Source organism: Streptomyces sp. NPDC030820 (assembly GCF_055572075.1).
This window is the reverse complement of sequence record NZ_JBVIEB010000024.1, coordinates 1-56581: the sequence shown is the minus strand read 5'-3', so window position 1 is coordinate 56581 and position 56581 is coordinate 1. Positions and strand designations below refer to the sequence as shown.

Genomic DNA, 56581 nt, shown 5'->3' with positions numbered 1-56581 from the left:
CCGCGAGCAGCAGCGCCTGCAGCCACATCACCAGCGGCCACGGCACCCCGGAGGGCCGGGCCAGCGGCTCCTCGGAGCCGGGCAGGGTGCCGGAGCGGATCACCGCGGCCGGGGTCTGGAAGGGCGCCGAGACCAGGTCGGCGTCGACGCGCAGGACGCCGCTCGGCATGAAACGGGGACCGGTGGCCGTGACCAGCACCAGACGGCCCTTGCCGGAGGCCAGGGGCGCGGGTGCCGGGTCACCGGCCCGGCGGACATCGGCGACCCGGTAGCGCGCCTTGCCCTGGCCGGTGGTCACGGTGAACGTGTCCCCGGCCGCCAGCTCGGCCAGGTGCCCGAACGGGCCGCCGTACGCGGCCGCCCGGCCCATCAGCACGCTGGTGCCGGACTGCCCGGGCATCGGCGTGTCCCGGCGGTGTCCGGGGCCGTCGGTCAGCACCGAGGAGTCGGTGCCCTCCAGCACGACCTGGGTGAGGCCCAGCTCGGGTACGTCGATGAGGGCGACCGGGGTGCCGGGCGCCAGCAGCCTGCCCTGCGGGTCGGTCTGGGCCACCGGGGCGGTGCCCAGGGCGAGCTGGTCGCGCAGCTCGTCGAACGCGGCGTGCTGGGCGTTGTGCTGCTGGATGCCGCTGAGCACCAGCAGCTGGGCGGTGCTGCCGAGCAGCAGTGCGGCCAGGCTGAGCAGGGCGCCGCGGGCGAGGTGGCGGACGGCGGTGACGCTCCGGGCGAGCGTCCGGGGCACGGCCGGTGCGAGCGTGGTCTGTACGGCGACCGTCACGGCGGCCCGCCTCCTTCACTGGTCGTGGGGTGGTTTCGGGTGCGGCCGGGGAGACCGCCGCAGCGGCGGTCTCCCCGGCCGGCCGGGATCAGGTGGACTTGATGGTGAAGCCGGCGCCGCTCTTCGCGTACACCGTCGAGGAGCCCGCGTAGTACGCGTGCAGGGTGTGATCGCCGCGGCTCAGCAGGGGCAGGGTGATGGTCAGCGAGCCGCTGCTCAGCGTGCCGCTGGCGATCACGGTGGTGCCCTGGTAGATGCGCACCGTGCCGGTCGGGGTGGTGCCGGTGGCGCTCACCTTCACCGTGACCTTGGCGTGGCTGGTGTGGCTGACCGTGGTGGGCGCGGTGGTGGTGACGGTCGGCGTCGCCTTGGTGATCGTCAGCGAGGCGGTCGTCCAGGAACCGTAGAGCTTGCTGTTCCCGCTGTACCCGATCGAGAGGGTGTGCGTGGCGACCTTGAGGTGGTTCGACAGGCCGATGGTGACCTTGCCGGAGCTGTCCAGGGTGCCGGTGCCGAGGGTGGTGGTGCCCTCCTTCACCGTCACCGTGCCGCCGGGGACGATCCCGTGCGCGTCGGTGACGGTGACGGCGACCTTGGGGACCCTGCCGTACGCGGTCGTGGCGGCGCTCGCCTTCGTGGTGCTGTTGTACTTGACGGTGCCGGTCCAAGTGGCGGCGGCGCCCGTGCCGTTGAGGTTGGCGGCGGCGACCGTGGCCGTGTAGCTGCCGATGGCCAGACCGCTGAAGGCGTACGAGGTGGTGGTGGCCGGGACGTCCTTGACGGCCACGACCGCGCCGTCCGAACCGGTCAGCGTGATCCGGTAGTCGGTGAGCGGCAGGCCGGTGGCGGCCGGGGCGGTCCAGGTCAGCTTGAGGCTCGCGTCGCCTCGGGAGGCCTTCAGAGCGGGCGCGGCGGGCGTGGAGGCGTCGATGCCCGACTCCTCCAGGCCGCCGAGCTTGGCGTGCTTGGCCACGCTGATCGAGCCGTTGTACGACTCGTTCATGAAGCCGAAGTCGGCGATGACCTTCTCGGCGTTGTCGGAGGCGAGGGCGGCGCTGTGGGTGCCGCTGGTGACGAAGACGTCGTACAGGTCCTTGTCGAAGAAGACGCTGGTCGGGTCGATCGCCCGGGTCGGGACGACGTTGTAGACGTCGCGGCCGAAGGTGGCGTTCTCGTAGTAGCCGCCGACCGGGGTCAGCTTGCCGTTGACCGTCGTCACGGGGCTGGTGGCGCCGCTGTCGCCGGGCAGCTGCACGGCGGCGAGGTGGCCGCCGGCCGCAGCCGCGGTCTTGCTGAAGTCAGGAGCGACACCGTTGTTCTGGGCGATCCAGCTGCCCACGGAGAACGGGACGAGCGCGCCGTCCTCGGTGAGCGCGGCGTCGCCCTGGTTCTCCTGGACGGTCGGGATGTCCGGGGAGAGCGTGGCGTCGGTCAGACCGATCGCCGACAGGAAGAACTTGCGGGTGCCCGAGCCGCTCTGCGGGATCCTCGGGTGCACGGTCTGCCCGTTCACCTGGGTGAGCGTGCCGGAGTAGATGTCGTGCAGCTGGTCCACCGTGAGGGTGTCCAGCGCCGAGCCCTTCACGGCGACGCCGACCGCGTCCCGTGCGAACGGGATGTAGGTCAGCGCGGTGCCCGAGGTGCTCGGGCCGCTGGAGGAGCGGGCGAAGTCGACCTGGTTCTTGATGGCGACGCCGGCGGAGTCCGGGTACTTGTCGCCGGTCAGCGACTCGCTCAGGGCGAGGCGGCCCTTGCCGGAGCCGTTCGGGCGCAGGAAGGACGGGCCGCCGGAGCGGGTCTGGATCACGGAGGTGGTGGAGCCGGTGCCGGGCTCGATCGCGTCGTAGGAGGCGATGCCCGCGCCGCTCGCCGACTTCACGGCCGTGTCGGCGTAGCTCTTGTTGTTCACCGTGTCACCGGCCAGGGCGTTGAGCACGTCCTGGGTGGTGTCGGAGCCCACGCCGACCAGCTTGCGGAAGGTCCCGGCGGGGGTGGGGTCGGCGTGGGCGGGGCTCGCCAGAGCCAGGCCGCCGGCCACCGCGGCGGCGGCGACGAGCGCCGCCGTGGAGCGCGTTGTGCGCATCGAGAGTCTCCTGACGGTTGTGCGTCGGGTGTGAGAGGGGGATCTGGCAGGGTGGTACGGGCCGTCCGCCCCGAGTGCCTGTCGGGGCGGGCGGCCGTCTGGGGGCCGGAGGTCAGGGCTGCGGCGGGCGCAGCCTCTCCGGCAGGGTGAAGGCCGGTACGACCGTCACAGTGCGACCGCCGGGCAGCGTCACCCGCAGCGGCAGCCGCAGCCTGCGGCCGCCGGCGAAGGGCGCGCCGAGACCGGCGGCGGCACCGAGCGCGGCCCCGGCGGGTACGGCCCAGCGCAGCGGGTTCGCCGGGTCGTCGGGGGTGGTCCCGGCGGCGGTGGTCTGTACGGCCTTGCCGCCGTCGTACGACGCCTGCGCGCTCGGCGACGCCGAGGCCTTGCCGCTGCCGCCGCTGTCCGCGCCGCCGGTCCTGCCGCCCGTGCCGCCGTCACCGGCGGGGCCGCCGGGGATGATGCCGCCCGACCCGCCTGAGGTGCCGATGGTCTCGGAGCCGCCGCCGACCGTGCCGCCGCTCGTGCCGCCGTCGTCCCCGGAGGGTCCCGGGCCGGTGTAGTGCGCCAGCGCGTCGGCGGCCTTCAGAGCGCGCTCGCGCAGGCCGCGGGAGAGCGGGGCGTACCCGGCGGGCAGGCGGCCCGGGTCGGCGCCCTGGACCTGGCCGGCGCCGGCCGCGTACCGCAGCAGCGCCGCGTAGTCCGCGCGGGCGTCCGCCTTCAGCGACCCCGGGCGTACGGCCGCCCACACCAGCTGGGCGAGCGGGTAGGCGCCCTGCGCGGTGGCGCCGGCCGGGGTGATCTCGGCGACGTCCTTGCCGGAGGCGCTCTTGGCGGCCTCGGTCAGGGAGGTGGCCGTCGGGGCCACGAACGCACCGGCCGTGTTGCGCAGCCGGGCGGACTGCAGGCCGTAGCGGGCGGCGGAGGCCGCGTCGGTGACCGTGATGACGAACCGGGAGCCGACCGTCTGCGGGCCGGGCAGCTTGTAGGCGGGCGGGTTGGCCAGCGGGTCCCAGGTCGACTTCCACAGCACGTCGGCCCGCCGGGTGTGCAGGGCACCGGCGTGCATGTCGGTGACGTAGGGGTGGAAGTCGGTCATGCACTGCGTGTCGTCCTTGGGCGCGTCGGTCCCGGGCGGGACCGTGCACCAGGGGTCGGACTTCGGGTAGTCGTCCGTGTGCTCGGGGTCGAAGGGGGCGCCGGTGGGGTTCACGTCCGGGTTGGTGCTGTAGTACGGGTTCACCTGCATGCCCCAGCGGTCGGAGACCCCGGAGAGGAACTGCCGGGCCTGCTTGTCCGCGAGGATCCACTGCCACAGCGCGCGGGCGCTGTCGCTGTGGCCGAGCGAGGTGAGCAGATCGGTGTCGGTGGCCGGGGTCTCGGCGACCGAGAGGTAGGCGAACTCCGGGTTCAGGTCGATGAACTCCGGGTCGCTCGCGAGGCCCGCCGGGTTGTTCCTCGCCCAGTCGTAGCCCTTGGCCGTCCTGCCGCCGACGACCGCGCCCCAGGGCGAGTTGCGGTACGACTCCGTGAGCAGCTTGGCCACCAGACGGGGCGTGAGCCTGATCGACTCGACCTTGGTGCCCGCCAGTCTCCGGATGTCCTCCGGCGCCCCGGCCTTCGGTCTGCGTTCGATGGTGAATCCGATGACCGCGCCGGACAGGGCCACGGGCGCGTATGCCGTGGTGCCGGACGGGGCCGTCGTACCGTAGTCGGCGCCCAGGGCGCGGGTGGTGAAGCCGAGGCCCGTGTCGCCCCTGCGGGTGAGCCGGTCGCGGATGTCCGGTTCGCCCATCTCGGTGTAGCCGTACACCTTCCCGGCCGGGCACAGGGCCGCCTGCCAGCTGGTCATGGCGTCGGCGGCGAGCTCGCTGCCGAGGGTGGGCCGCTCCTTGGCGCCGAGTGCGCAGTTGGCGCCGACCGCGTTGAAGTCGAGCGGTATGGCGATGCGGTTGCGCCAGTTGGTGGAGGAGACCGGGGAGCCCGCGTTGACCTGGCTGTGGTCGGCGTACGGCTTGCCGTCCAGGTCCAGATGGCCCTGCGGGACGATCACCAGCCAGCAGCGCCGGGGCGTGGTGATGCCGTTGCGGGTGACCGGGAGGCCGCAGCCCAGGTGCGGGGCCTCGTTCGCGGTCTGCACCTCGAAGTACTCCTGGCCGGTGCCGTCGGCGCCGGTGCGGGCGAAGTCGACCTCGTTGGTGGTGTTGCGGTTGAAGTAGGGGTTGTTCTGCGTGTTGGTGGTGACGACCGTGCCGTCCACCGCCTTGAACGGCACCTCGGCCGGGGCGTTCGGGTCGGCGGCGCCGTACACGTCGTCCTGGCCGTAGTTGGTGGGGTCGGCGCTGTAGAACACCTGGCGGGTGTCGTCCTGGCCGTTGCCGGGCCAGTTGCCGCGGTCGGTGGTCGGGGAGCCGCCGTACTGGCACTGGGTGCGGGGCGGCCCCGGGTTGCCCGGCACGGTGTGGTCGTCGTCGCCCCAGCACTGCATGATCTGCACGAAGTCCGTGTTGAACAGCGTGCCCGCGAACGTGGTCGGGGTGCCGCCGGTCCAGGAGACCTTGATCGCCTGGCTGGTGAGGTGGGTGGTGCGGTCCACCGTGAACCTCATGTCCTTGAACTCGCCGCGCCCGGCGACCGTGACGGCGGAGCCGGTGCCGTCGGCGGCCGCCGTGGCGGACGGGGCCGCCTGGGCGAGTGCCAGCCCGGCCAGGGCGCCGGCGGCGGCCCCGGCGAGCAGCCGGGTGAGGGCGCGGCGGACGCGGGTGCGCAGCCGGGTCACCGGGAACTCCCCTCGCTGCCGCGGCCGTCGGTGGTGCCGAGTCCGGAGCGGGCCCCGATCAGCCGGGACACCAGGGACGGCAGCAGGAGCAGGCCGAGGAGCAGGATCACGGCGAGCAGCATCAGGGTCTGGGTGGTGGTCCAGCCGTGCCCGGCGGCGACGGCGACCGGCTGGGCGAGCGCGATGGTCCCGCCGGCCGCCGCGGTGCCGCCGCTCCCTCCGGAGCCGCCGCCCGGTGCGATGGTCTGCCCGGTGTCGGGGTCGATGGACGGCTGTGCGCTGCCGTTGCCTCCGCCTCCGCCGGCCGCGCCGCTGCCGCCGCCGGCCGACCCTCCGCTCGCGGCGCCGCCGTTCGCCGAGCCGCCGTTCGCGCCGCCGCCGCTGCCGCCCGCGCCGCCGGAGGTGCCGCCCGAACCACCGCCGCTGCCGCCCTCCTTGGCGCCGCCGCTGCCCGTGGTGCACGGCGGGGCGCCCAGCTTGTCGCAGGCGGCCGGGTAGGGCGCGGTGTCGGCGAGCCGGTTGTGGCCGTCGGGGGTGAAGGTGGGGTTGTTGCAGTTCCTGATGTTGATGTTCTGCGCCCGCACGCCCGGGATCCGGCGGATCTGGTCGAAGCCCGCCTGCACCAGGTTGATCGGCAGCGGGGAGTAGCCGAGGTCGGGTGCCTGCTGCTGGCCCTGGCACATGAAGTAGTACGAGAACGCGCCCAGCGTCTTGCCCTTGTCCTGGGTGAAGGTGCCCTGCACCTTCAGCGGCAGGATCATGTACGAGTAGCTGGACAGCGGGTAGTTGCGCTTGTCGGTGTCGTTGTAGACGCCGTCGAGTTGCTGGGTGAGGTAGTCCGGGCTGCTCTTGTTGGTGTTGATCTTCGCCTTGAGCAGCGAGACGGCGACGTTCTGCGGGGTCGGCTCGGTGTAGTAGCCGGCGTGGTTCAGGACCTTGGCGACCGGGTAGTGCGCGTTGAGCGCGTAGGAGTAGTTGACGTAACCGATCGCGCCCTCGCCGTAGTTCTGGGCGACATAGCCCGCCACGCCGAGGTCGCCGGACTGGGCGATCATGCCGGGGACCGTCGGGTAGTACGACGTCTGCCCGCAGGCGCCGGAGCGGCCGACACGGCTGCAGTACGCCTGCCACAGCGCCCTGTGCTGGTTGGCCATCCACAGCGTGAACTGGGCGGTGGAGCCGGAGCCGTCGGAGCGGACGACCGGGACGATCGTGCGGTGGGGCAGCTGGAGTCCCGGGTTGTCGGCCTTGATCGCCGGGTCGTCCCAGGTCCGGATCACCCCCGTGAAGATCTTCGTGACGTTGTCCCCGGACAGGCGCAGATTGGTGACCCGCTGCCCGTTGACCGTCAGGTGGTACATGAACACGGTGCCGCCGGCCACGATCGGCATGTACGCGTACGACCCCGGCGCCGGGCGCTCCGCGGCGGAGCCGTCGGTCGGGTGGGTCTGGAACGGGATGTCCGACACCGCGAAGTCGACCGTGCCGCTGAGGAACTGCCGGCGGCCGTCGGACGAGCCGGTGCCGGCGTAACTGATCCGCATGCCGTACTGGTTCACCGCCCGGCGCCACTCGTCCACGGCGTTCTCCGCCCAGGTGGAACCGGCGCCGGAGATGGGGGTGTAGCTGTCGGCGACCGCGGGGATCGCGCTTGCGAGGACGCAGAGGAGGGCGGCCAGGATGCCCAGTCTGCGGAGTGTCGTGAGCATCAGTGGGTTTCTCCGTCGGTGTGGTCAGCGGAACCGGTCTCGAAGAGCCGCAGTCCCGGCGAGTGCAGTTCGGCGTACCTCTCCGCGTCGCGGCGGGAGGCGCGGGCCGCCCTCCGCGCCTGGCGCCTGCTCTGGTGGCCGGGTCCCCGGCCGCCGATGATGCGGGCGATCGCGAAGAGGACCAGGACCAGCGCCATCAGGACCGCCGCCGCGCCGAAGCCGCGGGCGATCATCGTCGGTTGGGGGGACTTGACGAAGTTGAAGACGGCGAGGGGGAGGGAGACCATCGGGCCGTCGGTCGGGTCGGCGTTCAGCGCCGCCGTGAACCCGGCCGTCAGCAGGACCGGCGAGGTCTCGCCGATGCCGCGCGCCGTGCCGAGGATGACCGCGGTGGCCAGGCCCGAGCGCGCGGTGGGCAGCACCACGTGCCACACGGTCCGCCAGCGCGGCGCGCCCAGCGCCTCCGCCGCCTCCGTGAGCGTGCCCGGCACCAGCCGCAGCACCACGTCCGCCGCCCGGATCACGATCGGCAGCATCATCTCGCTGATCGCGAAGCCGGCCGCGAGCCCCGACTTCTGCATGCCGAGCCCGAGAATCCAGGTGGCGTACACCATCAGCCCGGCCACGATGGACGGCAGCGCGGTCATCGCCTCCACGATCGTGCGGACGAAACGGGAGAAGCGGCCGGGGACCTGGTTGAGGTAGACGGCGCAGGCCAGGCCCAGCGGAACCGTGATCGCCAGGGCGATGGTGATCATGATGAGCGTGCCGAGCATGGCGTGAGCGATGCCGCCGCTGCTCAACGGGTCCAGCGGGCCTGCCGCCTGCATGTCCTGGGTGAAGAAGTTGCCGTGCGGCAGGGCCTCGCGGCCGCGCCAGGCGGTGAAGCCGACCACCAGCGCGAGCGCGCTGAGCATCAGTGCGCCCGCCGTCCACAGCACGACGGTCATCACCCGGTCCCGTACCGCCTGGGCGTCCTCCTCCAGGCCGGTGAGCACGGCGTACACGAGCAGGAAGACGGCGTACGCGGTGACGGTGAAGCCCAACGCACCGGAGAAGGGCGCGAGTTCACCGAACAGCAGCACGGCCGTGCACAGGCCCGAGGCTGCGGCGCCCAGGAGCGAGAGGACCCCGCTCAGGGTGGGGCCGCCGATGCGGCGCGGTGCGTCGGGGACGTCGGCCGCGGCTTCCCGGAGGACGGCGTCCTCCATGCCGTCCCGGATTTCTTGTACGACAGTCATCGTCACGCCTCGCTCTGTGCGCCGGACCGGGAACGGGCCACGATGGACGAGGCGGTGAAGTTGACCGCCAGGGTGAGCAGGAACAGGGCCAGGCCCGCCGCCATCAGCGCCGACATGCCGAAGGTCGAGGCGTCGCCGTAGTGCAGGGCGATGAGGGACGAGACGGAGTTCGAGCCGGTCTGCAGGATGTGCCACTGGACGCGGAAGACCGGCGAGATGATCAGGTACACGGCGATGGTCTCGCCGAGTGCCCGGCCGAGCCCCAGCATCGTGCCGCCGATGATCCCGCCCTTGCCGTACGGCAGGACGACCGCCCGGATCATGCCCCAGCGGGTCGCGCCGAGCGCGTACGCGCCCTCCCGCTCGCCGGCCGGGGCCTGCGCGAACACCTCGCGCATCACCGAGCACTGGATCGGCGCGACCATGAGGGCGACGACGATCCCGGCGACGAAGGTGGAGGCGGTGTAGACGCTCTCGGAGGCGAGCGGCTCGCCCGGCTGGGTGCCGTCCACCGTGAACAGCGGTATCCACCCGAACCAGTCGCTCAGCCAGCGCGACAGACCGATCACATGCTGCTGGAGGAAGAACAGCCCCCACAGCCCGTACACCACGGACGGTACGGCCGCCATCAGGTCGACCATCGAGACGAGGGTGCGCCGCAGCGGGCGCGGGGCCACGTCGGAGATGAACAGCGCGGTGCCCACGGCCAGCGGAACGGAGATGGTCACCGCGACGGCGGCGATCAGCACGGTGCCGGTGAGGACCGCGGCGATGCCGAACCGGTGGACGTCCGGCTGCCATTCGGCGGTGGTGAGGAACGCGAATCCCCGTGTCCGCAGCGCCTGTCCGGCCCTGAGCAACAGGAACAGGCCAATCGCCGCCATGACCGTGAGGACGGTCAGGCCGGTGGCCGTCAACTGGTACCGGAAGATCCGGTCCCCGAGGCCGCGGGCGGCCAACCTCCGCCGTGGCGGGGGGTTTTCGGGATGCTCCGGTCCTTCAGGTCTGCTGGGCTCCGTTCTGCCGGACCCCTCTACCGCGGACACCACGTGTGGCCCCCTCATGCGACATGCAGCGACGTGCAGCGACATGTGCGGGAACGGCGGTCCCCGCGCGGGGAGAGTCAATGGCCGGATGCTGTCGGTTCCGGTCGCCGAAGACGGAGTGCCGGTGAATGGTTCATGTCATTTCGGTGCGGAAGGTGTGTGCATCCACCACGCTTCGGGTGCGCTCAGCCGCCCTGGGGTCGTGCCGTGCGGCGGGCGTAGGCGCGGGCCGCACGGGCGCGGTCGCCGCAGCGGGTGGAGCACCAGTGGCGGCGGCCGTGGCGGAGCAGATACCGGTTGCAGGGGGTGGAGCCGCAGGCGGTGAGGCGGTCGGCGTCGGGGCCGGTGAGCAGGTCGGCGGCGTCGGCGGCGAGGGCGGCCAGGGCGTGTTCGACGATCTGGGTGGTGGGGTGGGCCGTCGAGCGGTACAGGCCGCGCTCGGGCGACCACTGCAGCAGCAGGGCGGCCGGGACGAGGGTGAGGGCCTCGTTGACGGCGGCGAGGGCGTCGGCGGGGGCGGGGCGGCCCTCGACGCGGGAGGCGAGCAGGGGGCGGATCCGGTCGCGCAGGGCGCGCAGCCGGCTCGCGCAGGTCTCGCGCAGGTCGGCGTCGGCCGGGGCGAGAGCGCGCTCCACCAGCCAGCGCTGGGCGGCGGCGGGCGTGTCGAGCAGGTCGACCCGCTGTCCGCCGGGCCGGACGATCAGGCTGTTGGCCAGGTCGAGGGCGGGATGCCGGGCGGCGCCGGGCGCGGGCGGCAGGGCGGCCTGCTCGGCGCTCTCCTCGGTGTCGGCGGGGGGCACTGGGCTCACGGGGTTCACGGTTCTCATGGTACGGGTTGCTGTCATCCGTGAGAAGGGAGTAGCGTCTCTCACGGATGCCAGTTCTTCTATCCGTGAGGTGAACCGCCATGGCCGCCCCTTCCGCCGATTCCGGCGAGCAGACTCCCGTTTCCGACGAGCAGGTGCCCGTTCGCGTCCTCGGCGGCCCCACCGTCCTCATCGAGTACGGCGGACTCCGCTTCCTCACCGACCCCACCTTCGACGACCCCGGCGACTATCCGTCCCCGAGCGGCCGCACCCTCACCAAGACCGCCCCGCCCCGCACGAGCGCCGCCGAACTCGGCCCGGTGGACGTCGTCCTGCTCTCGCACGACCAGCACGCCGACAACCTCGACCACTCCGGCCGCGCCCTGCTGGCCGCCACCCCGCGCACCCTCACCACACCGGCCGCGGCCGCCCGGCTCGGCGGCACCACCGAACCGCTCACCCCCTGGCAGTCCGTCGACCTGCCCCGGCCCGACGGCGGCACGGTCACCGTGACCGCCGCCCCGGCCCTGCACGGCCCCAAGGGCTCCGAGCCGCTCGTCGGCGAGGTCACCGGCTTCCTGCTGACCTCCGCCGACCTGCCCAGCGTCTACGTCAGCGGCGACAACGCCTCCCTGGAACTGGTCCAGGAGATCGCCGACCGGTACGCCCCCGTCGACACCGCCGTCCTGTTCGCCGGCGCACCCCGGATGCCCGTCCTCGACGACGCCCTCCTCGTCCTCGACGGCAGGGGAACGGCCACCGCCGCCCGGCTGCTCGCCGCCCGGCGGGTGGTCCCGGCCCACTGTGACAGCTGGGCTCACTTCACCGAGACCCGCGAGGACGTGGTGGCGGCGTTCGAGGAGGCGGGCCTGGCGGACCGGCTCCAGCCGGAGTCGACGACTCGGCCGTGAACGACCGGGCTCGTCCGAAGCGATGCCGACCCTCAGGGCTCCGGGCCGCACAGCCGGTCGCCGAGAGTGCTGCGCAGATAGAGGACCGCGTGCCCGTCCCGCGCCCGGGTGAGCAGTCCGGCACGGTGCAGCACGCCGAGGTGCCGACTGACCGCGGCGGGGCTCAGGCCCAGCCGGCGGGCCAGGTCGGTCGTGCTCGCGGGTTCGGCGAGCACGGTCAGCAGACGGGCCCGGGTCCGGCCGAGCAGGTCGGCCAGCGCGGCCGGCGGAGCCGATGCGGGCGGGTCCCAGACGGTGCCGCGGCCCCGCGCCGGGTAGCCGATCCGGGGCGGGAGCGCGGGGTCGACCAGGGTGATGACGCGGTCGCAGAACAGTGACGGACTCAGCGTCACCCCGCGGCCGTCCACGGCGAGATCACGCTGCTCGTGGCGCAGCGCGTCCACGGCCAGCGTGCCGCCGCGCCAGCGCAGTCCCGGGTCGATCCCGGCGAACAGCGCCGCGGCGCCGCCGTCGGCCAGCCGCCGGGCGCGGTGCAGGACGTCGGCCCGCAGCACGGCGTGCATCCGCGGCCAGTTGGGGGCGATCACCAGCGTCCAGTAGGCGTGCAGGGCGTCGGCGATCCGCGCGAGCAGGGCCGCCGGGTCCGCGTGCGCGGGCCGCAGCAGCGGGTGCGGCGCCAAGTCCGCCGACGCGTCGGCCAGTTCGGCCGCCACCCGGCCGGCCGGGGTCGCGCGCAGGGCGGTGAACTCGTCGTCGATGTCGGGGACGGGTGATGCCGGGTGCGGGGTGAGGAAGTCGGGTATCCGCCGGCGCGGGCCGACTAGAGCCTGCAGCAGGGGCCAGTCGAGCTGTCGTAGCAGCGTGCCGGAGCGGCGCAGGAAGGGCTGGTGCTCGGCGTGCCGCACCGGGCTGTGCCACGCCCACAGGCTGAGGACCGTCTCGGTCAGCGGCGAACTCGCGAACCGCACCGAGGCCAGGTCGTCGACATCGAGCCGGAGCAGCAACATTCGCCCCACGGTAAATGTCTCGCCCGGCCGGCGGGCGCCCTGGTGGGATCCCGCCCATGACTGCTCTCGCGGACGGCTGGTACGAGCTGACGGAACCGGCCGACGGCGTCGTACGGATCAGGGAACCCCATGTGCACCCGCTGCTGCGGGCGAACCTGTGGTGGCTGCGCGGCACCGGCCGGGACCTCGTCGTGGACACCGGGCTCGGCGTGGCCGCGCTGCGCCGGCAGCTGCCGCACCTCTTCGCCCGCGATCCGCTGGCCGTCCTCACCCATGCCCACCTGGACCACGTCGGCGGCGCCCACGAGTTCCGTGAGCGGGCCGCGCACCCGGCCGCCGCCGAGGCCCTGGCGGAAGGCGTGCCCGCGAGCCTGTACGGCCCCGAGCTGTACGCACGACTCGGCATCGACGCGGGCGGCAGGCCCGTACCGGACCTGCTGATCGACGCGCTGCCCCACTCCGGCTACGACCCCCGCACCCACCGCGTCGACCCGCTGCCGGTGACCCGCACCCTGCTGGACGGGGACGAACTCGACGTCGGCGGCCGTGTCCTGACCGTCCTTCATCTGCCCGGACACACCCCCGGCTGCATCGCCCTGTACGAGGAGCGCACCGGCGCGCTGTTCACCGGTGACGCGCTATACGAGGGCGACCTCATCGACGATCTGCCCGAGTCGGACCCCGCCGCCTACCGCCGGAGCCTGGCGCGGCTCGCGGACCTGGACGTCCGCGTCGTCCTGCCCGGCCACGGCCGCCCCTTCGGCCCCGGCCGGCTGCGCGAACTGGTCGGCGCCTACCTGCACGAAGGGGCGCGGGACTGTGTTTGACATGCGGCCACCGCCGCGTGGGCGCGACCAGCCACGACGGCGCCGCAGACGAACGACGACCCAGACCGGCCAAACCAGCGGAGCGCTTAGTCGACGTCCACCGGCCCGTCGTCCGACCTCCGCTCCTTGCCGGAGTGCAGCTGGAGCAGGCCGTTGACGTCACCCCTGGTGCCCTGGCCGCCCTGGCCGTCCTTGTCCTGGCCCAGGCCCTGCCGGACCGAGTCGAGGATCGTCAGGCCCTGGGACACCAGGCCGGCGGCGATCTCGCCGAGGCCGTCCGCGCCGTTCAGGACGTTGACGTTGGCGCCGGCCAGACCGCCGGCGGCCTCCTTCACGATCTGCGGGAGCTGGTCGATGAGCATCCGGTCGAGCGCGACCCGGTCGTAGGAGGCCGCGGCCTCCGCCTGGATCTTCATGCGCTGGGCCTCGGCGGCGGCGAGGATCCTGACCCGCTCGGCCTCGGCCTCGGCGGGCTTGACGACCTCGGCGACCAGCTGCTGCTGGCGCAGCTTGGCCTGGCGCAGGGCCAGTTCCGTCTGGGCGGCCAGCACCTCCTGCTGGGCGTGGGCCTGCGCCAGCGGTCCGGCCTGCGCGGCCTGCGCCTGGGCGCGGTCCACCTCGGCCGAGTACTCGGCCTTGACGATGGCGGTCTGCCGGGCGTACTCGGCCTGCTTGCGGGCCGCCTCCTGCTCCTTCTCGACCGCGGCCTGGGTGGCCTGGGCCTGGGCGATCTGGGCCTGGCGCTGGATGGCCGCCTTGTGCGGGGCGGACATCGCGGCGATGTAGCCGGTGTCGCCGTCGTCGATCGACTGGATCTGCAGCGAGTCCACGATCAGGCCGATCTTGGCCATCTCCACCTTCGAGGTGTCCAGGACCTCGGCGGCGAGCTTCTGCCGCTCGGTGACGATCTCCTCGACCGTCATCGAGCCGATGATGGCCCGCAGGTGGCCGGCGAAGATCCGGCCGGTGAGCACGGACATCTGCTCCTGGTCGGAGAGGAAGCGCTGGCCGGCGTTGATGATGCTCTCGTGGTCGTTGCCGACCTTGAAGGCGATGACCGCGCGGACGTGCAGCGAGATGCCCTGCTTGGTCACACAGGTCTCGGTGACCTCGGCCTCACACATGGAGAGGGTGAGGAACCGGACCTTGCGAAAGACCGGGAGCACGAACTTTCCGTGGCCCGTCACCACGCGGAACGGAGCGCCCCCCAGTCCCCGCCGGCCCCCCGAGATCAACATCGCCTCGTCGGGAGCGGGAACGCGGTATCCGAACATGCCTGTACTCCTCAGCTTGCGCCGGCGGCCTCTCCGCCGAGCGCGTCCAATGGATCCACCCACTCGATGACGCCGACCTCGCGGCATCCCCGTGATTCGATCACGAGGACCGTCGCGCCTGCGGGCAGGGGATCCTCGGACCACGCCAGAAACGTTTCGGAGCCGCCTCGGACCCGCACCAGGACCTCACCGGGACCCGCGGATCCCCGCGTCCCTATGAGCACCTTGCCCGTACAGCCGACCACGGCCTCGTCCTGCGGCATCACCGGCCGTCCTCCTCGCTCTGGCCTGAGAATTCCGACGATAGACCGACCCGGGCTGGTTCCCAACGGGTGGGAGGCCGCGGTGTTCGGTCCCGGTGTTCCGGCCCCGGTGTTCCGCTCTCCTCTCCCCGGCGACACTGGGGGCGGTCAGCGGGCCGGGACCGGGAAGAGGATGCAGCTGCTGGTGGCGTGGGCCAGGAGCCGGTCGTCGGAGTCGCGGAGCTCTGCCTGGGCGAGGGCGGTGCGGCGGCCGCTGTTGAGGACGGTGCCGATGGCGCGGACCTTGCCGGTGTCGACGGTGATCGGGCGCAGGAATTTCAGGGTCAGGTCGAGCGAGGTGTATCCCATGCCCCGGGGCAGCACGGACTGCACCGCGCAGCCGGCCGCCGAGTCGAGGAGCGTGGCGTAGACGCCGCCGTGGACGCTGCCGATCGGGTTGTAGTGCTCCTCGCCCGGCACCAGTACGAAGACCGCCCGGCCGTGCTCGGCCTCCTCGAGGGTGAAGCCGAGGGTGGCGGCGATCGGCGGGGCGGGCAGGCGCCCGGCCAGGATCTCGCGGAGGAAGTCGAGACCGCTGTGGTGAGGGACGGCGTCGGCGGAAAGGGCGGGGTCTTCCCAGCCGAATACACGTGATCTGCGTATCTCCGCTCCTGTCTCGCCGGTCGCGCCGGTGATCAGGGACTTCTTCGGTCTGTCGGACATGAGGGCAGCTCCTCGGGGCGTGTGGTCGGTGTGGCGTGCCGGTCGGCGGTCTCGGTGGAATCGTCTCGACGGGTGTTTCGGCCGCCGCCGGGTTCAGGGGTTGTCCGGGCTGACGCGAATGAGACCCGGGCCGGCGTCGACGAACGAGTCCCCGGGCTGCACGTCGTGGCCCTCGTCGCAGCGGAGCACCACGTGCACCGGGGCGCCGCAGTCCTTGTGGCGCACGACCACGGGGGGCCCTTGTTCGCCCGCGGCCCAGGTGTCGCCCCACTGCCGCAGCGCCGAGAGGACGGGCAGGAAGTCCCGCCCCTTCTGGGTCAGTTGATAGGCGTACCGGGTCCGCTGGCCGGGTTCCTGGTAGGGGACGCGCTCCAGGAGGCCGGCGGCGGTGAGTTCCTTCAGGCGCGTCGAGGCGGCGGGTTCGCCGATGCCCACGCGCCTGGCGAAGTCGTCGAACCGGCGGGTGCCGAAGAACGCCTCGCGCATGATCAGCAGCGCCGTCCTGGTGCCGACGATCTCCAGGGTCCTGGCGATGGAGCAGTTGTCCATGGACCAGGCGTCCCGTTCCTTCAGCAGATCGTTCATCTCTCAGCCTCCACCTGGCTTGCCTCTTCCGAAGTCAGCCTATAACGTCGTAGCTAACTTCTGAAATCATTAGTCAGCTCTCCGAGGGAAGAATCATGGACGTCAGCACAGCAACCGCCCTGGTCACCGGTGCCAACCGCGGTCTCGGCAGGGCGCTCGCCCAGGAACTGGTCGCGCGCGGCGCCACGGTGTACGGGGCGGCCCGCCGACCGGACCAGATCGATCTGCCCGGCGTGAAGCCGATACGGCTCGACGTCACCGATCCCGCCTCCGTCGCCGCGGCTGCCGAGGCGGCCGGTGACATCACCGTGCTGATCAACAACGCGGGCAGTTCCACGGGCGCCGATCTGCTGACCGGCAGCTGGGACGCCGTACGCCTGGAGATGGAGACCCACTACCTGGGCACCCTCGGCGTGATCCGGGCCTTCGCCCCGGTGATCGAGTCCCAGGGCGGAGGCGCCATCCTCAACATCCTGTCCGTGCTGTCATGGATCACCTTCCCCGCCGTGGGCGCCTACTCCGCGGCCAAGTCCGCGCAGTGGAGCCTGACCAACGAGGTGCGTCAGCAGCTCGCACCCCGGGGCATCACCGTCTCCGGACTCCACGTCGGCTACATGGACACCGACATGGCCCGCCACGTCACCGAGCCCAAGACCGACCCGGCGGACGTCGCCCGTGCCGCCGTGGACGGCATCGCCGCCGGCGTACCCGAGATCGTCGTGGACGACCTCAGCCGCAAGGTCCAGGCCGGCCTCTCCGGTGGCGTCGCCGCCCTCTACCCGCAGCTCGGCTGAGACGAGGACACCATGGTCTCCACGCCTTCACCCGCCCCGGGCCGGCTCAAGCCGAGCGACCGGCACACCGGTGTCCGGCTCTCCCCGACCCAGCCCTCCCGGGCCGCCGCCACCGTCACGCTCATCGCGATGTGCCTGGGCGCCATGACGACCTTTCTGCTCATCACCGCCTCGGTGTCGGCGCTGTCGGCCATCCAGGACGACCTGCACGTCTCCCCGACCGGCCTCGTCTGGATCCCCTCCGCGTACACCCTGCTCGTGGCCAGCCTGGTGATGTCCGCGGGCACCATCGGCAACCTCTACGGCCGTAAGCGCACCTTCGTCACCGGCGCCGCGGTCATGATCATCGGGTCGCTCACCGTCTACGCCGCGGGTTCGGCGGGCGGCGTCATCGCCGGCCAGCTCGTCTCCGGCCTCGGCGGCGCTCTCATCCTGCCCAACAGCCTGGCCATCCTGGGAGCCACGTTCCCCGACCCCCACCGGCGCACCGAAGTCGTCACCGTCTGGGCGGCCTCCTCCGGCATCGGACTCGCCGCCGGCCCGCTGATCGCGGGCACACTGCTGGACCACTTCCACTGGAACACGGTCTTCCTGTCGACCGCCGTCCTCGCCGTGGTCACCATGGCCGTCGCCGTCTTCGTCGCCGAATCGCGCGGCCCCGAGGGCAAGCTCGACATCCCCGGCCAGCTCCTGGCCGTCCTGGGCATCGCCGCCCTCGTGTCCGCCCTCATCGAAGGCGGACACGACGGTTACACCAGCCCCCGGATCCTCACCGCCTGGTTCATCGCGGCCGCGGCCCTGACCGGTTTCGTCCTCGTCGAGCGCGCCGGCCGCACACCCATGCTGGACATCACCCTCTTCCGGTCGGCGTCATTCAGCGCCGTCATGTTCGTAGCGGCCGTCTCCCTGTTCGGCTTCACCGGACTGGCCATCCTGTCGGTGCTCTTCTACGAGCGCGTCCAGCACCTGTCCGCCCTGGACGTGGGATGGCGGCTGCTGGCCTTCTTCGGCGTCTACGTCATCGTCAGCTACGCGACCGGACGCGTGATCCGCCGCACCGGCTTCAAGCTCCCGCTGACCCTGGGCTTCCTCGTCGGAGCCGCCGCGGCGGCCGGACTGACCACGCTGGACCCGACCACCCCCTATGCCCGGGTGTGGTGGCTGTACGTGCTCTTCGGTGCCGCATCCGGGTTGGTGGCCGCGCCGAGCACCGCCGCCGCCCTGGTCAGCGTCTCCCACGAACGCGCCGGCATGGCCTCCGGAGCCGTCAACGCCTTCCGTCAGATCGGATCCGTCACCGGCTCCTCCCTCCTGGGCGCACTCCTCGCCAGCCGGCTCCAGTCCCGACTCCCGGCGCGGCTCGCCGCTCACCACGTCCCCCGACCAGCCTGGCCCGCCGTCGAACACGCCGTCTCCACCGGCACCGGCGGCCACCGAGCGACCCCGCCGAACGTGACCGCGGCCGTCGGCGACGCCTTCACCTCCGGCGTCCACGCCGGCATGACCGTCATCACCGCCGTCTTCCTGAGCGCGGCCCTCGCCTCGGCCCTACTGGTGCACAACCGACCGCACCACACCACCGCGACGACGAAGTGACGCGTGGGGGCCCGGCGGATGTGGCAGCCGCCGGGCGTCTTGAATCCCGATGGGTCCGGGGCGGGATCGTCGGCTTGCGGAGCCGGCGCCAGGGGAGTACCCCTGCGCCGGCGTCCCATGATCTACGCGGCGATCAGTTCCTCGTCCGGTCAGTACGGTCGGGTCGTTCGGTCCAGGCGGACGACGACGATGGCGATGTCGTCGTTGGCGCCGCTGGCGAGGCCCAGGCGGGCGAGGAGGGCGTCGGCCAGGTGCTCGGCGCCGAACTCGGTGCAGGTGGCGAGCGTGGAGATCAGGCGGGTCAGGCCGGCGTCGATGTCCTCACCGCGGCGTTCGATCAGGCCGTCGGTGTAGAGGACGAGGGTGTCGCCGGGAGTGTAGATCGCGTTGGCCTGGGGGCGGGGGATGTGTTCGGGGCGGGCGCCCAGTGGTGGGTCGGTGGCCTGGTCGAGCACGTCGCAGGTGCCGTCCGGGTGCAGCAGGACGGGAGGGGGGTGGCCGGCGCTGCTGTAGATGAGCAGGTGGCTGTGGCAGTCGACGAGGACCTGGACGGCGGTGGCGGCCAGCGCGCCCTCGACCGAGCGGGCGTACAGCCCCAGGACCTCCAGGGCCTGGGCGGGGCCGTGGACGGTACGGGTGGCGGCGCTCAGTGCGCTGCGCAGCCTGCCCATCACGGTGGCGGCCATCAGCCCGTGGCCGACCACGTCGCCGACCGTGACGGTGAAGCGGTCCGCGGGCAGGTCGACCGCGTCGTACCAGTCGCCGCACACGTTCAGCGATCCGGTCGCGGGCAGGTAGCGCACGGCGATATTCGGGTGCCGGGCCAGGTCCGGGGAGTGGAGCATGGCTTCTTGGAGGGCGACGGCGATGCGCCGTTCCCGGGCGTGGGCCTGCCGCAGTTCCTCGTTCAGCCGCTGCAGTTGCCGCGCCCGGGCGTACAGCTCCGCTTCCATGGCCGCTTCCCGGCCGGGTCGGACCGACGGCAGGTGCGCCGTGCGGTGGGCGCGGACGACATCGGTCATGTCCTCGGACCGGTGGATGATCCAGGCGACCTTTCCGTCGGGGCCGAGGACGGGCACGTTGATCGCGGTCCACCACCGCTCCTTGAACACGTCCGGGCTGCCGGGGATCGGGATGTCGTACTTCTGCAGCGCCATGTGATCCGTCTGGCGGGAGGACAGGACACGGTGCAGTGAGGCTTTCAGCGTGTCCACCCCGTCAGCCTCCGGGTCGGCGGGGTTGTCCGGGAAGGTGTCGAAGAGGTACTGCCCGATCAGCTCGGCCCGGCTCCGTCCGGTCACCTCGCAGAAGGCCTGATTGGCGTCGGCGATCACCAGGTCCGTGCCGAGCACCAGGCACGGGCTCGGAAGGGCGGCGAACACCCCTGTGTAGTCGATCTTCGGTGCCACACGCATTTCCTGCCAGTCGCTCGCTCCTCAATCTACGGAAGGTCCAGCTCCCGCGCCTGCCGAGCCGGCTCGTGCGCAGCGGGTTGCAATCCTGCCCCGCGGCGGTGCCGTCGGACGGTGTGTGACGGCGTCGCGAGAAGAGGTTCACGCAGGGCCAGGCGGTGCGGGCGGGCTGCCGCCCATCGGGGCGCACCACGGCTGCGCACCGGGCGGGCGGACATGGCAGAAACAGTGAGCTTCATCGGAGTGTGACCGCCGTACTCCTGGACGCGGGGGAGAGCATCAAGGCGCTCTCCGAATACCTCGGCCACGCGGAGCCAGGCTTCACGCTGCGGACGTACACGCACCTGCTGCCGTCCAGTGAGACCCGCACCCGCACGGCGATCGATGACGCGTTCACCGGTGCGGGGACACCAGGCGCCGGAGAGCCCCCGAGCACATCGGTGTCTCCGCCGAAACCCGTGTGCCCTCGATGTGCAGTGGTGGCCTGACTTCCCTTGCGGCTGCGGTCCCTAAGCCTGGCCAATCCGCATTGAGGGGACAGCTCAAAGACATGCCAGGCAGCACGGCTGATCCGTCGCTTCGTTCGACCGATGCGACATGTACCAACTGCTCTCACGCGGGTGGCCACTCGTAGCGAATGGGCGGTGAACCGGCAGTAATCCTGCGGGACAGCACGGCATTCAAGGTCACGCCGCAGCTGACTTCGTCCTGTACGACTGCGGGTGGCTCCAGCCCCAAGGCCCGGTAGAGCCGCACTCGGTGAATGGCGAAGACATCGGTCACATGGCGGCAGTAGGCGTCGACGCCGACCCGAAGGGAGCGGTGCGTGGCCCAGACGAGACCTGCGCACATCGACACCCACAACAACCGCGGCCAGATGCCCGGGATGAGGATTGCCCAGAAGCCGGCTGCTGCTGCGCACATCAGTCCCTGTACGCGCGCGAAAACCCGGGTGGCAGCAGCGATGAGCTCTTCCCGTACCGGCGCGTCAAGGGCCTTCACGAACGGGTCCCAACAGAGGGCAAGGTCGAGTCCGTACTTCCGTCTGGTCTCCGTCGACACCGAGACGAGTGCGTTTCCCAGAGCTGTCGGAAGCACCGGCACGCGGTCTCTCCGTCGCGGATAGCGCGCGTGCGCGGCTCGCTTGCGTGCGATACGCCAACCGTTTTGGCTCAGCCAAGCCTCGCGGCCTTCGGCGCTCAGCCCGGTCGGCGGCTCCGCCGCCTGCGCGGCGTGGAGTTCGGAGCGTCGAGCATGGTGCCGGGCTATACGGAGCTGGGTCCACGCGAGCGCGATCCGTGACATGCCCCAGCGGCCTGCGAGCACTTCGAGCGCGAAAGCCGCCGACGCGGACAGCGCCCATGCGGACATCACGATCACTGCAGTCGCGGCCGCCGTCAGGAGGACTGGTCCCAGCGGCCGCTGCGTGGCGATCATGCACGGCACCGAGGCTGGTGAGTCGGACGTGCGGCAGACGTGAGTTCCGGCACCACGCCGCCACAACACGACTAATGCGCCCGTCAGCCAGTACAGGAGCAGAGGGCCACCCATGACCGCGCTCCACCGCTTCGCGATGGGTTCCAGGAGTCCTTTGACCAGGCCGCCCAAGATCGCTGCCTAGGCCAGGACGAATGCGTCGGACGGGTGAGCAGGGCAGCAGTCGGCGTCGAACGGCGAATCCATATCGCCGGTGGCCTCCTCGGAACAGCCATCCACCGGGCACCTCCACACGATGGCGGACGGATCCGAGCCCGGAAGACTGGTGAAGATCGGCAGCCGCAGGGGCTGAGTAGTGGCTCCGGAGCCCGTAGGCGCGCTGTCCGGCAGCGGAGCGATGACGGACGAGAGCATGGGGCCGTGCAGCGTTGCCGAGTGTCCCAAACCTTGATGGACGAACGCGGCCCAGTACCAAGGGTCCTCGGCCCGCGTCCTGGCCTGAGCCGTTTTCCCGAAGGTCCGAGCCCGGGCATCCCGCAGGGCGCGGAGTTGCGCCGTGCGCAGCGCCTCCGCTGGAGGCATCTCGTCCAAGTTGAGCAGCGCATGGAAATCCCGCATGAGAGCGGCGGTCATGGCGTCGTCCACCGCCCACAGCGATCCCACCACGGCCGACGCCCCGGTCGCCGCGAAGGCTGTGGTCAGGCTCAACGCGCCGTCATAGTGCGCTCCGGGTACGGCTGTGGCGCAGGCGGACAGGACGACGAGCTGTGCAGATTTCCGCCGACCGTGGCCATCGTGACGCAGCCGGTTGAGGATCGAGGCGACACTGAGCCGTTGCCCGCCAGCGAGAACGAGGTGCGACTCACCGGAAGTGACGAGGCTTCGGGCATGGCAGGCGAAGTGGACCACTGGACAGTCGAGTTCGCCGTCCCGCTCATTCAGTGCGCCGAGCACCGTGCGGGGCGTCGCGGGCATTGCCCCGTGCCGACCAGAGCTGCTGAGCCGCTGACCTTTCGAGTAGTGCCAGCGGAAGATGTCCTCTCCTTCCTGACGGGCATGTGGCAGGTCCCCGGTCGGATCGACGACCACCACGCCGCTCCCGGTGAGCTGCGGGAGCGCTCGGTCGGCGTACCAGGAAAGGGCCTGTGCGGACGGCGCGTAGCTGAAGGCCATCGACTCAATTGCGAAGCGGTGCGCACCTCCGCCCGGCGCCGGCACCCGGTACCGAGCTGCATGCCAGGGGACAAGGCCGAGGGCTCCGGACGGAATGATGACGACGCGTGGTGTGCCCTTGATCCCTCTCTTGGTGAGGCAATGCGAGAGTGCCTCGATCGCGGCTTTCCAGGCCCAGTCACAAACGTTGCGCAGAGCCTTGCGCCATGAGGAGTCACTTGGCATTTCCTTGGCGTTCCTGGCCCGCAGTCGCTGGTCGTGTGCCGTCATGAAGTGCGCCAATTCAGGTGCGTGCTCACGAAGATGAGGAAGCCGCAGGGGTGTGAAGGCCCCGTCCCTGTTGGTGACCAAGGCCCAGCCGTGGCGCCGCCCGGCCAAGAGGTGTACCACGGCGTCGATGTCCAGGGCACGACACATCCCGACGATGTCCTCGGGCGTGGGCGCGGAAGTGATGTCGCCGAGTGCGGCACGCAAGGAGTCCCGCTCGCCTTCCGGCAGGGGCAGCAGGCGCCGCCTGGCAGCGACCCCGGGGAGCGTACCGAGCCGACCGTGCACCGGGATACCGGGCTGTGGACCCATTGGCGGGACGCCGACCGTCGACAGGGCCCCAAGCCACCGCTCACGCGCTGAGGAGAGCCCGTGCTGGATGGTTTGGTCTCCGACGGCATCCGCTCCGGTGACCGTCTCCACCAGGATCGCCCGCCCAGACTCCACGACTTCGAGGGCGGCTCGATGCTCACCAGCTTCCAGGCACCGGTGTGCGAGGTCGTCTGCCTCGGCCGCCACCAGGCGGGCCTGCTCAGCCGGCCGTGCACCTGGGCGTCGCATCAGAACATCGACAACACGGTCATGCAGATCGTCGCGGATCACCTCGGGGAAGCCGCGAAGTTCGTCGATCCCCCGCCGTCGCAGGGGTTGTCTATACCGCGTGGCACCCTCGTTCAGAACAATCCGAGTGCGCCGCCATACAACCGCGTCCAGATCGTAGTCGTAGCCGTCTCCACGGCGGCCTCTCCGTTCCATATCCAATGCCATCGCCAGAGTCAGGAAGTCGACCGCCAGCGTCTTGATCGGCTCTGGGAAGCGGGGATCCTCTACCGTCTCGATGAGGGCCGTGGCGGCGGCGCCGAGGACTTCGGTGTCGCGGCGATGCGCCCTGCCGCGGCTCGAAGTCGGGAACCCTACCTCGTGCAGTACCAGCAGGGCATGCCCGTACTCAACGCTCTGCAGTGCTAGTTGCTCAGCTGGCTGGTCCTGCCATTCTAGACAGTGCTCGAGCAGATCAGCGGCGACTGTGGCGTCATCCGGTGCGCGGAGCACCTCTGCACGGGCAATCAGAGACTGCGCGAGCTGAAGGGCTGTGGGCAGGTGGGCACCGTCCGGTCCTGCGGAGGTGCGCACCGCGCCGACAGCGGCGGTCACCGCGCGGTCCAGAGCAGTCAGGTCGCTGGTGCGCAGGTACTCGGCGTGATCCGCGGTCGCTAGCGCGGCGGTGAATCGCATGCGGCCGAGGATGCTTCGAGCGGCCCGCAAGTCCTGATCTGCGCCGGTGATTTCATAGCGCCACAGCAACGCCTCACCGAGCGAGCCGAGCCATGCGGTCCTGGCCGGACTCGACTGGGGAAGGGCCGGGAATGACAGGGCGCGGGTCAGCACGCCGATGAGCCGTTCCAGCGCCGCGCGGCTTCCGTGAGCCTCGAAGACGAGCCGCAGCGCGGAGATGAATGCCCTGGTCCACTCTGTCCATTCACCCGGCCCGAGCTCACGGGCACCAACTCGTCCAAGAGCCTCGTCCAGAGCGTCTGCCCCTCTCTCGAGGAGCTCTGACTCGGCGGAACGCTCGTACATGGCAAGGCAGCTGTAGCCGAGACTCGCGTACACCGCAGCCGAGGCGGAGAAGCCGCGAGCAGTAGGAGAGGTCACCGGAGATACGAGGCTGCGATGGATGTCCAGCGCCCTGCGCAGGTACGAGACCTCACCAGAGGTGGCGTAGTAGTTACGCTGGACCGTCCCCACGGCCCGCAACCAGTTGGTCCGTGCGGTTGGTGCCACGGGAGCCTCGGAAGCGAACGTCGTGGTTTCCCAAAGAACATCGGCCGCGGCTTTCAGATCATCAACGGCCCCGCTGGCTTCGTACCGCGTCAATCGTGCGGCCCCGAGCACGGCCAACCATGTCAGGTACACCTCTTGCCCGCCGCCTTGCCTGGCGAACCGGACGGCCGCCTCGGCATCGTCGACTGCACGATCGAGATCGTCCGGCTCCCGGAGGATCTCGTGACGCATGAGCAGCGTCAGGGCCAGGTCGCCAGGAGTGAAGCTCCAGCCCCAGGGCCGTTCTTCACCGGTGCTGGCATCGATGGAGGTCTGCAATCGGTCGATGTCCAGCGGGTCGACGACCCGATTCAGCTCATCCACGCTCCGGGTTCGCAGGGCTTGGAGCAGGCGGCCGCGCCCGTCGGCGGAAAGCCAGGTGTGCGTTGCGCCCGACGGATCCCGGTCGAGATAAGGGTCGAGCACGTCACGGATCTGGAAGGCGACGAGCAGCAATGCCACACCACGGGCCTCGCCCTCATATCCGCGGGCGGCTTCCAGAACAGGCAGAGAAGGGCGATACTCCCTCTGGCTCTCACCCGTATGAGAGCGGAGGAAGCTGTTTAGCTCGTCAAGCCGGTCCGTATCCGGTTCGACTGGTTCGCTGGTTGGCGGCCGTAAGACGTCGGCATAGGGAGTGGGAACTGCCCGCGCCTGGTCGATTCGCCGCCGCAGTTCCGGGAGGTCGGCGCCGAGAGCGTCAGCGGCAACGCCGCGACTGCGTCAGTGAGGGCATCCACCCTCCCCGTGGTCCCGTACGAGTCGAGGGCCCGTTCCCCGATGAGCTGGGCGCGCATCCCAATCGGCAGGTCACGCTCGGTGCCTCGGAGCCATCGCTCCGCCAGCCCTTCCACTACCGCAATGAATTGCTCGCGCCGTAACTGAGCCACTGCTGCCCCTCCCCGTGCCGCTATGGCGGCACAGTACCTGCGCTGGGGGCGGTCTCGCTGGGCATCGCCCAGCGCTCAGCGGAGCGTAGGGGCACATGGATGTCTCGGGCCCCACTCCATGTGCCCCAAATGTGCCCTGGCCGCCTGACGCCCCCCTCCGGCACTGGAAAGGGCGAGGCCCGAAGACCCCGCCCGAACCCCACGAAACGCCAGCTCAGGGCCACACCAAGCAATACGGCTGATGCCCCGCCTCATGCAGCCGATGGCTGAAGTCCTGCCACTCGTGCAGCAACTGGTACACATTGAACGCATCCCGCGGCCCGCCCCGGTCCGGGACCGTGGACCAGATGAAGGCCGCCGCGCCGACCGCTTCCTCGCCGATGCCGCGCAGGGGGTCGACGACGGTCATGGGGAGCTTGACGACCGCGTAGTCGGGGTGGAGGACGACCAGTTCCAGGGGCGGCACCTTGTGCAGGGGGACGCCCTCGATGCCGGTCAGCACCATCGCGGCCATGGTCTCCGGCTTGATCTTGGTGAACATGCCGTTCATGCCCAGCTCGTCGCCGCCGAGTTCCTCGGGGCGCATCGAGATGGGGACGCGTGCCGCGGTCGCGCCGTCGGGCGCGCCGAAGTATTTGTACGTCACCCCCACCCGACCACCCTTCCTGCTCTCCGCCTTCAGGCGGTCGGCCCGGTGGTCGAGCCGGCGGTCGCCCGGCCGGTCGAGCTGGCTCTCCAGCTGCCGGTCGGTCCGCCGGTCGTACCGCTCGGGCTCACCCGGTACACCCTGTGTCTGACGTGCGTCGCTCTGCCGTGCTTCGGTCGCTTCCTCCGCGTCGCGCCGGTGCCTTCCCCGCCGGGCACGTCGAGGACCGAGGTCATCAGTCCCCTCGCCCAGTCCGCCACCGCGATGCATATCTCCACCCGACTGCTTTTCTAGGACGCGTGGCCCCCGCCGCGCAACCCGATCATCGTGTCAGTGACCTCCCCCACGGCCGCCCGCCGAAACGTGCGGTGGAACAACAGTCCACGGGTTCTTGTCCGGCCTCTGATCATTACGTGCGTAAAAGCTGTGTGTATCAGTTCTCAGTCTCGCAGATGGCAGCCCCGCGGTGCCGCGGACCGGAGGTCGGCCGCCTCGCGGTCCGCCCGCGGCCTACCCTGAGGGGGTCACCCAAGCCACCGGAGTCCGAGAAGCCGGAGAAGTCGCACGCCATGAGTGCCCTGAGCGAAACGCCCTATCCCTACGATGCGCCCGCCTCCCAGGCGCTCTTCGACCGCGCCTGTGCCGTCACGCCCGGCGGGGTGAACTCGCCGGTGCGCGCCTTCCGCGCGGTCGGCGGCACGCCTCGGTTCATGGTGTCCGGCAGGGGCCCCTACCTCACCGACGCCGACGGGCGCGAGTACGTCGACCTCGTCTGCTCCTGGGGGCCCATGATCCTCGGGCACTCGCACCCCGAGGTCATCGCCGCCGTCCAGGAGGCCGTCGCCCGCGGTACGTCCTTCGGCACGCCCGGTGAGGGCGAGGTCGCGCTCGCCGAGGAGATCGTCGCCCGGGTCGGGCCCGTGGAGCAGGTCCGGCTCGTCAGCAGCGGCACCGAGGCGACCATGAGCGCCATTCGGCTCGCCCGTGGGTTCACCGGCCGGTCCAAGGTGATCAAGTTCGCCGGGTGTTACCACGGGCATGTGGACGCGCTGCTCGCCGCCGCCGGCTCCGGTGTCGCCACCTTCGCGCTGCCCGACACCCCCGGCGTCACCGGTGCGCAGGCCGGGGACACGATCGTGCTGCCGTACAACGATCTCGAAGCCGTGCAGGAGGCCTTCCACCGGCACCCCGGCGAGATCGCGTGTGTGATCACCGAGGCCTCGCCGGGCAACATGGGCGTCGTGCCGCCGGACCCCGGGTTCAACCAGGGGCTCAGGGACGCCTGCCACAAGAACGGCGCCCTCTACATCTCCGACGAGGTGATGACCGGCTTCCGGACCAGCCGCGCCGGGTGGTACGGGGTCGACGGGGTCGAGCCCGATCTGATGACGTTCGGAAAGGTGATGGGGGGTGGGTTCCCCGCCGCCGCCTTCGGTGGGCGCGCCGACGTCATGGCTCACCTGGCGCCCGCCGGGCCCGTCTACCAGGCCGGCACGCTCTCCGGCAACCCCGTCGCCACCGCCGCCGGGCTCGCCCAGCTGCGGCTGCTGGACGACGCCGCCTACGAGACGGTGAACGCCGTGTCCGCGCAGATCCAGGCCCTCGTCACCGAGGCGCTGAACAAGGAGGGCGTCGCGCACCGGCTGCAGACCGCCTCCAACATGTTCTCGGTGTTCTTCACCGACCGGCAGGTGCGCGACTACGAGGACGCCAAGCGGCAGGAGTCGTTCCGCTTCACCGCCTTCTTCCACTCGCTGCTGTCGAACGGCGTCTACCTGCCGCCGTCGTCCTTCGAGTCCTGGTTCGTGTCCACGGCCCACGACGAGCGGGCCATCCAGAAGATCGCCGACGCCCTTCCGGCGGCGGCCCGGGCGGCTGCGGAGGCCACCGCGTGAGCAACAGCATCAGCAGCAGCGTCAGCAGCAGGGACAAGGACGTCACCGTCGTCCATCTCATGCGGCACGGCGAGGTCGAGAATCCGACCGGGATTCTGTACGGGCGGCTGCCCGGCTACCACCTGTCCGAGCTGGGGCGGCAGATGGCCGACCGGGTCGCCGAGCACCTCGCCGCGCGGGACGTGACGTACGTCTGCGCCTCACCGCTGGAGCGGGCGCAGGAGACGGCCACCCCGATCGCCAAGACGCACGGTCTCGACCTGGACACCGACGAGCGGCTCATCGAGGCCGGCAACGTCTTCCAGGGCAAGACCTTCGGCGTCGGCGACGGCGCGCTGCGGCGGCCGGAGAACTGGAAGCACCTCGTCAACCCGTTCCGGCCGTCCTGGGGCGAGCCGTACGTCGACCAGGTCGTGCGGATGATGGGTGCGCTGAACGCCGCCAAGGACCAGGCGCGCGGGCACGAGGCGGTGCTGGTCAGTCATCAGCTGCCGATCTGGATCGTGCGGTCCTATGTCGAGCGGCGTCGGTTGTGGCACGATCCGCGTAAGCGGCAGTGCACGCTGGCCTCCCTCACGTCCTTCACCTACCTCGGCGACAAGATCGTGGCGGTCGGCTACAGCGAGCCCGCCATCGATCTCGTCCCGGCCCATCTGCGGGCCGGCGCCAAGCCGCAGAAGGGTAAGGGCGCCGTCCAGGGGAAGGCCTTCGGGGCCTGAACCGCCTGATACACCTGCCGCGCTCATTCCTGACGGTCCGTTTGAAGTGACTTAGCGCGCTTTTGCGGTATCCGTTACGAAAACCATACAAATCAAAGGAACCTCCCCGACCGTCGCGCCCTCTCTCTGGGTGACTACCACCACGCGCGACGAATCGGGGATTTCCATGCGCACCGTCTCCCGGACTCTCTCCCGCAGGGGACTGCTCGGCATCGGCGCGGGCGCGGCGGCCGCCGCCACCCTCGTCGGCTGCGGGAGCCACACACCATCGGACGGTGCCGGGCACGCGGACGGTTCCGGCCGCGGGAAGGACGGTCAGGACCCGGAGCACAAGGCGCCCGCCGGCCGGCCGATCGGGGACGGCTCCACGTCCTTCACGGGCAAGCAGCCGCACCAGCCCGCCAGGCCCGAGCCGTTGGAGCCCGGCCAGACCCCGCCGCAGTTCGTCATCTTCTCCTGGGACGGCGCCGGCGAGGTCGGCAACGGGCTCTTCCCGCGCTTCCTGGACCTCGCCAAGGAGCACGGCGCGAGCATGACCTTCTTCCTCTCCGGGCTGTATCTGCTGCCCGAGTCGAAGAAGCGGATGTACGACCCGCCGAACAACCCGCGCGGCGCCTCCGCCATCGGTTACTTCAGCGACCCCCACATCAAGTCCACGCTGGCCAACGTCCGCCGCGCCTGGCTGGAGGGCCACGAGATCGGCACCCACTTCAACGGGCACTTCTGCGGCGAGGTCCACGGTTCGGTCAAGTGGTGGACGCCGCAGCAGTGGCGGAGCGAGATCGAGCAGGCCAAGTCGTTCGTGAAGCAGTGGCGGACCAACACCGGCTGGCACGACCTGCCCCCGCTGCCCTTCGACTACGACAAGGAGCTGGTCGGCGGCCGTACGCCCTGTCTGCTCGGCCAGAACAACCTGCTGCCCACCGCCCGCGAGCTGGGCTGGCGTTACGACGCCTCCTCGCCGGGCGGCCGTCAGGTGTGGCCGGTGAAGCGGCTCGGGATCTGGGACCTGCCGCTGCAGCTGATCCCCTTCCCGGGGCGCCGTTTCGAGGTCCTGTCCATGGACTACAACATGCTCGCCAACCAGTCCGTGAACTCCACCAAGGCGCCCGCCTACAACTACCCGGGCTGGCGCAAGCAGTCCGCGCAGGCGTACATAGCGGGATTCCAGCGGGCATACGAGACAAACCGGGCACCCTTCTTCATAGGCAACCACTTCGAGCAGTGGAACGGCGGCATCTACATGGACTCCGTCGAGGAGGCCTTCAAGCACATCGCGCGGGAGAAGGAGAAGGGCGCGGACGTACGGCTGGTCTCCTTCCGGCAGTTCGTCGACTGGATGGACGTACAGAAGCCCGAGGTGCTCGCCAAGCTGCGCACGCTGGACGTCGGGCAGCAGCCGGCGGGCGGGTGGAAGACCTTCCTGGCATAGGGCTGCCGGAAAGCGGGTGGTGCCGGAAATGTCCCGTGTAAATACGCCCTGAAATGCGGTTTTCCGCCCGGCAGGGGGGTGCCACAGATCGCCGGAACGGACATGCGAAACTTTTCACATGAGTACCCGTAGCCGCGCCGTCCTGCTCAGCGCCGTGGCCGCCGTCGCGGCCCTGACCCTGTCCGCGTGCGGCAAGGGCGGCACCTCCGGCGGCGGTGGCAACACCAACTTCGTCACCGGCCACAACGGCATCGACACCGTGCCGGCGGGCAAGCGCGCCGGTGCCCCGGACCTGTCCGGCAAGACCATCGACGGCAAGACCCTGGACGTCGCCGACTACAAGGGCCAGGTCGTCGTCATCAACGTCTGGGGCTCATGGTGCGGGCCGTGCCGCGAGGAGGCCCAGTACTTCTCCAAGGTGTCGAAGCAGTACCAGGGCAAGGGTGTGCAGTTCGTCGGCATCAACACCCGGGACACCAGCACCACCCCCGCGGTCGCCTTCGAGAAGGAGCACGGGATCAGCTACCCGAGCCTGTACGACCCCACGGGCAGGCTGATGCTCCGCTTCAAGAAGGGCACCCTCAACCCGCAGCTGATCCCCTCCACGCTCGTCATCGACAAGCAGGGGAAGGTCGCCGCGCGGGCCCTGGAGGCGCTCGACGACACCGCCCTGCTGAAGATGCTCAAGCCGGTCCTCGCGGAGAAGTGACGTGAGCGCGACGCTGACGCTGGCCGCAGCGGGCCAGAACCAGACCGTGCTGCACGGAGCGCTGCTCGTCGCCGCGCCCGTGGCCCTGCTCGGCGGCCTCGTCTCCTTCTTCTCACCGTGCGTGCTGCCGCTGGTCCCCGGCTACCTGTCCTACGTCACCGGAGTTGCGGGCACCGACCTGGCCGAGGCCCGGCGGGGCCGGATGCTCGCCGGTGCCTCCCTGTTCGTGCTCGGCTTCAGCGCGGTGTTCATCTCCGGCGGGGCACTGTTCGGCTACTTCGGCTCGACCCTGCAGGAGTACAAGGACGTCCTGTCCAAGGTGCTCGGCGTGCTCATGGTCCTCATGGGCGTCTTCTTCATGGGGCTGATGCCCTGGTTCACCCAGCGCGAGTTCCGCTTCCACACGCGGCCGACCACCGGCCTGGTGGGCGCGCCGGTCATAGGTGCCCTCTTCGGCATCGGCTGGACCCCGTGTCTCGGCCCGACCCTCTCGTCGGTGAACTTCCTCGCCTGGAACGAGTCGAGTGCCGGGCGCGGCGCCCTGCTGACGGTCGTGTACTGCCTGGGCCTCGGCGTCCCCTTCGTGCTCACCGCGATCGCCTTCCGCAAGGCACTGGGCGCGTTCGGCTGGGTCAAGCGCCACTATGTCTGGGTGATGCGCATCGGCGGCACGATGATGATCGTGACCGGTGTGCTGCTGCTGACCGGAGCCTGGGACAGTCTGGTGCAGCAGGTGCAGACCTGGTCCAACGGCTTCACTGTGGGGATCTGATCGATGAGCACAACCGAAACCGACAAGAGCCGGGACCAGGCGGCCGTGGACCAGGAGGACCTCGGCGCGGCCGGCTCCCAGCTGTCCACCGCCCCGGCGGAGGAACTCTCCGTCGCGCCCGGCCTCGGCGTCATCGGCTGGGCCCGCTGGTTCTGGCGGCAGCTGACCTCCATGCGGGTCGCGCTGCTGCTGCTCCTGCTGCTCTCGCTCGGCGCGATCCCCGGCTCGCTCATCCCGCAGACCGGCGCCGACCTGAACAAGGTCGACGACTTCCGCAAGGCCCACAAGACGCTCGCGCCGGTCTACGACAAGCTCGGCCTGTTCCACGTGTACAGCTCGGTGTGGTTCTCCGCGATCTACATCCTGCTGTTCGTCTCCCTCATCGGCTGTATCGTCCCGCGCACCTGGCAGTTCGTCGGCCAGCTGCGCGGCCGGCCGCCGGGCGCCCCCAAGCGGCTGACCCGGCTGCCCGCCTACACGACGTGGCGTACGACCGCCGAGCCCGAGCAGGTGCGCGAGGCCGCGCTCGCCCTGCTGAAGAAGCGCCGCTTCCGCGCCCATGTCGCCGGTGACGCCGTCGCCGCCGAGAAGGGCTATCTGCGCGAGCTGGGCAACCTGGCCTTCCACATCGCCCTGATCGTGCTGCTGATCGCCTTCGCCTCCGGCCAGCTGTACAAGTCGGACGGCACCAAGCTGGTGGTCGAGGGCGACGGGTTCTCCAACGCGCTGCCGCAGTACGACGACTTCAAGTCCGGCAGCCTGTTCCAGACCGATGACCTGGTGCCGTTCAGCTTCAACCTGACGGACTTCAAGGCCACCTACGAGGTCACCGGGCCCAACAAGGGCACCCCGCGCACCTTCGAGGCGAAGATCACCTACAGCAAGGGCGCGTACGGCAAGGACCGGCCGACCACCGTCAAGGTCAACCAGCCGCTGAAGATCGACGACGCCAAGGTCTACCTCGTCAGCCACGGCTACGCGCCCGTCATCACCGTCCGCGACGGCAAGGGCAAGGTCGTCTACCACGCCGCCACACCGCTGCTGCCGCTCGACGGCAACGTCACCTCCAACGGTGTGGTGAAGGTGATGGACGGCTACCGCAACCCGCAGGGCCAGAAGGAACAGCTCGGCTTCCAGGCCTTCTTCGTGCCGACCTTCGATCCGAAGAGCGGCACGATGCTCTCGCAGTTCCCGTCGCTGGTGAACCCGCTGCTCGCGGTCAACGCCTACCACGGCGACCTGGGCGTCGACACGGGCACCCAGAACGTGTACCAGCTGGACAAGACGCACATGAAGGCGTTCAAGGACGGCAAGGGCCAGCTGCTGAAGAAGCTTCTCCAGCCGGGCGACACGCTCACCCTGCCGAACGGCGCCGGGTCCATCACCTTCGAGAAGGACATCAAGGAGTGGGCCGGCTTCGAGATCGTCCAGGAGCCCGGCAGCGGCTGGGCGCTGGGCGGTGCCCTCGCCGCGATCTTCGGCCTGGCCGGCTCCCTGTTCATCCAGCGGCGCCGGGTGTGGGTGCGCGCGGTGCGCGGCGCCGACGGTGTGACGGTCGTCGAGATGGCCGGGCTGGGCCGCAGCGAGTCGGCCAAGGTGCCCGAGGAACTGGGCGACCTCGCCGGAATCCTCTACGACCAGGCGCCGGGGGCACCCGACCCCGACGACGACTCCGCAGAATCTCCCGACACCCCAGTCGTACCTGCCGAAGGGGCTGAGAAGTGACTCTCGCCGCCGCAACCGATCTCGCCGCCGCGACCAACGAACACCTGGCGAGCATCAGCAACACGCTGATCTACTCCTCGATGGCCGTCTACACCCTGGCCTTCTTCGCGTACATCGCCGAATGGCTCTTCGGCAGCCGCAGCAAGGTGGCCCGTACGGCCGCCGCGCTGACGGCGGACAAGGAGACCGCCGCCAAGGCTCCCGCCGTCACCGTGAAGCAGGCGGGGGGCACCGCCGTGCTGGAGCGGCCCAAGGTCGTCGTCCGCTCGGCCTCCGGCGCCCGCGATGTGCCGGACGGACCCGGTGCGCACGGCGGGGACGCGCAGGGCGACCTCTACGGGCGGATCGCCGTCTCGCTCACCGTGCTCGCCTTCCTGGTGGAGCTGGCCGGTGTCGTCGCCCGCGCGGCCTCCGTGCAGCGGGCGCCGTGGGGCAACATGTACGAGTTCAACATCACCTTCTCCACGGTGGCCGTCGGCGTGTACCTCACGCTGCTGGCGCTGAAGAAGAACGTGCGCTGGCTCGGGCTGTTCCTGATCACCACGGTCCTGCTCGACCTGGGGCTCGCGGTCACCGTCCTGTACACGGCGAGCGACCAGCTGGTGCCGGCCCTGCACTCGTACTGGCTGTATATCCACGTCTCCACCGCGATCTTCTGCGGCGCGGTGTTCTACGTCGGCGCGGTCGCCACGATCCTGTACCTGTTCAAGGATTCGTACGAGACCAAGCTGCAGACCGGCGGCAAGCCGGGTGCCTTCGCCACCTCGGTCCTGGAGCGCCTGCCCGCCTCGGCCTCGCTGGACAAGTTCGCCTACCGGGTCAACGCGGCGGTGTTCCCGCTGTGGACGTTCACGATCATCGCGGGCGCGATCTGGGCCGGTGACGCCTGGGGCCGCTACTGGAACTGGGACCCGAAGGAGACCTGGTCCTTCATCACCTGGGTCGCCTACGCCTGCTACCTGCACGCCCGCGCCACGGCCGGCTGGAAGGGCCGCAAGGCCGCCTATCTGGCGATGATCGCCTTCGGCTGCTGGCTGTTCAACTACTACGGCGTCAACATCTTCGTCAGCGGCAAGCACTCCTACGCGGGCGTGTGAGCCGAGGGTCGCCCACACTGGTGTCATGAGCGGTTCCATCGCACAGGGCACCAGCCAGACCCACGGGAACACGCACATACTCCACTTCCTGGTGCGGCTCCCGAGGCCCATGGAAGACGTCTGGACGGCGGTGGCCACCCCCGAGGGACTCGGGTCGTGGTGCACCGCCGTCGACGTTCTGCAGCCCCGCCTCGACGGCGCGGTCGCCCTGCGGGACCTCGGCTCCGGCCGGGTCACCGCCTGGGACGTGGACCGGGTCGCGGAGTACACCGTCGAGGGCGGCGGCCGGATCCGGTTCCATCTGGAGCGGGGCGGCGACAGCGAGAGCCTGCTGCGCTTCACCCATGAGTTCCAGGGCGAGGCGGCGTCGGAGTCCGGCTGGCGCGACAGATTCGAACGCCTGATCGACATCCTGGAGTCCCCGGAGGGCCTTGCGGGGCAGCGGCCCCCGCAGGCTCCCGAGCCTTCGGAGCCCCTGCCGGGGCAGTTCACCTAGGGCGGCGCAGGCACTCAGGACACCGCGGACAGGCTGCCGTGGGCCACCGAGGCGATGTGGTCGCGCAGCCGCTCGACGTACAGCCGCAGGTTCTTCGCCGCCACGTCCGTGTCCGGATACCGGCTCGCCAGCCACAGCCCCTCGTGCAGCCGGTTCACCCACACGCACACCTGGTCGCCGTACGACACCCGCAGCAGCGTGTGCGCCCGCTGCTCGGCCCAGCGCTCGGCGCCGGGGACGGTCCGGGTGTCGACGTAGGAGACGATCGAGTACAGGTCCGGCGAGGCCGGCCGGAAGTCCGCGCCGAGCAGGCTCAGCACCCGGGCCAGCGGCATCCGGGCCAGCAAGCGGTTGGCCTGCAGCTGCGCGCGCACCGCCCGCAGGGTGTCCGGGAAGCCCGTCGTACGGCCCACCGGGACCTCGATCGGGGCGCCGCCCACGTACCAGCCCACCGAGTCGCTCCAGCGCGACTTCACCCGGGTGTGGAACGGCACCACCGTCCGATACACCGGCTGCCCGCCCAGCTCGTGCACGATCAGCCCGGTCGCGGCCAGCAGACCGACCATGCTGCCGCCGTAGGGACGGCAGTACGCCTCGAACGCCGCCGCCTCGGCCGCGTCCGCCAACGGCTCGCACAGCATCTGCTGCCTGGGCAGCGGGCCGCCCGGCTCCAGGCCGAGGTCGACCGGGAAGCCCGGCAGCGTGCCGTCGCAGCGCCGGATGAACTCGCGCCAGCGGCCGACGATCGCGTGCCGGGCGTCGAGGCCGTCCGCGTCGGCCCGCTCCAGCTCGCAGAAGTCGACGTAACTGGCCGCCGGAGCCCGGGAGCCGGGGCCGGCGCCGGTCAGGCCCGCCGTGTACAGCTCGTGCACCTCGGCGGCGATCCGGGTCAGGGAGTAGGCGTCGACGTTGCTGTGGTCGAAGGCCAGGAACACGGTGGCGCCGTCGTCCCGTACGACCGCCGTGTAGATCAGGTTCGGCCAGCGCAGCGCGTCCGCGACGGTGTCGAAACGGTCCTGGAGGTGCCGCACCAGCTCGTCCGCGTCCGGGAAGTCGCCGGCGTCCCGGCGCTGCAGTGACACCTCGGCGGCGTCGAGGGTGAACCGGCGCAGTTCGTCACCGGTCCAGCGGAAGCCGCTGCGCAGTGTCTCGTGCCGTACCGTCCAGGCGCGCAGCGCCTCCTGGAGCACATCGAGGTCGACCGGGCCCGGCAGGTCGAAGGCGGTGCCGAGCCAGGTCGGCACGAACAGCCCGTCCTCCCGGACGCACCTTGCGGTCCTGATGTGCGACTCCTGGATGTAGGCCGGGGGCCGGGAGTCCTCCGGGAGCGCCGTCGCCGCCGCCACCGTCGCCGGGCTCAGCGTCCACTCGACGAGCCGCCCCGGCCGGACCTCGCAGCGCTGGATGTCAGTGATTCGCACGCGTCTCCCATCGCAGAAGGGGGCCCTGAGTGCGGGCCCCCCTTTCAAGGCAATGCCGTGGGACGCGGCCGGGACATGCCCGTCGGGTTCATTTCAACGGAACGGGTGGCAGGCCGAACGCGGAAGTGAATAACCGACGGTGAGGCGCCGGGGTCCGGTTCACCCGCGGGCTCACCCGATGGTGATCGAGTTCAGCTTCTCGCGCAGGTACACATGCGAGTCGACCGGCGGGTACGCCACCCGGCCCACCGGCGCCGGCACGGACTCCACTCGGGTGCCCGGGGTGCACTCGCCGAAGTACACGAGCGACATCAGCTCCTCGGCGGGCGCGTCGACGGGCGGGGGCAGCACCCGGTGCCGTCCGGAGCGCCACCGGTCGCCGGTCCAACGGGCCAGCAGATCACCGACGTTGATGGTGAAGGCGGCCGGGTCGTACGGCGCGTCCGCCCAGCCGTCGGCGTCGGTGTACACCTGAAGCCCGCCCTTCCCGGCCTGCCGGTCGAGGACGGTCACGGTGCCGAAGTCGGTGTGCGGCCCGATCCGGAACTGTCCCGGCAGCGGCTCGCCGACGACGTCGGTCCCGGGATACCAGTTGATGTTGAAGCCGTACGTCGGACGGTCCATGTGCCGGGAGAAGAAGTCGCGTTCGAGGCCCAGCGCGTATCCGAGCAGCGACAGCAGCTCCTTCTCCAGGGCGGCCATGCGGGACAGATATGTCCTGCACAGGTCCCTGAGCTCCGGCACCTCGGCCGGCCACACGTTGGGCGCGTACCACTCTGCGTTGACGACCGGGTCCTCGAACGGCTCGTCCGTCGCGAAGGTCAGCGACTCCTTCAGGTCGGGCGGTGTCTCGGTCCCCTCCGCGTACCCGTTGGCCTCGGCGCCGGGCCCGAGCCAGCCCCGGCCGCCGACCTTCGCCTCGTACCGCTGCTTGACCTCGACGGGCAGCAGAAAGAACTCCCGCGCCGCCCGCCGGATCCCCGCCCGCAGCCCCGGCTCCACCCCGTGCCCGGTGACCAGCAGGAACCCGGCGCTCTGCAGCGCCTGGTCGACGGTACGGGCGAGGCCGGCGCGGGCCGCCTCGTCACCGGCCAGCCAGGGCCGCAGATCGATGGTGGGAACACGCGCGTCAGTCACCGATGTCCTCGTTCCACAGCTCGGGGTTGTCCTGGACGAAGGCGCGCATCATCGTCACGCACTCGGGGTCCTCCAGGACCAGGATCTCCACGCCGTGCCCGGCCAGCCACTCGTGGCCGCCGTGGAAGGTGGTGGCCTCGCCGATCACCACCCGGGAGATGCCGAACTGGCGGACCAGCCCGCTGCAGTACCAGCAGGGGGAGAGGGTGGTGACCATGGTCGTGCCACGGTACGTGCGCTGCCGCCCCGCCGCCCGGAACGCGGCCGTCTCGGCATGCATCGAGGGGTCGCCGTCCTGCACCCGGCGGTTGCGGCCCCGGCCGAGGAGGATGCCGTCCGGGGCGTACAGCGCGGCGCCGACGGGGATCCCGCCCTCGGCGAGCCCGGCCCGGGCCTCCTCCACGGCGGTCGCGAGCCAGGCGCGGGCCTGTCGTTCGTCCATGGCCTTACTGTGCTGGGCGGGGGAGCGGCGGGGCAACAGCGCCCCGAAGGGGCGCTGGGAACTCACCCGGCAACGACGGAGCACCCCCGGGGAGCGCCCGGCTACCCGGCGATCATCCCGATGACCGCCCGCACCGCCTCGGCCACCGGCTGGCCGACGGCCCCGACCGTGGTGGCGATCCCCGCGATCGCCATCAGCGCCCGGTGCCGTTCCTGCGCGGGCACGGTGGCGTCGGGGCTGAGGGCGGGCAGGGACTCGTCCAGGAGCTGGGCGCTGGGCGTCGGCACCTGGGCCCGCAACTCGGCGATGAGCCGGTGCAGTTCGGCGAGGGCGGCGACCAGCGCCGGGTCCTGCTGCCCGGCTCCGGCGCCCACCTGGTTCTTGACGATGCCCTGGTTGCCCTGGCCGCCGTACATGTTCACGTTGTCGCCGTAGTAGTAGTTGTTCGAGCCGCTCATGCGCCGATCCCCACGTTTCCGCTGCCGCCGTACATGTTGACGTTGTCGCCGAAGTAGTAGTTCTTAGGCGAGACGGTGAGGCTCTCCACCGTGACCTTGAACTCGACGTCCGGATGATCGATGGCGTAGGAGATCTGGCCGACGATCTGGTCCAGGTACTGCGCGTTCTGGCTGGTGACCAGCGCGGTCGACGCGCCCGAGGTCTCGATCGCGAGGACGTGCTGCGGGGCGGCGGTCAGGATGCCGATCATCTCGATCAGGAAGTAGATCTCGGCGAGGGCGGCAACGATCCAGACGAACACGACATAGCCGGCGGCGCCGGAGTTGCCGTCCCCTCCGCCCGTGTTGATGGAGGCCAGCAGTCCCGGCAGCATCGCGAGGAAACCGACGATCATGGTCACGGCGGTGTACCGCAGGAACCGCAGCACCGCCTCCTTGCGCTTGGGGCGCATGACGAAGGTGTAGACGCGGGCGATGTTGTGCAGCGGGTACACCGCCGCCCCGATCCACAGGATCCGCTGGCTGACCCGCAGATCGAGCCGGACCGGCGCCGGATGAGCCGGCGGCGCGGGGACGTCCGGCATGCCCGGCGCCGCGGCGGGCATGGTGGCCGGCGCGGTGGGTGCGGACGTCGGCCGGGTGGGTACGGGTGGCGGATCCTGAGCCGGGCGCTCGGGTGGCTGGCCGTTCTGCATCTGCTTCTGTCCCCCAGAGGTCAGGTGATCCCTCGCAACTCAGTGACGACCATTAACAACACCCCCGCTGGGGGATGGCAAGTCGTTATGGATCGCGAAGTACCGGCAGGCCGGGAACAGTTGACGGAGACTCAGTCGGCGACGCGCAGCAGCAGCTTCCCCGTGCTGGACCGTCCTCCCATCAGCCGGTGCGCCTCCGCCGCCTGAGCGAGCGGGAACTCGGCCGTCACCGGCAGGGTCACCGTGCCGTCGACCGCCTTGGCGAACGCCTGTGGCGTGACCACCGGCAGTCACCGGGCCGCCCCGGAGCACACCCACCCCGACGAGGTGCCCGTCCTCACGGCGCTCGCCGCCCTCGCCGACCCCGTGCGCCTCACCCTGGTCAGGGAGCTGGCCGGCTCCGGCGACTGGACCCGCAGCTGCGGCAGCTTCGACGTGCCCGTCGGCAAGGCCGCCCTCAGCCACCACTTCGCGGTGCTGCGCGGGGCCGGCCTGGTGGAGCAGCGGGACGAGGGCCCCCGACGGGTCAACCGCCTGCGCCGGGCCGAGTTCGACGCCCGCTTCCCGGGGCTGCTCGACCTGGTACTGCGCGTCGACAGCAGGTCCTGACGCACCTTCACATTTCCTTCGGCTCAAGTTGGTTGGGCGTTCCCTTCGCCATCGTCCGGGCGGCGGACGATCCTGTCCTCGCTGACGCAGGAGACACGGGTGGCCACACACAGAGCCGAGACCGGAAGACCCCGTCAGACCGGCGAGCCCCGCCTGCGGGTGGGGGAGCCGGCGGTCGCGCCCACGCGCGGCTCCACGGCGCGCCGCTGGTTCCCGCGCGCCGTCGCCGCCGTCACCGCCCTGTGCGCGATCGTCGTCCTCGCCCAGGGCCATGTCGGCCTGCCCTTCACCCGCATTGTCACCATCGAGGCCAAAATGGCCTCGAAGTCGGACTACTTCGAGGACCCGGAGGTGCAGCGGCTGCTCATCCGGCACGGCTTCCGGGTGCACGTCACCCGCATGGGCTCACGCGGCATCGCCACCCAGACCTACGACGGCTACGACGTCGTCTTTCCCTCGGGACAGCCCGCCGCCGACCTGATCACCAGGAGACGCGCGGCCGAGGGCCACCCCGCGACGACGTACCGCCCGTTCGTCAGCCCGATCGTGCTCGGCACCTACCGCGAGTACGCCGAGACGCTCCAGGACGCCGGGATCGCCAAGCCCCTCCCGGGCGCTTCCTCCGAGGCCGGACCGCTCTATTACTCGCTCGACATGAAGAAGTTCCTCGACGCGACCGCCCACAACAAGCGCTGGGACGTCCTGGGCATCTCGAGGCACGGCATCCACAACGGCAACAAGGTGCTCGCCCAGTCCTCGGACATCTGCGAGTCCAACTCCGGGGGCACCTACCTGGGGCTGGTCTCCTACGTGTGGAACCACGACGAGATCCCGCAGGACGCGCAGGAAGCGCAAAACTTCGCAGAAAGGATCAAGCACCTCCTCAACGATCAGGGCATGCCCGCCGGAGAGAAGAACGAGACCTACATCTCCGCCGAGGGCAAGAGCATCTCGCCGATCGCGGTGATCTACGAGCACCAGTTCCTGGCCCACCAGATCGCCACCGAGGCCGGCACCGGGCACGTCGACAGCGAGCGGGTCCTGCTCTATCCGTCGGCGCGGTTCGTCACCGAGCCCCAGCTCATCGCGCTGACCTCGCAGGGCGACCGCCTCGGCCGGCTGGTCTCCACGGACCCGGCCCTGCAGAAGCGGGCGATGGAACTGGGCTTCCGGGTCCGGGACGCCGAGGGCGCCTCCGCCACCAGCGACTCGCTGACCCGGTTCCTCACCGACCACCACATCCAGGCGCCCGTCCTGTCGGACGACGACACCAAGGCGGTGCTGCCCCGGCTGGACCTGCTGGAGAAGATGATCGAGATCGTCGGCGACTGCGACCCCGCGCCCCAGTCGGCGGCCGGCGGGGAGACGCCATGAGGACCCGCCCCCGCGGCCTGCCCTCGGCCATGCGTCTCGCCCTCTGCCTGGTCCTGCTCGCCGCGCTCGGCGGACTCGTGTCCTGCTCCGGCGGGGGCGGCGGCCCCGACACCACCCTGCACGTCCTGGCCAGCGACGAACTCGCCGACATGGAACCCCTGTTGAACCAGCTCCGGCAGGACACCGGGGTCCACCTGGACCTGGACTACCGGCCGACCAACGACGCGAGCGACACCCTGCTGACCGGCCGCCACTCCTACGACCTGGCCTGGCTCTCCTCCGACCGCTACTTCCGGCTGAGGGCCAAGAGGGCCGCCGCCGGGACGCACCCGGCCACCCTCGTGCAGAGCACCTCGATCATGCGCTCCCCGGTCGTCGTCGGCCTCACCCGGGACGTGGCCCGCACGCTGCGCGCCAAGGCGCCCGGCGGCCGCCTGTCCTGGGCGGACCTCGCCGACGCCGCCGCCACCGGCACCGTACGTTTCGGCATGGCCGACCCCCGGCACAGCAACAGCGGGCTCGCCGCGCTGGTCGGCGTGGCCACCGCCGCGGCCGGCACCGGCAGCGCGCTGCGCCCGCAGGACGTCAGCTGCGACCGGCTGCGCGGCTTCCGCTCCGGGCAGAACCTCACCGCCGAGAGCTCCCACGCCCTGCTGGACTCCTTCGCCGAGCACGCCGGCCGCACCAACGCCCTGATCACCTACGAGTCCGAACTGCTCACCCTGAACGCCTCCGGCCGCCTCAAGCAGCCCCTGGAGATCGTCCACCCCGCCGACGGCATGGTGCTGTCCGACTATCCGCTGCTGCTGCTCGACCCCGCCCGCCGGGACGCCTACGACCGCGTGGTGCAGTGGCTGACCGCCGCCGACCACCAGCGGGAGATCATGCGGCGGACCCTGCGCCGCCCGGTCAGCACCGCCGTGACCCGCGACCCCCGGCTCACCGCGCCCCTGGACAACGCCCTGTACTTCCCGGACGACCCGGCCGTCCTCGACCGGCTGCTCGCCGACTACGGCGCCCCCCGGCGCCGCGTCGCCGACCAGGTGATCTTCCTGCTGGACTTCTCCGCCTCCATGCGCGGCTCCCGGACCACCGCGCTCAGGGCCGCGTTCGCGGGGCTCAGCGGGGCGGACGCCTCCGCCACCGGCAAGTTCGTGCGCTTCTACCAGGGCGAGAAACTGACCGTGATCCGCTTCGGCGGGCGCCCGCTGGACGAGCGCACGGTCACCGTGCACGGCGGCACCGACCTCACCACCTTGACGGACTTCGTCTCCCACGGCGGATACGACGGTTCGACGGCCGTCTGGTCCGCCCTCGACCACGGCTACGGCGCCGCCGAGCGTGCCCTGCGCGAGGACCCGGGGCGGGCCGTGGCCATCGTGCTGATGACCGACGGCGAGAACAACGCCGGCATCGACCGCGCGACCTTCGTCAGCCGCTACCGGGCCCGGCCCGCCGACGCCCGCGCCGTGCACACGTACCCCGTCCACTTCGGCGACGCCGACGCGGCCCAACTGCGCCAGGTCGCCTCGGTCACCGGCGGCCGCATGGTCGACGCCCGTCACTCGTCCCTGTCCACCGCGTTCAAGGAGATCCGTGGCTGTTCTTGACGGCACCTGGTGGAGCGCCTGGTGGGGCGCGATGATCTGGTGGCTGGCGGCCTTCGCCGGCCTGCTCGTGCTGGCCGTGCTCGTCGTACGGCGGGCCCTCGTGCGGATCAGGAGGACACCCGAGGACCCCCACTACCTTCCGCTGTACCTGGACAACGACGCGGTCATGGACGTGTTCAAGATGCGCAATCACCAGGCGGCGCTGCGCAAGGAGGTCGAGGAGCGGAACGTGCGCAACACCGGCTGTCTGGCGGCGATTCCGGTGCTGTCCCTGATGTTCCAGCTCACCGGGGACCGAACCACCGAGATCGTCGCCAAGTACGTCGAGGACAGCCAGCCGATACAGGTGATCGGGCTGCTGCTGTCCGTCCTGCGGCGGGGGGACGGGCTCGCCCAGGTGCGGCTGGGGCAGGAATCCGCGACGGTCACACCGAACCGCGCCCTCCTCGGCGCCGGGGTCACGAACGACGTGGTGCTCAGCGAGATCGGCGAATTCGTCATGATCACCGGCCGGTTCGAGGCCCAGGACCCCCAGGGCGAGACCCTGGTGATGCGGGCCCCCTACGGAGACGGCGAGCAGTCCGCGCGCCTGCGGGTCGTGCTGCGCCCCGCCGGGCTGCGTCCCCCGGGCCGGCAGCTGCCCGAGGGCCAGTTCCGGGCCCACTGTCTGGGCAAGGTGACCACCTGGCGTCCCGACACCCGCGAGGTCGTGCTCCAGTACCCGGTGGCCGTCTTCCAGTGAACTGGGGGTATCGGCACCGCCGATGACCCCATCGGCAGCGCCCCGCACCGGCGCGTGGACCGGCACCGGCGGCCGTCCGTAGCGTCATCGGCATGACCTCAGAGACCAGGGGCACGGCCCAGCTGACCACCGCCATGATGCTCTCCGGCACCCTCGGCGTCTTCGTCGTCGAGTCGGGCGCCTCGCCCTTCGACGTCGTCTTCTTCCGCGTCCTGTTCGGCGCCCTCGCCCTCGGCGGCTATGTCGCCGCCCGCGGCTGGCTGCGCGACCACGGCTTCACCCGCCGCACCCTCGGACTGGCCGTCATGGGCGGGGTGTTCATCGTCTTCAACTGGGTGCTGCTGTTCTCGTCGTACGAGAACACGTCCATCTCCGTGGCCACGGTCGTCTACCACACCCAGCCCTTCTACGTGGTCCTCCTCGGCGCCCTGCTGTTCCGCGAACGGCTCACCGCGGCGAAGGTCGGCTGGATCGCCCTCGCCTTCGCCGGGCTGGTCCTGGTCTCCGGCGTCACCCCCGGCGACTTCGCGAGCGGCGGCACCTATCTGCTCGGCATCGGCCAGGCCCTCCTCGCCGCCCTGCTCTACGGCCTGTCCACCCTGGTGACCAAGCGGATCACCGGTGTCCGCCCGCACCTGATCGCCCTCGTCCAGGTCCTCGTCGGCATCCCGCTGCTGCTGCCCTTCGCGGACTTCGGCGCGATGAGCGGCACCGGCTGGAGGTGGGGCTGGCTCGTCGGGCTCGGGCTGATCCACACCGGGGTGATGTACGTCCTCATGTACGCCGCGTACGCCAAGCTGCCGACCGCGAAGATCGCCGTACTGGCCTTCGTGTACCCGGCCGTGGCGATGCTGATGGACTGGCTGGTCTACGGCCACCACATCGGGCTCGTCCAGGCGCTGGGCGTGCCGCTGATCGTGACGGCGAGCCTCAAGGTCACCCTCGCCCGTCCTGCTCGGCGACCAGTCGCCGCGCCTGCTCCACGAACAGCCGGGCGTGCGCCGGAAGCCGCTTCCCGGCCCGCCACGCCAGCTGCGTGCGAAGCGTGAACGGCGGCTCCCAGTCCAGTCGTACGAGAGAGCCCTCCGCGAGTTCGGCGGCGACCGTCACCTCGGGCAGCAGTGCGATCCCGAGGCCGGCCGCCGCCGCGCGCTTGGTGGCCTCGATCGTGCCGAACTCCATGAACTCCACGTCCCCGAAGGACTTCAGCTCCCGCTCGAACAGGTCCCGGTAGGCGCAGCCGGGCTCGGTGGCCAGCAGGGGCTGGTCCGTCAGGGCGGCGGTCGGCACGGGGGAGGGGCTCAGTGCGTGCCCGGGCGCCGCGACCAGCGCCAGCGGCTCCACCGCGAGCACCGCGCTCTCCAGACCCGGGTGCTCGGTCTCCTCCTCCATCAGGAACCCGACGTCGTAGGTGCCCTGACGCAGCGCCTGCCGGGTCTCGTCGCCGATGGTGGTGCGCAGCGCCAGCCGCACCCTGGGGTGGCGGTGGTGGAAGTACTCCAGCAGCGGCGGCAGCCGGTAGGAGGTCAGGGACTCCATGGTCCCGACGGTGAGGGTGCCGGAGGGCTCGTCCGGCTCGACGACGGCCGCCCGGGCCTCCTCGGTCAGCTCGATGATCTGCCGGGCGTACGGCAGCAGCCGCTCACCGGCCTCGGTGAGCCGGATCCGGCTGCCCAGCCGGTCGAACAGCTCGACGCCGAGGGAGGACTCCAGGGTGCGGATCTGACCGGTCACGCTGGACTGCGCGTACGACAGCTCGGCCGCGGCCCGGGTGAAGCTCAGTACCGTGGCGACCTTCTCGAAGGTGACGAGCAGCCGGAGTTCCATCAGCTCTTCTCGGGGTCGTCCTTGTTCAGGGACCTGAGGAACTCGGGGTTGTCGTCGGGTGCGACCCACTGCCCGGGCGTGGCACCGCCCGCCGGGACGGGCTGCCGCACCTTGCCGGTGATCAGCCAGGCCACCGGGCCGACCAGCACCTCGCCGAAGAGCAGGATGATGATCACCCACACCACCTTCGGCAGATGCCGCACCTCTTCCTCCGGGGTGTTGAGGCAGTCCACGAAGGCGTAGATCCACAGCGCCAGCACCAGCAGGAACGGCAGATACCTGAGCATGGCGTGCAATCCCCCGACGAAGTGAGACGGGCCCCGGTGACCGGCCCAGGGTAGCGGGTGGCAGATACTGGGACACATGGCTTACGACGATCTTCGCTCCCTGCTGCGGGCGCTGGAGCGTGAGGGCGACCTCAAGCGCATCAAGGCCGAGGTCGACCCGTATCTGGAAGTCGGGGAGATCGTCGACCGGGTGCAGAAGTCCGGCGGCCCCGCCCTGCTCTTCGAGAACGTGAAGGGCTCGGCGATGCCCCTCGCCATGAACGTCTTCGGCACCGACCGCCGCCTGCTGAAGGCGCTGGGCCTGAAGTCGTACGGCGAGATCTCCGAGAAGATCGGCGGCCTGCTGCGGCCCGAGCTGCCGCACGGCTTCGTCGGCGTACGCGAGGCCTTCGGCAAGCTGGGCGCGATGACCCACGTGCCGCCGAAGAAGGTGAAGTCCGCGGGCGCCCCCGTGCAGGAAGTCGTCCTGCACGGCGACGAGGTGGACCTCGACCGGCTCCCGGCGCTGTTCACCTGGCCCAAGGACGGCGGCTCCTTCTTCAACCTGGGACTCACTCACACCAAGGACCCGGAGACGGGCATCCGCAACCTCGGGCTGTACCGCCTCCAGCGCCACGACCGGCGCACCATCGGCATGCACTGGCAGATCCACAAGGACAGCCGCAACCACTACCAGGTGGCCGCCCGTAGGGGCGAGCGGCTCCCCGTCGCCATCGCCTTCGGCTGCCCGCCCGCCGTCACCTACGCCTCCACCGCCCCGCTCCCCGGCGACATCGACGAGTACCTGTTCGCCGGGTTCATCGCGGGCAAGCGGATCGAGATGGTCGACTGCAAGACCGTCCCGCTCCAGGTGCCGGCGAACGCCGAGGTCGTCCTGGAGGGCTGGCTGGAGCCGGGCGAGATGCTGCCCGAGGGCCCCTTCGGCGATCACACCGGCTTCTACACGCCGCAGGAGCCGTTCCCCGCGCTGAGGATCGACTGTGTGACCATGCGGAAGCGCCCGCTGCTCCAGTCGATCGTCGTCGGCCGCCCCCCGACGGAGGACGGGCCCCTCGGCCGCGCCACGGAACGCTTCTTCCTCCCACTCCTGAAGATCATCGTCCCGGACATCGTGGACTACCACCTGCCCGAGGCGGGCGGCTTCCACAACTGCGCGATCGTCTCGATCGACAAGAAGTACCCCAAGCACGCGCAGAAGGTGATGCACGCGATCTGGGGGGCGCACATGATGTCCCTGACCAAGCTGATCGTCGTCGTGGACTCCGACTGCGATGTGCACGATCTGCACGAGGTCGCCTGGCGGGCCCTCGGCAACACCGACTACGCCCGTGACCTCACGGTCGTCGAAGGTCCCGTCGACCATCTCGACCACGCCTCCTACCAGCAGTTCTGGGGCGGCAAGGCGGGTATCGACGCGACGAAGAAGTGGCCCGAGGAGGGCTACACCCGCGACGGGGGCTGGCCGGACATGGTCCTGTCGGACCCGGCTACGGCGGCCCTGGTGGACCGCCGCTGGAAGGAGTACGGCCTGTGAGCAGCGCTTCCGCCGCGATCCCCCAGCCGGGACGCACCAAGGCCTTTCTGCGCCTGGTGATGATCGAGCACTCGGTCTTCGCGCTCCCCTTCGCCTACATCGCCTCCCTCACGGCGATGTACGAGTGGGACAGGAACATCCACTGGGGCCGGCTGCTGCTGGTCACCGTCTGCATGGTCGGCCTGCGCACGTTCGCGATGGCGGTCAACCGGATCATCGACCGCGAGATCGACGCCCGGAACCCGCGTACGGCCCACCGCGAGCTGGTGACCGGCGCGATGACCGTCCGGCACGCCTGGACCGGCGCCCTGATCGCCCTGGTGATCTTCCTGGGCGCGGCGGCCCTGCTCAACCCGCTGTGCCTGGCCCTGGCGCCGGTGGCGGTGATCCCGATGGTGATCTACCCCTACGGCAAACGGTTCACGAACTTCCCGCAGGCCATCCTCGGCCTCGCCCAGGCGATGGGGCCGGTGGGCGGCTGGCTGGCCATCTCCGGGACCTGGAACTGGGACGCGGCCGTCCTCGGCCTCGCCGTCGGCATCTGGATCGGCGGCTTCGACCTGATCTACGCCTGCCAGGACGTCGAGACCGACCGCGAGACCGGCGTCATGTCGGTCCCGGCCCGCTTCGGCATCCCGGCCGCGATCTGGGGCGCGCGGGCCGCCCACACGATCACGACGGCCCTGTTCGTCTGGTACGGCGTCGTCACCGGCGCGGGTGCCTTCTTCTGGCTCGGCCTGCTGATCGTCGCGGGTGCGTTCCTGTACGAGCACTCGATCGTCCGGCCGCACGACCTGTCCCGCCTCAACCGGGCGTTCTTCTCGGTCAACGGGTTCATCGGCATTGCCCTGTTCGTGTGCGCGCTGCTGGACCTGCTGGTCCGGGGCCTGTCCGTCTGATGGCGCCCCACCCGGCCTGAGCCCTGCCCGACCCACCGGTACGCTCAAGGTGTGAACGCAGGAGAAACGCAGCGCGTGCCTTGGATCGTGGGGGTGTCCGGTGCTTCCGGCACGCCGTATGCGGCGGCCGTGCTGCGAGCGCTGCTCGGGGCGGGGGAGGCGGTCGACCTGGTGGTCAGCCGGGCCTCGCGGCTGACGCTGCTGGACGAGACGGGCATCTCGTTCCGCGACGCCCACTGGCAGGACGACCTGCGGGAATGGCTGGCCCGGGGGGCCGACGGCAAACCCGGGACCTTCGACGTGGACATCAGCGGGGTGCGGTACTGGAACGCGGGCGACCTCGCGGCCGGGCCGTCCTCGGGGTCGTACCCGGCCAGGGGGATGCTGATCGTGCCTGCCTCGACGGCCTGCGTCGCGGGCGTCGCGCTGGGCCTGTCCAAGGATCTGCTGCAGCGGGCGGCGAGCGTCACCCTCAAGGAGCGCCGCCCCCTGGTCGTGGCCGTACGCGAGACCCCGCTGAACGGCCAGACCTTGAGGCACCTCGTGGCGCTGGACGACGCCGGCGCGAGCGTCGTACCGGCCTCGCCCGCCTTCTACGCGGGCGCCACCCACATCCAGGACCTGGTGGACTTCGTCGCCGGGCGGGTGCTGGACGCGGCGGGCGTCGGGCACGGCCTGTACCGGCGGTGGCGCGGCGAGCTGGGCGGCGGCGCAGCAGGCAACCAGCAGTAGCAGTACCTCTCATCACTTCAGGAACTTTCACCGGAAGGCTTCGATCGCAATGGACGCGGTGGACAGGCAGCTCATCCAGGCCCTGAGGGAGAACGGCCGGGCCTCGTACGCGGAGCTGGGGCGCCTCGTCGGCCTGTCGGGCCCCAGCGTCACCGACCGCATCAACCGTCTTGAGGCGGCCGGTGTCATCACCGGCTACCGCGCCACGGTGAACGCGGCCTCGCTCGGCCTCGGCGTCACCGCGCTGATCGGCATCTCGCTCTCCGACGCCGCCGACCACGAGGACGTCGCCCAGCGGCTGCGGGACCTGCCGGAGATCGAGGACTGCTGGTTCATCGCCGGCGACGACTCCTACATGCTCAAGGTGCGGGCCACGGACGTGGACGGCCTGGAGCGGATCATCCGGCGGCTCAGCGGCACCAAGGGCGTCTCCCGCACTCGTACCACCATCGTGCTGTCCACGAAGTGGGAGAACCGGGTCGGGGAGCTGCCCGAAGAGGTCTAGGGATACGGTTGGCCGTGCTGTCGGAGAAAGGGCGTGTTGGCATGGACGTCGGGCTCAAGCGCGAGCTGGAGGAGAAGGTCCGCTCCGGTGAGCGGCTGACCCGCGAGGACGGCATCGCGCTGTACGAGTCGGACGACCTGGCGTGGCTCGGCGGGCTCGCCCACGAGGTGCGGACCCGCAAGAACGGTGACGTGGTCCACTTCAACGTCAACCGGCACCTCAACATGACCAACGTGTGCACGGCCTCCTGCGCCTACTGCTCCTTCCAGCGCAAGCCGGGCGAGAAGGACGCGTACACGATGCGCATCGAGGAGGCCGTCAAGCTCGCCAAGGCGATGGAGTCGGAGAACCTCACCGAGCTGCACATCGTCAACGGCCTGCACCCGAATCTGCCGTGGCGGTACTACCCGCGGTCGCTCAGGGAGCTGAAGGCCGCCCTGCCGAACGTCTCGCTGAAGGCGTTCACGGCGACGGAGATCCACCACTTCGAGACGATCAGCGGCCTGTCCGCCTCGGAGATCCTGGACGAGCTGATCGACGCGGGCCTGGAGTCGCTCACCGGCGGCGGCGCGGAGATCTTCGACTGGGAGGTCCGGCAGCACATCGTGGACCACCGGACCCACTGGGAGGACTGGTCCCGCATTCACCGCCTGGCGCACGAGAAGGGCCTGAAGACCCCGTGCACCATGCTCTACGGCCACATCGAGGAGCCCAGGCACCGCGTCGACCACGTCCTGCGCCTGCGCGAGCTGCAGGACGAGACGAACGGCTTCCAGGTCTTCATCCCGCTGCGCTACCAGCACGACTTCGTGGACATGAAGGACGGCAAGGTACGGAACACCCTCCAGGCCCGTACCCAGATGGCGACCGGCGCGGAGGCGCTGAAGACCTTCGCGGTCTCCCGCCTGCTGTTCGACAACGTCCCGCACGTGAAGGTCTTCTGGGTGATGCACGGCGTGCAGACCGCCCAGCTGGCCCTCCAGCACGGCGCGGACGACATGGACGGCTCGGTCGTGGAGTACAAGATCACCCATGACGCGGACAACTTCGGCACGCCGAACAAGCTGACCCGCGAGGACCTGCTGGAGCTGATCCGCGACGCCGGCTTCCGCCCGGTGGAGCGCAACACGCGGTACGAGATCATCCGCGAGTACGACGGCCCGGACCCGGAGCGCCGGGAGTCGCCGCAGCCGATGCGGGTCTGATTTTCCAGCGGGGGGTACCCGGCACATATGGCTGCCACGAAGGCCCCCGAGGACGCGTACACGGCGGAGCCCTTCGTCCCGGAGGGCGCCAGTCTCACCGGTCTGCGCAAGGCCGCCGCCGAGTGCCGCGGTTGCCCCCTGCACGAGAACGCCACGCAGACCGTGTTCGGCGCGGGCAACGCCCACGCGCGCGTGATGCTCGTGGGGGAGCAGCCCGGTGACCAGGAGGACCGTCAGGGCAAGCCGTTCGTCGGCCCGGCCGGGCGGATGCTCGACAAGGCGCTCGCGGAGGCCGGCATCGATCCCGGCGACGCCTATGTGACCAACGCCGTCAAGCACTTCAAGTTCACCCAGGCCGAACCCCGCAAGCGCCGTATCCACAAGACGCCGAGCCTCAGGGAGATGACCGCCTGCGGCCCCTGGCTCGCGGCGGAGCTGGCGCTGGTCGAGCCCGAGCTGATCGTGGTGCTGGGCGCGACGGCCGGGAAGGCGCTGCTGGGGTCGTCCTTCCGGGTGGGGGAGGTGCGCGGGACCGTACTGGAGCGGGAGATCCACGGGCGCCCCGAGCGGCTGGTGCCGACCGTGCACCCGTCCTCCGTGCTGCGGGCGCAGGACGACGAGGACAGGAAGGCCGCGTACCAGGGGCTCGTCGCCGATCTGAAAGTGGCCGCACGCGCCCTCGGGTAATAGCTACACTGCCCACATGCCACTTACCTTCACGCTGGACCCCGCCATCACCCCGGCTCTGCGCGACGGCATCCTCGACCTGTGGACGGACGTCTCCAACGCGGGCGGCGCCGTGGGCTTCGTGCCGCCGGTGGGCCGGGAGGACATCCGGCCGGAGCTGGTGCGGCACTTCGTGGGCATGGCCGAGGGGCGGCACCGGCTGCTCGTCGGCTGCGACGAGACGGGCGAACCGGCCGCGACCGCGTTCTTCGCCTTCAACACCCACCGGCTCCAGACGCACTGGGTGTGGCTGTACACGGTGATGGTCCACCCGAGGCACCAGGGCCAGGGCTACGGCCGTGACCTGCTGGCGGCCGCCGCGGACGCGGCCCGCACCTTCGACGGCATCGACGCGATCCGGCTGACCTGCCGGGGCGGCCTCGGCCTGGAGCGGTTCTACGGCTCCTGCGGCTACAAGGAGGTCGGCCGGGTGCCCGGCGCCATCCGGGTGGCGCCCGGCGACGACCGCGACGACATCATCATGCTGCTGCCCCTCCACTGACCCCGCTGCAAGATCCCTTCCCGTCCGTGCTTCACTGGACGATGACCCCTTTTGGAATCGGACGAGTGGATTGAGATGCTCCGCTACACGCTGATGCGCCTCGGCATCTTCGCCGGCTGCCTGGTGGTCGTCTGGGGAGCCGTCGACTCCGGCATCTTCCCGCACGGCTTCGGCAGCTCCAACGGCCTGTGGGTGCTGCTGCTCGCGCTGATCCTGTCGGCGCCGATCAGCTGGGTGGTGCTGCGCAAGGAGCGGGACCGGGCCTCGGTGCAGATCGTGACCAGGGTCGACCGGATGAAGGCCAACCTGGAGGCCAACCGCAGCCAGGAGGACGGCGCCGACGACGCCGCGAGGACGCAGGGCGGGGCGGCCGCGTCCAACTAGTCTTGCCCCATGGGCGGGGCGAGGACGAAGCGGATGCCGCGTGCGGTGCGGGAGCAGCAGATGCTCGACGCGGCCGTACAGACCTTCGGGCAACGCGGCTACATGGCCGCCTCCATGGACGAGATAGCCGAGCTGGCCGGTGTCTCCAAGCCCTTGGTCTACCTGTATCTGAACTCCAAGGAAGACCTCTTCACCGCCTGCATCCGGCGCGAGGCCACCGCCCTCACGGAGGCCGTCCGCGCCGGCGTCCGCACGGGCCTCCCCGCCGACCGCCAGCTCTGGGACGGCCTCCAGGCCTTCTTCGCCCACACCGCCGAACACCCCGACGCCTGGTCCGTGCTCCACCTCCAGGCCCGCACCCACGGCGAACCCTTCGCGACCGAGGTCGCCGCGATGCGCAGGGAGATCGTCGCGTTCGTGACCCGCCTGGTCGCGATCGCCGCACGGGAGGCCCACCGCGACCCCGACCTCCCCGAACACGAGGTGGCGGGCCTGGCCGAGGCCCTGGTGGGCGCGGCGGAGTCACTCGCCGCGTGGGCCAACAGCACGCCCGGCGTCACGGCCCGCCAGGCGGCGACCACCTTGATGAACTTCGCCTGGTCGGGACTGGCCAATCTGATGAGCGGCCACGTGTGGACTCCGTCGGTTCAGGGGCAATGACGAGAAGTCCCCACGGCGGGCGGCCCAGAAGTGAGCCCCCGTCACATACCCCCCGAGGCTGCACACCCCCGGCCCCGGACCACCCCCAAACCCGCACGACCCCCTCACGAAGGACCCGTACGATCGCCTCCCTAACCTGCGGTAACCCCTTTCCGCCAAGGCACCGCAGGTACACGCACGCCAGAGGAGCCGCCCGTGTCCACCCCCTTCCCGAACGCCCCCGTCTCCTCCGGCGCCGCCGTCTCCGCCATCGACTACGACGGCCGCCCCGTTCTCGTGGAGCCCTGGGTCCAGCGCCTGGACGGCGCCGTTCGGGAGGTGTCCGTACCGCCGTTCGTGGCCCCGGTGAAACACGGCTCGCTCGCGGACCTGCCGTTCGACAACGCGGACGCCGCCTCCGCCGCGATCGTGCTCAGCCGCAAGCTCCCCGACGGCCGCTGGGCGGACATGACGGCCGCTCACTTCGCCGAGGAAGTCCTCGCCGTGGCCAAGGGACTGATCGCCGAGGGGCTGGTGCCCGGCGACCGGATCGCCGTCATGGCCCGTACCCGGTACGAGTGGACGCTGCTCGACTTCGCCGCCTGGGCCGCAGGCCTGGTCACCGTGCCGATCTACCCGACCTCCTCCGTCTTCCAGACCCGGTGGATCCTGCACGACTCGGGCGCGGTCGCCCTGATCACCGAGACCACCGCCCAGGCTGCCGCCCTCGGCCCCGAACTCCAGCACCTGCCCGACCTGCGCCATCTGTGGGTGATGGACAAGGAGCACGTGACCCGGCTCGCCGAGGCCGGTGCGCAGGTGCCGGACGGCGAAGTGGCCGTACGGCGGGGCATGCTGGGCCCCGACACCCTCGCCACCCTCATCTACACCTCCGGCACCACCGGCCGACCCAAGGGCTGCGCCCTCTCGCACGGCAACTTCCTCGCCGAGATCGACAACGCCATCGAGCTGCTCCACCCGGTCTTCAAGGCCCAGGGCGAGGAGCCGTCGGTCCTTCTCTTCCTGCCGATGTCCCACGTCTTCGGCCGCATGGTGGCGATCGCCTGCGTCCGGGCCCGGGTCCGCCTCGGCCACGCGCCGAGCCTGGCGGCCGAGGACCTGCTGCCGGACCTCGCCGCCTTCAAACCGACCTGCCTGCTGACCATCCCGTACATGCTGGAGAAGGTGTACAACTCGGCCCGCGCGAAGGCCGAGTCGGGCGGCCGGGTCGCCGCCTTCGACCGTGCCGCGGCGGTCGCCGTCCGCTACGGCGAGGCGCTGGAGTCCCGGCAGACCGGCACCGGCGGCGGCCCCAGCCGCTCCCTGAAGACGGCCCGCGCCTTCCACGACCCGCTGGTCTACCGCAAGCTCCGCGCCGCCATGGGCGGTCGCGTCCGGTACGCCATCTGCGGCGGCTCCCCGCTCGGCCGGCGCCTGGCCGCCTTCTACGCCGGAGCCGGCATCGAGATCTTCGAGGGCTACGGCCTGACGGAGACCACCGGCGCCACCACCGTCACCCCGCCCCTCAAGCCCCGCCTGGGCACGGTCGGCTGGCCGCTGCCCGGCACCCGTGTCCGGATCGCCGCCGACGGCGAGATCCTCGTCTCCGGCGACCACGTCCTGCGCGGCTACTGGGACCCGCAGGCCGGCGGAGTCGTCCCCGCGACGAGGGACGGCTGGCTCGCGACCGGCGACATCGGCGAACTGGACGACGAGGGCTACCTCACCATCACCGGCCGCAAGAAGGAGCTGCTGATCACGGCGGGCGGCAAGTCCGTGGCCCCCGCCCCGCTGGAGAACTGGCTGCGCCAGCACCCGCTGATCTCCCAGGTGATGCTGGTCGGCGACGCCCGCCCGTACGTCGCGGCGCTGATCACCCTCGACCCCGACGGCGTCGTCCACTGGCGCCAGATGATCGGCAAGCACCCCGTGCCGCCGGAACTGCTGGTAGGCGACCCGGAGTTGGAAGTGGTCCTGCAACGCGCGATCGACGAGGCCAACAAGCTGGTCTCCCGCCCCGAGTCGATCCGCCGCTTCACCGTCCTCCCCGTGGACTTCACCGAGGAGGCCGGCCACCTGACCCCGTCCATGAAACTGCGCCGCGAGCAGATCATGACCGACTTCGCGAGCGAGGTGGAGGGCCTGTACGGCCCGGCCACCGGGCCCTGAGAAGCGCCTGTCACCCCATGAGGGTCGGCACCCGCTCCTCGCGCGCGAAGCGGGTTGCCGCCCGGGTCGGCCGTTCCCGGTACCGATCCTCGTACGGCACCTGACTACCAGTCAATCCTTGGGTTTCCTTCTCAAACCCAAGTGCTAGCTTGGGTGTTGTGACCTTGGACGACCTCCGTGTGTTCGTGGCCGTGTGCCGCGCCGGCAGCCTCAGTTCCGTCGCCCGGGACCTCGGCTGCACCCAGTCCGCCGTCAGCCAGCACGTGAAGCGGCTGGAGCGGGAGACCGGGGTCGCGCTGCTGGAACGGCAACCGCGAGGCGTCGTCCCCACGCAGGCCGGGCGCATACTGGAGGCCGCCGCGGCCGAGGGGATCTCCGGGCTCGACATCGCCGTACGGCAACTGCGCGACCAGGTGGACGGCCGCAGCGGGTACGTCCGCGTCGCCACCGGTGCCACCACCGTCCGGCACTTCATGTCCGAGGCGGTGGTCGCCTTCCGCCGCCGTCACCCCGAGGTCAACCTGGAGTTCCGCACGGTCAGTTCGGGACGCGGCACCTTCGACGCCCTGGCCGACGGCACCCTCGACCTGGCCTGGATCACCGTCGGCTCCCCGGTCCGGGGCATCGAGCAGCGGACGGTCGCGGAACTGCCGTGGCTGCTCGCGGTCCCCGCGGACGACCCCCTGGCCGGGCGGCCCCATCTGGACGCGGCCGACCTGACGGGGGTCCGCCTCATCCGGCTGCCCCCGAACTCCACCTCCGCCGTCCACCTGGACGCGGCCTGCGCCGAGCTGGGTGTCCGCTTCACCTACGACACGAGCGTCGCCGACTGGGACACGGCGCTGCTGCTGGCCGAGCTGGGGGTGGGCCGGGCGGTCGTCCCCGCGGTACCGGGCCTTCCGGTGCCGGGGGCGGGCGACCTGCGGCTCGTCCCGCTGCCGGGGTTGCGCCCCCTGCCCGTCGGCTGGGCCGTCCGCCGCTGGGACTCCCTCAGCCCTCCGGCCCGGGCCTTCGCGCACACGGTCGCGGAGTTCCGGGGCGGGGGCGCTGCCGCGGGCTGAGCGGGAGTTCGGCCCAGACGGTCTTGCCAACGGTGCGCTGGGTCACGCCCCACCGGCTCGACAGCACCAGTACGACCACGAGTCCGCGCCCGTTCTCGTCCTCCGGTCCGCCGTCCAGGAACCGCAGGTCGCTGTCTCCCCGGGCGTCACTCACCTCGATACGCAAGGTGTCCTTCGCGGGGAGGAGGCGCAGCCGCAGCTCGAAGTCCCGGCCGGGCACGCGACCGTGGGTGACGGCGTTCGTGGCGAGTTCAGCTGCGCTGTGCAGTTCGGGTCGCTGTCGTGTGGGAAGTTGACGAACCGGGCGGGCGGGTGACCTAGGCGACCCCGGCCACCCTCAGCAGCGCGGCCGCCGCAGCCGCCCCCACGACCACCACGACGAACGGCGCCCTGAACCAGGCCAGTACGCCCCCCACCAGCACCCCGGCAGGCCGGGCGAACCCGGCGAACCCCCCGCCCTCGGTCAACGCCCCCGTCGCCAGCAGGGCGACCAGCAGCACCACCGCCCCCGCCGACGCCAGCTCCTGCACCCGCGCCGGTATCTCCACCCGCCCGTGCAGCACCGGCCCCACGAGCCGGAAGGCGTACGTGCCCACGGCCAGCGCGAGAATCACCACGACCCCGGCGTTCATACGGCCCTACCTTCTTGAGTGCGTCCCGCGAGTTCGCGACTCTGGGACTGCGCGGGTGGGGCAGGGATGGTTTTCATGCTGGCTGCCCTTGATGGC

Annotated in this window: 53 protein-coding genes and 2 pseudogenes (1 of these 55 cut by a window edge); 29 read left to right on the top strand and 26 right to left on the bottom strand. The window is 70.9% G+C overall.

All coding sequences use genetic code 11. The features are described 5' to 3' along the window. The 7 genes from ACZ418_RS40175 to ACZ418_RS40145 form a co-directional block, all read right to left on the bottom strand. Positions 1-778: the 5' portion of a sortase gene (locus ACZ418_RS40175; protein ID WP_468373100.1), read on the bottom strand. The gene continues 131 nt to the left of window position 1, outside the view; 778 of the gene's 909 nt are visible here — the first part of the coding sequence; its start codon is at positions 776-778; its stop codon lies off the left edge, out of view. A gap of 88 nt (positions 779-866) precedes the next feature. Further along, positions 867-2861 (bottom strand): Ig-like domain repeat protein, encoded by a 1995-nt coding sequence (locus tag ACZ418_RS40170; RefSeq protein ID WP_468373097.1) that lies wholly within the window; start codon positions 2859-2861, stop codon positions 867-869. Between the two features lie 112 nt (positions 2862-2973). After that, positions 2974-5640: a hypothetical protein gene (locus ACZ418_RS40165; RefSeq protein WP_468373095.1), complete on the bottom strand. Its 2667-nt coding sequence runs from the start codon at positions 5638-5640 to the stop codon at positions 2974-2976. Beyond that, a complete protein-coding gene (locus tag ACZ418_RS40160; RefSeq protein ID WP_468373092.1) occupies positions 5637-7349 on the bottom strand; it encodes a phosphate ABC transporter substrate-binding protein PstS in 1713 nt (570 codons plus the stop codon). Before ACZ418_RS40160 ends, ACZ418_RS40165 begins: the two co-directional genes overlap by 4 nt. After that, positions 7349-8590, bottom strand: coding sequence for a phosphate ABC transporter permease PstA (gene pstA, locus ACZ418_RS40155; protein ID WP_468373090.1), 1242 nt, complete (start codon positions 8588-8590; stop codon positions 7349-7351). Before pstA ends, ACZ418_RS40160 begins: the two co-directional genes overlap by 1 nt. Before the next feature lie 2 nt (positions 8591-8592). Further along, positions 8593-9549 carry a phosphate ABC transporter permease subunit PstC gene (gene pstC, locus ACZ418_RS40150; protein WP_450982863.1) on the bottom strand — a complete coding sequence of 319 codons (957 nt, stop codon included), beginning with the start codon at positions 9547-9549 and terminating at the stop codon, positions 8593-8595. A 272-nt stretch (positions 9550-9821) separates the two neighbouring features. Continuing rightward, positions 9822-10445, bottom strand: coding sequence for a CGNR zinc finger domain-containing protein (locus tag ACZ418_RS40145; protein WP_468373088.1), 624 nt, complete (start codon positions 10443-10445; stop codon positions 9822-9824). 98 nt (positions 10446-10543) lie between these two features. Between ACZ418_RS40145 and ACZ418_RS40140 the strand changes: the two genes are divergently transcribed. After that, positions 10544-11353, top strand: a complete 810-nt coding sequence (locus ACZ418_RS40140; RefSeq protein WP_468373085.1) for an MBL fold metallo-hydrolase — start codon at positions 10544-10546, stop codon at positions 11351-11353. A gap of 32 nt (positions 11354-11385) precedes the next feature. Here the strand turns inward: ACZ418_RS40140 and ACZ418_RS40135 are convergent, their stop codons facing one another. Next, the gene (locus ACZ418_RS40135) at positions 11386-12360 is read right to left on the bottom strand and encodes an ArsR/SmtB family transcription factor (protein WP_468373082.1); all 975 of its coding nucleotides are present in this window, start codon (positions 12358-12360) and stop codon (positions 11386-11388) included. A 56-nt stretch (positions 12361-12416) separates the two neighbouring features. Between ACZ418_RS40135 and ACZ418_RS40130 the strand changes: the two genes are divergently transcribed. Continuing rightward, the gene (locus tag ACZ418_RS40130; RefSeq protein WP_468373080.1) at positions 12417-13187 is read left to right on the top strand and encodes an MBL fold metallo-hydrolase; all 771 of its coding nucleotides are present in this window, start codon (positions 12417-12419) and stop codon (positions 13185-13187) included. An 86-nt stretch (positions 13188-13273) separates the two neighbouring features. Here the strand turns inward: ACZ418_RS40130 and ACZ418_RS40125 are convergent, their stop codons facing one another. The 4 genes from ACZ418_RS40125 to ACZ418_RS40110 all read right to left on the bottom strand — a co-directional run bounded on the left by ACZ418_RS40125 (position 13274) and on the right by ACZ418_RS40110 (position 16011). Continuing rightward, a complete protein-coding gene (locus ACZ418_RS40125; RefSeq protein ID WP_468373077.1) occupies positions 13274-14461 on the bottom strand; it encodes an SPFH domain-containing protein in 1188 nt (395 codons plus the stop codon). An 11-nt stretch (positions 14462-14472) separates the two neighbouring features. After that, positions 14473-14724 carry a hypothetical protein gene (locus ACZ418_RS40120; RefSeq protein WP_388619257.1) on the bottom strand — a complete coding sequence of 84 codons (252 nt, stop codon included), beginning with the start codon at positions 14722-14724 and terminating at the stop codon, positions 14473-14475. 147 nt (positions 14725-14871) lie between these two features. Further along, positions 14872-15366, bottom strand: a complete 495-nt coding sequence (locus ACZ418_RS40115; protein ID WP_468373217.1) for a PaaI family thioesterase — start codon at positions 15364-15366, stop codon at positions 14872-14874. Positions 15367-15519: 153 nt separating this feature from the next. Then, positions 15520-16011: a winged helix-turn-helix transcriptional regulator gene (locus ACZ418_RS40110; RefSeq protein WP_468373074.1), complete on the bottom strand. Its 492-nt coding sequence runs from the start codon at positions 16009-16011 to the stop codon at positions 15520-15522. A gap of 95 nt (positions 16012-16106) precedes the next feature. Between ACZ418_RS40110 and ACZ418_RS40105 the strand changes: the two genes are divergently transcribed. Beyond that, positions 16107-16805: an SDR family oxidoreductase gene (locus tag ACZ418_RS40105; protein WP_468373071.1), complete on the top strand. Its 699-nt coding sequence runs from the start codon at positions 16107-16109 to the stop codon at positions 16803-16805. Positions 16806-16817: 12 nt separating this feature from the next. Further along, positions 16818-18401 (top strand): MFS transporter, encoded by a 1584-nt coding sequence (locus ACZ418_RS40100; protein WP_468373068.1) that lies wholly within the window; start codon positions 16818-16820, stop codon positions 18399-18401. 149 nt (positions 18402-18550) lie between these two features. On the opposite strand, the gene ACZ418_RS40095 is transcribed toward ACZ418_RS40100, so the two are convergent. Beyond that, positions 18551-19810, bottom strand: a complete 1260-nt coding sequence (locus ACZ418_RS40095) for a SpoIIE family protein phosphatase (RefSeq protein ID WP_468373065.1) — start codon at positions 19808-19810, stop codon at positions 18551-18553. Positions 19811-20064: 254 nt separating this feature from the next. Between ACZ418_RS40095 and ACZ418_RS40090 the strand changes: the two are divergent. Continuing rightward, positions 20065-20301 (top strand): annotated as a pseudogene (locus ACZ418_RS40090) (site-specific integrase); the annotation flags it as partial. A 124-nt stretch (positions 20302-20425) separates the two neighbouring features. Here ACZ418_RS40090 and ACZ418_RS40085 read toward each other — a convergent pair. The 3 genes from ACZ418_RS40085 to ACZ418_RS40075 all read right to left on the bottom strand — a co-directional run bounded on the left by ACZ418_RS40085 (position 20426) and on the right by ACZ418_RS40075 (position 26320). After that, the gene (locus tag ACZ418_RS40085; RefSeq protein WP_468373063.1) at positions 20426-21250 is read right to left on the bottom strand and encodes a hypothetical protein; all 825 of its coding nucleotides are present in this window, start codon (positions 21248-21250) and stop codon (positions 20426-20428) included. Positions 21251-21430: 180 nt separating this feature from the next. Further along, positions 21431-24976, bottom strand: coding sequence for a CHAT domain-containing protein (locus tag ACZ418_RS40080; RefSeq protein WP_468373061.1), 3546 nt, complete (start codon positions 24974-24976; stop codon positions 21431-21433). A 642-nt stretch (positions 24977-25618) separates the two neighbouring features. Further along, entirely contained in the window at positions 25619-26320 is a 702-nt protein-coding gene (locus tag ACZ418_RS40075) for a hypothetical protein (RefSeq protein WP_468373059.1), read from the bottom strand. A gap of 308 nt (positions 26321-26628) precedes the next feature. Between ACZ418_RS40075 and hemL the strand changes: the two genes are divergently transcribed. The 8 genes from hemL (at position 26629) to ACZ418_RS40035 (ending at position 34895) form a co-directional block, all read left to right on the top strand. Beyond that, positions 26629-27945, top strand: a complete 1317-nt coding sequence (gene hemL / locus ACZ418_RS40070; protein WP_468373215.1) for a glutamate-1-semialdehyde 2,1-aminomutase — start codon at positions 26629-26631, stop codon at positions 27943-27945. Between the two features lie 59 nt (positions 27946-28004). Continuing rightward, the gene (locus ACZ418_RS40065; protein ID WP_468373213.1) at positions 28005-28664 is read left to right on the top strand and encodes a histidine phosphatase family protein; all 660 of its coding nucleotides are present in this window, start codon (positions 28005-28007) and stop codon (positions 28662-28664) included. Between the two features lie 166 nt (positions 28665-28830). Next, entirely contained in the window at positions 28831-30096 is a 1266-nt protein-coding gene (locus ACZ418_RS40060; protein WP_468373057.1) for a polysaccharide deacetylase family protein, read from the top strand. Positions 30097-30214: 118 nt separating this feature from the next. Continuing rightward, the gene (locus ACZ418_RS40055; RefSeq protein WP_468373054.1) at positions 30215-30805 is read left to right on the top strand and encodes a TlpA family protein disulfide reductase; all 591 of its coding nucleotides are present in this window, start codon (positions 30215-30217) and stop codon (positions 30803-30805) included. A gap of 1 nt (position 30806) precedes the next feature. Continuing rightward, on the top strand, positions 30807-31577 hold the full coding sequence (locus ACZ418_RS40050; RefSeq protein ID WP_468373053.1) for a cytochrome c biogenesis CcdA family protein: 771 nt from the start codon (positions 30807-30809) through the stop codon (positions 31575-31577). Positions 31578-31580: 3 nt separating this feature from the next. Beyond that, the gene (gene resB / locus ACZ418_RS40045; RefSeq protein ID WP_468373050.1) at positions 31581-33302 is read left to right on the top strand and encodes a cytochrome c biogenesis protein ResB; all 1722 of its coding nucleotides are present in this window, start codon (positions 31581-31583) and stop codon (positions 33300-33302) included. Beyond that, complete coding sequence (ccsB, locus tag ACZ418_RS40040) at positions 33299-34399, top strand: c-type cytochrome biogenesis protein CcsB (protein WP_468373047.1); 1101 nt, start codon at positions 33299-33301, stop codon at positions 34397-34399. Before resB ends, ccsB begins: the two co-directional genes overlap by 4 nt. A gap of 25 nt (positions 34400-34424) precedes the next feature. Continuing rightward, entirely contained in the window at positions 34425-34895 is a 471-nt protein-coding gene (locus ACZ418_RS40035) for an SRPBCC family protein (protein WP_468373044.1), read from the top strand. A gap of 14 nt (positions 34896-34909) precedes the next feature. Here ACZ418_RS40035 and ACZ418_RS40030 read toward each other — a convergent pair whose 3' ends face one another. The 6 genes and pseudogenes from ACZ418_RS40030 to ACZ418_RS40005 form a co-directional block, all read right to left on the bottom strand. Further along, a complete protein-coding gene (locus ACZ418_RS40030; protein WP_468373042.1) occupies positions 34910-36316 on the bottom strand; it encodes a condensation domain-containing protein in 1407 nt (468 codons plus the stop codon). A 171-nt stretch (positions 36317-36487) separates the two neighbouring features. Continuing rightward, positions 36488-37453, bottom strand: coding sequence for an isopenicillin N synthase family dioxygenase (locus ACZ418_RS40025; protein WP_468373039.1), 966 nt, complete (start codon positions 37451-37453; stop codon positions 36488-36490). Beyond that, positions 37446-37895: a nucleoside deaminase gene (locus ACZ418_RS40020; protein WP_468373035.1), complete on the bottom strand. Its 450-nt coding sequence runs from the start codon at positions 37893-37895 to the stop codon at positions 37446-37448. Before ACZ418_RS40020 ends, ACZ418_RS40025 begins: the two co-directional genes overlap by 8 nt. 101 nt (positions 37896-37996) lie before the next feature. Further along, entirely contained in the window at positions 37997-38353 is a 357-nt protein-coding gene (locus ACZ418_RS40015; protein WP_468373033.1) for a hypothetical protein, read from the bottom strand. Then, positions 38350-39048: a DUF6232 family protein gene (locus ACZ418_RS40010; RefSeq protein WP_468373031.1), complete on the bottom strand. Its 699-nt coding sequence runs from the start codon at positions 39046-39048 to the stop codon at positions 38350-38352. Before ACZ418_RS40010 ends, ACZ418_RS40015 begins: the two co-directional genes overlap by 4 nt. 131 nt (positions 39049-39179) lie before the next feature. Then, positions 39180-39320: pseudogene (locus ACZ418_RS40005) on the bottom strand (zinc-binding dehydrogenase); the annotation flags it as partial. Between the two features lie 4 nt (positions 39321-39324). On the opposite strand from ACZ418_RS40005, the gene ACZ418_RS40000 reads away from it, so the two are divergent. From ACZ418_RS40000 to ACZ418_RS39980, 5 genes are all read left to right on the top strand, one after another. Next, positions 39325-39657 carry an ArsR/SmtB family transcription factor gene (locus tag ACZ418_RS40000; RefSeq protein WP_468373029.1) on the top strand — a complete coding sequence of 111 codons (333 nt, stop codon included), beginning with the start codon at positions 39325-39327 and terminating at the stop codon, positions 39655-39657. Between the two features lie 99 nt (positions 39658-39756). Next, positions 39757-41031 (top strand): hypothetical protein, encoded by a 1275-nt coding sequence (locus ACZ418_RS39995; RefSeq protein WP_468373026.1) that lies wholly within the window; start codon positions 39757-39759, stop codon positions 41029-41031. Continuing rightward, positions 41028-42641, top strand: coding sequence for a vWA domain-containing protein (locus ACZ418_RS39990; protein ID WP_468373023.1), 1614 nt, complete (start codon positions 41028-41030; stop codon positions 42639-42641). Before ACZ418_RS39995 ends, ACZ418_RS39990 begins: the two co-directional genes overlap by 4 nt. Continuing rightward, the gene (locus ACZ418_RS39985; RefSeq protein WP_468373020.1) at positions 42628-43383 is read left to right on the top strand and encodes a hypothetical protein; all 756 of its coding nucleotides are present in this window, start codon (positions 42628-42630) and stop codon (positions 43381-43383) included. Before ACZ418_RS39990 ends, ACZ418_RS39985 begins: the two co-directional genes overlap by 14 nt. A 92-nt stretch (positions 43384-43475) precedes the next feature. Continuing rightward, positions 43476-44432 (top strand): DMT family transporter, encoded by a 957-nt coding sequence (locus ACZ418_RS39980; RefSeq protein WP_468373018.1) that lies wholly within the window; start codon positions 43476-43478, stop codon positions 44430-44432. Here the strand turns inward: ACZ418_RS39980 and ACZ418_RS39975 are convergent. Both ACZ418_RS39975 and ACZ418_RS39970 read right to left on the bottom strand, forming a co-directional pair. Continuing rightward, positions 44320-45210, bottom strand: coding sequence for a LysR family transcriptional regulator (locus tag ACZ418_RS39975; protein WP_468373016.1), 891 nt, complete (start codon positions 45208-45210; stop codon positions 44320-44322). The genes ACZ418_RS39980 and ACZ418_RS39975 overlap by 113 nt on opposite strands. After that, on the bottom strand, positions 45210-45497 hold the full coding sequence (locus ACZ418_RS39970; protein WP_468373013.1) for a PLD nuclease N-terminal domain-containing protein: 288 nt from the start codon (positions 45495-45497) through the stop codon (positions 45210-45212). Before ACZ418_RS39970 ends, ACZ418_RS39975 begins: the two co-directional genes overlap by 1 nt. A 76-nt stretch (positions 45498-45573) precedes the next feature. Between ACZ418_RS39970 and ACZ418_RS39965 the strand changes: the two genes are divergently transcribed. The 11 genes from ACZ418_RS39965 (at position 45574) to ACZ418_RS39915 (ending at position 55853) form a co-directional block, all read left to right on the top strand. Then, the gene (locus ACZ418_RS39965) at positions 45574-47031 is read left to right on the top strand and encodes a menaquinone biosynthesis decarboxylase (RefSeq protein ID WP_468373010.1); all 1458 of its coding nucleotides are present in this window, start codon (positions 45574-45576) and stop codon (positions 47029-47031) included. Further along, the gene (mqnP, locus tag ACZ418_RS39960; RefSeq protein WP_468373008.1) at positions 47028-47930 is read left to right on the top strand and encodes a menaquinone biosynthesis prenyltransferase MqnP; all 903 of its coding nucleotides are present in this window, start codon (positions 47028-47030) and stop codon (positions 47928-47930) included. The genes ACZ418_RS39965 and mqnP overlap by 4 nt, the downstream gene beginning before the upstream one ends. 75 nt (positions 47931-48005) lie before the next feature. Then, positions 48006-48662 (top strand): UbiX family flavin prenyltransferase, encoded by a 657-nt coding sequence (locus ACZ418_RS39955; RefSeq protein ID WP_468373210.1) that lies wholly within the window; start codon positions 48006-48008, stop codon positions 48660-48662. 49 nt (positions 48663-48711) lie between these two features. Beyond that, positions 48712-49167, top strand: coding sequence for an Lrp/AsnC family transcriptional regulator (locus ACZ418_RS39950; RefSeq protein ID WP_059251851.1), 456 nt, complete (start codon positions 48712-48714; stop codon positions 49165-49167). A gap of 41 nt (positions 49168-49208) precedes the next feature. Continuing rightward, positions 49209-50372, top strand: coding sequence for an aminofutalosine synthase MqnE (gene mqnE, locus ACZ418_RS39945; RefSeq protein WP_468373006.1), 1164 nt, complete (start codon positions 49209-49211; stop codon positions 50370-50372). Between the two features lie 27 nt (positions 50373-50399). Next, positions 50400-51059: a UdgX family uracil-DNA binding protein gene (locus ACZ418_RS39940; RefSeq protein ID WP_468373004.1), complete on the top strand. Its 660-nt coding sequence runs from the start codon at positions 50400-50402 to the stop codon at positions 51057-51059. Positions 51060-51075: 16 nt separating this feature from the next. Next, the gene (locus tag ACZ418_RS39935) at positions 51076-51600 is read left to right on the top strand and encodes a GNAT family N-acetyltransferase (protein WP_468373002.1); all 525 of its coding nucleotides are present in this window, start codon (positions 51076-51078) and stop codon (positions 51598-51600) included. Between the two features lie 75 nt (positions 51601-51675). Beyond that, a complete protein-coding gene (locus tag ACZ418_RS39930) occupies positions 51676-51984 on the top strand; it encodes a DUF4229 domain-containing protein (protein WP_468373000.1) in 309 nt (102 codons plus the stop codon). 9 nt (positions 51985-51993) lie between these two features. Continuing rightward, positions 51994-52644: a TetR/AcrR family transcriptional regulator gene (locus ACZ418_RS39925; protein ID WP_468372998.1), complete on the top strand. Its 651-nt coding sequence runs from the start codon at positions 51994-51996 to the stop codon at positions 52642-52644. A 195-nt stretch (positions 52645-52839) separates the two neighbouring features. Beyond that, on the top strand, positions 52840-54792 hold the full coding sequence (locus tag ACZ418_RS39920) for an AMP-dependent synthetase/ligase (protein ID WP_468372997.1): 1953 nt from the start codon (positions 52840-52842) through the stop codon (positions 54790-54792). Between the two features lie 158 nt (positions 54793-54950). Beyond that, positions 54951-55853: a LysR family transcriptional regulator gene (locus tag ACZ418_RS39915; RefSeq protein ID WP_468372994.1), complete on the top strand. Its 903-nt coding sequence runs from the start codon at positions 54951-54953 to the stop codon at positions 55851-55853. Here the strand turns inward: ACZ418_RS39915 and ACZ418_RS39910 are convergent. Together ACZ418_RS39910 and ACZ418_RS39905 are read right to left on the bottom strand one after the other, a co-directional pair. Beyond that, entirely contained in the window at positions 55783-56073 is a 291-nt protein-coding gene (locus ACZ418_RS39910; protein ID WP_468372991.1) for an ATP-binding protein, read from the bottom strand. The genes ACZ418_RS39915 and ACZ418_RS39910 overlap by 71 nt on opposite strands. 97 nt (positions 56074-56170) lie before the next feature. Continuing rightward, complete coding sequence (locus ACZ418_RS39905) at positions 56171-56485, bottom strand: AzlD domain-containing protein (RefSeq protein WP_468372988.1); 315 nt, start codon at positions 56483-56485, stop codon at positions 56171-56173. Between the last annotated feature and the right edge of the window lie 96 nt (positions 56486-56581).

What these genes read in the sequence shown, in the direction of transcription:
- ACZ418_RS39965 (WP_468373010.1), top strand. Translation starts at nt 45,574, where the DNA reads ATGGCTTACGACGATCTTCGCTCCCTGCTGCGGGCGCTGGAGCGTGAG.
- ACZ418_RS40110 (WP_468373074.1), bottom strand. Translation starts at nt 16,011, where the DNA reads ATGAACGATCTGCTGAAGGAACGGGACGCCTGGTCCATGGACAACTGC.
- ACZ418_RS40035 (WP_468373044.1), top strand. Translation starts at nt 34,425, where the DNA reads ATGAGCGGTTCCATCGCACAGGGCACCAGCCAGACCCACGGGAACACG.
- ACZ418_RS40125 (WP_468373077.1), bottom strand. Translation starts at nt 14,461, where the DNA reads ATGTTCGGATACCGCGTTCCCGCTCCCGACGAGGCGATGTTGATCTCG.
- ACZ418_RS40130 (WP_468373080.1), top strand. Translation starts at nt 12,417, where the DNA reads ATGACTGCTCTCGCGGACGGCTGGTACGAGCTGACGGAACCGGCCGAC.
- ACZ418_RS40120 (WP_388619257.1), bottom strand. Translation starts at nt 14,724, where the DNA reads ATGCCGCAGGACGAGGCCGTGGTCGGCTGTACGGGCAAGGTGCTCATA.
- ACZ418_RS40085 (WP_468373063.1), bottom strand. Translation starts at nt 21,250, where the DNA reads ATGATCGCCACGCAGCGGCCGCTGGGACCAGTCCTCCTGACGGCGGCC.
- ACZ418_RS40100 (WP_468373068.1), top strand. Translation starts at nt 16,818, where the DNA reads ATGGTCTCCACGCCTTCACCCGCCCCGGGCCGGCTCAAGCCGAGCGAC.
- ACZ418_RS39925 (WP_468372998.1), top strand. Translation starts at nt 51,994, where the DNA reads ATGGGCGGGGCGAGGACGAAGCGGATGCCGCGTGCGGTGCGGGAGCAG.
- ACZ418_RS40065 (WP_468373213.1), top strand. Translation starts at nt 28,005, where the DNA reads ATGCGGCACGGCGAGGTCGAGAATCCGACCGGGATTCTGTACGGGCGG.
- ACZ418_RS39970 (WP_468373013.1), bottom strand. Translation starts at nt 45,497, where the DNA reads ATGCTCAGGTATCTGCCGTTCCTGCTGGTGCTGGCGCTGTGGATCTAC.
- ACZ418_RS39930 (WP_468373000.1), top strand. Translation starts at nt 51,676, where the DNA reads ATGCTCCGCTACACGCTGATGCGCCTCGGCATCTTCGCCGGCTGCCTG.
- ACZ418_RS40015 (WP_468373033.1), bottom strand. Translation starts at nt 38,353, where the DNA reads ATGAGCGGCTCGAACAACTACTACTACGGCGACAACGTGAACATGTAC.
- ACZ418_RS40140 (WP_468373085.1), top strand. Translation starts at nt 10,544, where the DNA reads ATGGCCGCCCCTTCCGCCGATTCCGGCGAGCAGACTCCCGTTTCCGAC.
- ACZ418_RS39940 (WP_468373004.1), top strand. Translation starts at nt 50,400, where the DNA reads ATGGCTGCCACGAAGGCCCCCGAGGACGCGTACACGGCGGAGCCCTTC.
- ACZ418_RS40105 (WP_468373071.1), top strand. Translation starts at nt 16,107, where the DNA reads ATGGACGTCAGCACAGCAACCGCCCTGGTCACCGGTGCCAACCGCGGT.
- ACZ418_RS40010 (WP_468373031.1), bottom strand. Translation starts at nt 39,048, where the DNA reads ATGCAGAACGGCCAGCCACCCGAGCGCCCGGCTCAGGATCCGCCACCC.
- ACZ418_RS40170 (WP_468373097.1), bottom strand. Translation starts at nt 2,861, where the DNA reads ATGCGCACAACGCGCTCCACGGCGGCGCTCGTCGCCGCCGCCGCGGTG.
- resB (WP_468373050.1), top strand. Translation starts at nt 31,581, where the DNA reads ATGAGCACAACCGAAACCGACAAGAGCCGGGACCAGGCGGCCGTGGAC.
- pstA (WP_468373090.1), bottom strand. Translation starts at nt 8,590, where the DNA reads ATGACTGTCGTACAAGAAATCCGGGACGGCATGGAGGACGCCGTCCTC.
- ACZ418_RS40055 (WP_468373054.1), top strand. Translation starts at nt 30,215, where the DNA reads ATGAGTACCCGTAGCCGCGCCGTCCTGCTCAGCGCCGTGGCCGCCGTC.
- ACZ418_RS40020 (WP_468373035.1), bottom strand. Translation starts at nt 37,895, where the DNA reads ATGGACGAACGACAGGCCCGCGCCTGGCTCGCGACCGCCGTGGAGGAG.
- ACZ418_RS40135 (WP_468373082.1), bottom strand. Translation starts at nt 12,360, where the DNA reads ATGTTGCTGCTCCGGCTCGATGTCGACGACCTGGCCTCGGTGCGGTTC.
- ACZ418_RS39990 (WP_468373023.1), top strand. Translation starts at nt 41,028, where the DNA reads ATGAGGACCCGCCCCCGCGGCCTGCCCTCGGCCATGCGTCTCGCCCTC.
- ACZ418_RS39935 (WP_468373002.1), top strand. Translation starts at nt 51,076, where the DNA reads ATGCCACTTACCTTCACGCTGGACCCCGCCATCACCCCGGCTCTGCGC.
- mqnE (WP_468373006.1), top strand. Translation starts at nt 49,209, where the DNA reads ATGGACGTCGGGCTCAAGCGCGAGCTGGAGGAGAAGGTCCGCTCCGGT.
- ACZ418_RS40075 (WP_468373059.1), bottom strand. Translation starts at nt 26,320, where the DNA reads ATGCATCGCGGTGGCGGACTGGGCGAGGGGACTGATGACCTCGGTCCT.
- ACZ418_RS40160 (WP_468373092.1), bottom strand. Translation starts at nt 7,349, where the DNA reads ATGCTCACGACACTCCGCAGACTGGGCATCCTGGCCGCCCTCCTCTGC.
- ACZ418_RS39950 (WP_059251851.1), top strand. Translation starts at nt 48,712, where the DNA reads ATGGACGCGGTGGACAGGCAGCTCATCCAGGCCCTGAGGGAGAACGGC.
- ACZ418_RS40060 (WP_468373057.1), top strand. Translation starts at nt 28,831, where the DNA reads ATGCGCACCGTCTCCCGGACTCTCTCCCGCAGGGGACTGCTCGGCATC.
- ACZ418_RS39980 (WP_468373018.1), top strand. Translation starts at nt 43,476, where the DNA reads ATGACCTCAGAGACCAGGGGCACGGCCCAGCTGACCACCGCCATGATG.
- ACZ418_RS39975 (WP_468373016.1), bottom strand. Translation starts at nt 45,210, where the DNA reads ATGGAACTCCGGCTGCTCGTCACCTTCGAGAAGGTCGCCACGGTACTG.
- ACZ418_RS39905 (WP_468372988.1), bottom strand. Translation starts at nt 56,485, where the DNA reads ATGAACGCCGGGGTCGTGGTGATTCTCGCGCTGGCCGTGGGCACGTAC.